Source organism: Streptomyces sp. NPDC001393, assembly GCF_053597455.1.
On sequence record NZ_JBSFIH010000049.1, the window covers coordinates 1 to 55,661 of the forward strand.

General features: G+C 69.3%; 53 protein-coding genes and 7 pseudogenes (1 of these 60 running past the window's edge). 33 read left to right on the forward strand and 27 right to left on the reverse strand.

Translation table 11 applies throughout. The features are described 5' to 3' along the window. A pseudogene (locus tag ACWC2T_RS35360) lies at positions 1-222 on the forward strand (esterase); the annotation flags it as partial. A gap of 119 nt (positions 223-341) precedes the next feature. On the opposite strand, the gene ACWC2T_RS35365 reads toward ACWC2T_RS35360, so the two are convergent. Together ACWC2T_RS35365 and ACWC2T_RS35370 are read right to left on the reverse strand one after the other, a co-directional pair. Then, entirely contained in the window at positions 342-1,124 is a 783-nt protein-coding gene (locus tag ACWC2T_RS35365; protein ID WP_450674431.1) for an alpha/beta hydrolase family protein, read from the reverse strand. Between the two features lie 129 nt (positions 1,125-1,253). Continuing rightward, positions 1,254-2,798 carry an FMN-binding glutamate synthase family protein gene (locus tag ACWC2T_RS35370; protein WP_450674432.1) on the reverse strand — a complete coding sequence of 515 codons (1,545 nt, stop codon included), beginning with the start codon at positions 2,796-2,798 and terminating at the stop codon, positions 1,254-1,256. A 635-nt stretch (positions 2,799-3,433) separates the two neighbouring features. Between ACWC2T_RS35370 and ACWC2T_RS35375 the strand changes: the two genes are divergently transcribed. After that, positions 3,434-6,196 (forward strand): ATP-binding protein, encoded by a 2,763-nt coding sequence (locus ACWC2T_RS35375; protein ID WP_450674433.1) that lies wholly within the window; start codon positions 3,434-3,436, stop codon positions 6,194-6,196. A gap of 113 nt (positions 6,197-6,309) precedes the next feature. On the opposite strand, the gene ACWC2T_RS35380 is transcribed toward ACWC2T_RS35375, so the two are convergent. The 4 genes and pseudogenes from ACWC2T_RS35380 to ACWC2T_RS35395 form a co-directional block, all read right to left on the reverse strand. Continuing rightward, positions 6,310-6,735, reverse strand: a complete 426-nt coding sequence (locus ACWC2T_RS35380) for a hypothetical protein (RefSeq protein ID WP_450674434.1) — start codon at positions 6,733-6,735, stop codon at positions 6,310-6,312. A 3-nt stretch (positions 6,736-6,738) separates the two neighbouring features. Continuing rightward, positions 6,739-7,125, reverse strand: coding sequence for a roadblock/LC7 domain-containing protein (locus ACWC2T_RS35385; RefSeq protein WP_433452245.1), 387 nt, complete (start codon positions 7,123-7,125; stop codon positions 6,739-6,741). A 60-nt stretch (positions 7,126-7,185) separates the two neighbouring features. After that, entirely contained in the window at positions 7,186-8,052 is an 867-nt protein-coding gene (locus ACWC2T_RS35390) for a MarR family transcriptional regulator (protein WP_450674435.1), read from the reverse strand. Positions 8,053-8,226: 174 nt separating this feature from the next. Next, a pseudogene (locus ACWC2T_RS35395) lies at positions 8,227-8,576 on the reverse strand (hydrogen peroxide-inducible genes activator); the annotation flags it as partial. A gap of 313 nt (positions 8,577-8,889) precedes the next feature. On the opposite strand from ACWC2T_RS35395, the gene ACWC2T_RS35400 reads away from it, so the two are divergent. After that, on the forward strand, positions 8,890-10,110 hold the full coding sequence (locus ACWC2T_RS35400) for a metallophosphoesterase (RefSeq protein WP_450674436.1): 1,221 nt from the start codon (positions 8,890-8,892) through the stop codon (positions 10,108-10,110). A gap of 467 nt (positions 10,111-10,577) precedes the next feature. Here ACWC2T_RS35400 and ACWC2T_RS35405 read toward each other — a convergent pair whose 3' ends face one another. Together ACWC2T_RS35405 and ACWC2T_RS35410 are read right to left on the reverse strand one after the other, a co-directional pair. Continuing rightward, complete coding sequence (locus ACWC2T_RS35405) at positions 10,578-11,657, reverse strand: acyltransferase family protein (protein WP_450674437.1); 1,080 nt, start codon at positions 11,655-11,657, stop codon at positions 10,578-10,580. Between the two features lie 462 nt (positions 11,658-12,119). Then, on the reverse strand, positions 12,120-12,692 hold the full coding sequence (locus tag ACWC2T_RS35410; RefSeq protein WP_450674438.1) for a hypothetical protein: 573 nt from the start codon (positions 12,690-12,692) through the stop codon (positions 12,120-12,122). A gap of 94 nt (positions 12,693-12,786) precedes the next feature. On the opposite strand from ACWC2T_RS35410, the gene ACWC2T_RS35415 reads away from it, so the two are divergent. Then, a complete protein-coding gene (locus ACWC2T_RS35415) occupies positions 12,787-12,975 on the forward strand; it encodes a hypothetical protein (protein WP_450674439.1) in 189 nt (62 codons plus the stop codon). Positions 12,976-13,435: 460 nt separating this feature from the next. On the opposite strand, the gene ACWC2T_RS35420 is transcribed toward ACWC2T_RS35415, so the two are convergent. After that, positions 13,436-13,579: a hypothetical protein gene (locus ACWC2T_RS35420; RefSeq protein WP_450674440.1), complete on the reverse strand. Its 144-nt coding sequence runs from the start codon at positions 13,577-13,579 to the stop codon at positions 13,436-13,438. 74 nt (positions 13,580-13,653) lie between these two features. Between ACWC2T_RS35420 and ACWC2T_RS35425 the strand changes: the two genes are divergently transcribed. Continuing rightward, entirely contained in the window at positions 13,654-14,226 is a 573-nt protein-coding gene (locus ACWC2T_RS35425; protein ID WP_450674441.1) for a GNAT family N-acetyltransferase, read from the forward strand. Between the two features lie 132 nt (positions 14,227-14,358). On the opposite strand, the gene ACWC2T_RS35430 is transcribed toward ACWC2T_RS35425, so the two are convergent. Further along, positions 14,359-14,991: a TetR/AcrR family transcriptional regulator gene (locus ACWC2T_RS35430; protein WP_450674442.1), complete on the reverse strand. Its 633-nt coding sequence runs from the start codon at positions 14,989-14,991 to the stop codon at positions 14,359-14,361. 120 nt (positions 14,992-15,111) lie between these two features. On the opposite strand from ACWC2T_RS35430, the gene ACWC2T_RS35435 reads away from it, so the two are divergent. The 5 genes from ACWC2T_RS35435 to grpE all read left to right on the forward strand — a co-directional run bounded on the left by ACWC2T_RS35435 (position 15,112) and on the right by grpE (position 20,985). Further along, a complete protein-coding gene (locus ACWC2T_RS35435) occupies positions 15,112-15,570 on the forward strand; it encodes a cupin domain-containing protein (protein WP_450674443.1) in 459 nt (152 codons plus the stop codon). A 64-nt stretch (positions 15,571-15,634) separates the two neighbouring features. Further along, positions 15,635-16,453: an alpha/beta fold hydrolase gene (locus ACWC2T_RS35440; protein ID WP_450674444.1), complete on the forward strand. Its 819-nt coding sequence runs from the start codon at positions 15,635-15,637 to the stop codon at positions 16,451-16,453. A 14-nt stretch (positions 16,454-16,467) separates the two neighbouring features. Then, on the forward strand, positions 16,468-17,889 hold the full coding sequence (locus ACWC2T_RS35445; RefSeq protein ID WP_450674445.1) for a DHA2 family efflux MFS transporter permease subunit: 1,422 nt from the start codon (positions 16,468-16,470) through the stop codon (positions 17,887-17,889). 655 nt (positions 17,890-18,544) lie between these two features. Then, positions 18,545-20,395, forward strand: coding sequence for a molecular chaperone DnaK (gene dnaK, locus ACWC2T_RS35450; RefSeq protein ID WP_450674446.1), 1,851 nt, complete (start codon positions 18,545-18,547; stop codon positions 20,393-20,395). A 2-nt stretch (positions 20,396-20,397) separates the two neighbouring features. Then, the gene (gene grpE, locus ACWC2T_RS35455; protein WP_450674447.1) at positions 20,398-20,985 is read left to right on the forward strand and encodes a nucleotide exchange factor GrpE; all 588 of its coding nucleotides are present in this window, start codon (positions 20,398-20,400) and stop codon (positions 20,983-20,985) included. A gap of 194 nt (positions 20,986-21,179) precedes the next feature. On the opposite strand, the pseudogene ACWC2T_RS35460 reads toward grpE, so the two are convergent. Beyond that, positions 21,180-21,263 (reverse strand): annotated as a pseudogene (locus tag ACWC2T_RS35460) (hypothetical protein); the annotation flags it as partial. Positions 21,264-21,543: 280 nt separating this feature from the next. Here ACWC2T_RS35460 and ACWC2T_RS35465 point away from each other — a divergent pair. Next, entirely contained in the window at positions 21,544-21,987 is a 444-nt protein-coding gene (locus ACWC2T_RS35465) for an ATP-binding protein (protein ID WP_450674448.1), read from the forward strand. A gap of 229 nt (positions 21,988-22,216) precedes the next feature. Here the strand turns inward: ACWC2T_RS35465 and ACWC2T_RS35470 are convergent, their stop codons facing one another. Next, complete coding sequence (locus ACWC2T_RS35470; RefSeq protein WP_450674449.1) at positions 22,217-22,522, reverse strand: hypothetical protein; 306 nt, start codon at positions 22,520-22,522, stop codon at positions 22,217-22,219. A 307-nt stretch (positions 22,523-22,829) separates the two neighbouring features. Next, a complete protein-coding gene (locus ACWC2T_RS35475; RefSeq protein WP_450674450.1) occupies positions 22,830-23,426 on the reverse strand; it encodes a TetR/AcrR family transcriptional regulator in 597 nt (198 codons plus the stop codon). Between the two features lie 167 nt (positions 23,427-23,593). On the opposite strand from ACWC2T_RS35475, the gene ACWC2T_RS35480 reads away from it, so the two are divergent. Further along, entirely contained in the window at positions 23,594-24,565 is a 972-nt protein-coding gene (locus ACWC2T_RS35480) for an alpha/beta hydrolase family protein (protein ID WP_450674451.1), read from the forward strand. A 23-nt stretch (positions 24,566-24,588) separates the two neighbouring features. Here ACWC2T_RS35480 and ACWC2T_RS35485 read toward each other — a convergent pair whose 3' ends face one another. Beyond that, entirely contained in the window at positions 24,589-25,068 is a 480-nt protein-coding gene (locus ACWC2T_RS35485) for an Hsp20/alpha crystallin family protein (RefSeq protein ID WP_450674452.1), read from the reverse strand. 372 nt (positions 25,069-25,440) lie between these two features. Here ACWC2T_RS35485 and ACWC2T_RS35490 point away from each other — a divergent pair. Together ACWC2T_RS35490 and ACWC2T_RS35495 are read left to right on the forward strand one after the other, a co-directional pair. Further along, a pseudogene (locus ACWC2T_RS35490) lies at positions 25,441-25,734 on the forward strand (PAS domain-containing protein); the annotation flags it as partial. 48 nt (positions 25,735-25,782) lie between these two features. After that, positions 25,783-26,865: pseudogene (locus tag ACWC2T_RS35495) on the forward strand (SpoIIE family protein phosphatase); the annotation flags it as partial. 347 nt (positions 26,866-27,212) lie between these two features. Here the strand turns inward: ACWC2T_RS35495 and ACWC2T_RS35500 are convergent. Next, the gene (locus ACWC2T_RS35500; protein WP_450674453.1) at positions 27,213-28,550 is read right to left on the reverse strand and encodes a nicotinate phosphoribosyltransferase; all 1,338 of its coding nucleotides are present in this window, start codon (positions 28,548-28,550) and stop codon (positions 27,213-27,215) included. Positions 28,551-28,739: 189 nt separating this feature from the next. On the opposite strand from ACWC2T_RS35500, the gene ACWC2T_RS35505 reads away from it, so the two are divergent. Then, positions 28,740-29,171 (forward strand): DUF2267 domain-containing protein, encoded by a 432-nt coding sequence (locus ACWC2T_RS35505; RefSeq protein ID WP_450674454.1) that lies wholly within the window; start codon positions 28,740-28,742, stop codon positions 29,169-29,171. 15 nt (positions 29,172-29,186) lie between these two features. On the opposite strand, the gene ACWC2T_RS35510 is transcribed toward ACWC2T_RS35505, so the two are convergent. Together ACWC2T_RS35510 and ACWC2T_RS35515 are read right to left on the reverse strand one after the other, a co-directional pair. Then, positions 29,187-29,354: a hypothetical protein gene (locus tag ACWC2T_RS35510; RefSeq protein WP_450674455.1), complete on the reverse strand. Its 168-nt coding sequence runs from the start codon at positions 29,352-29,354 to the stop codon at positions 29,187-29,189. A 47-nt stretch (positions 29,355-29,401) separates the two neighbouring features. Next, positions 29,402-29,716 carry a hypothetical protein gene (locus ACWC2T_RS35515; RefSeq protein WP_450674456.1) on the reverse strand — a complete coding sequence of 105 codons (315 nt, stop codon included), beginning with the start codon at positions 29,714-29,716 and terminating at the stop codon, positions 29,402-29,404. A gap of 185 nt (positions 29,717-29,901) precedes the next feature. Here ACWC2T_RS35515 and ACWC2T_RS35520 point away from each other — a divergent pair, with 185 nt between their 5' ends. Then, positions 29,902-30,087 (forward strand): hypothetical protein, encoded by a 186-nt coding sequence (locus tag ACWC2T_RS35520; protein WP_450674457.1) that lies wholly within the window; start codon positions 29,902-29,904, stop codon positions 30,085-30,087. Between the two features lie 82 nt (positions 30,088-30,169). Here ACWC2T_RS35520 and ACWC2T_RS35525 read toward each other — a convergent pair whose 3' ends face one another. Next, a complete protein-coding gene (locus ACWC2T_RS35525) occupies positions 30,170-30,538 on the reverse strand; it encodes a J domain-containing protein (RefSeq protein ID WP_450674458.1) in 369 nt (122 codons plus the stop codon). Positions 30,539-30,731: 193 nt separating this feature from the next. Here ACWC2T_RS35525 and ACWC2T_RS35530 point away from each other — a divergent pair, with 193 nt between their 5' ends. The 4 genes from ACWC2T_RS35530 (at position 30,732) to ACWC2T_RS35545 (ending at position 33,705) form a co-directional block, all read left to right on the forward strand. Beyond that, positions 30,732-31,160, forward strand: a complete 429-nt coding sequence (locus tag ACWC2T_RS35530) for an Hsp20/alpha crystallin family protein (protein ID WP_450674459.1) — start codon at positions 30,732-30,734, stop codon at positions 31,158-31,160. 200 nt (positions 31,161-31,360) lie between these two features. Further along, a complete protein-coding gene (locus ACWC2T_RS35535; RefSeq protein ID WP_450674460.1) occupies positions 31,361-31,747 on the forward strand; it encodes a hypothetical protein in 387 nt (128 codons plus the stop codon). A 134-nt stretch (positions 31,748-31,881) separates the two neighbouring features. Next, on the forward strand, positions 31,882-33,354 hold the full coding sequence (locus ACWC2T_RS35540) for a lipase maturation factor family protein (RefSeq protein WP_450674495.1): 1,473 nt from the start codon (positions 31,882-31,884) through the stop codon (positions 33,352-33,354). A gap of 210 nt (positions 33,355-33,564) precedes the next feature. Next, complete coding sequence (locus tag ACWC2T_RS35545) at positions 33,565-33,705, forward strand: hypothetical protein (protein WP_450674461.1); 141 nt, start codon at positions 33,565-33,567, stop codon at positions 33,703-33,705. Positions 33,706-33,763: 58 nt separating this feature from the next. Here the strand turns inward: ACWC2T_RS35545 and ACWC2T_RS35550 are convergent, their stop codons facing one another. Together ACWC2T_RS35550 and ACWC2T_RS35555 are read right to left on the reverse strand one after the other, a co-directional pair. Continuing rightward, entirely contained in the window at positions 33,764-35,755 is a 1,992-nt protein-coding gene (locus ACWC2T_RS35550) for an aconitate hydratase (RefSeq protein ID WP_450674462.1), read from the reverse strand. Between the two features lie 840 nt (positions 35,756-36,595). After that, a complete protein-coding gene (locus ACWC2T_RS35555) occupies positions 36,596-37,924 on the reverse strand; it encodes an alpha/beta hydrolase family protein (protein ID WP_450674463.1) in 1,329 nt (442 codons plus the stop codon). A 223-nt stretch (positions 37,925-38,147) separates the two neighbouring features. On the opposite strand from ACWC2T_RS35555, the gene ACWC2T_RS35560 reads away from it, so the two are divergent. Beyond that, complete coding sequence (locus tag ACWC2T_RS35560) at positions 38,148-38,645, forward strand: CBS domain-containing protein (protein ID WP_450674464.1); 498 nt, start codon at positions 38,148-38,150, stop codon at positions 38,643-38,645. Here ACWC2T_RS35560 and ACWC2T_RS35565 read toward each other — a convergent pair. Next, on the reverse strand, positions 38,642-39,670 hold the full coding sequence (locus tag ACWC2T_RS35565; protein ID WP_450674465.1) for an alpha/beta hydrolase family protein: 1,029 nt from the start codon (positions 39,668-39,670) through the stop codon (positions 38,642-38,644). The two genes, ACWC2T_RS35560 and ACWC2T_RS35565, sit on opposite strands and share 4 nt — an antisense overlap. A gap of 639 nt (positions 39,671-40,309) precedes the next feature. Between ACWC2T_RS35565 and ACWC2T_RS35570 the strand changes: the two genes are divergently transcribed. The 10 genes and pseudogenes from ACWC2T_RS35570 to ACWC2T_RS35615 all read left to right on the forward strand — a co-directional run bounded on the left by ACWC2T_RS35570 (position 40,310) and on the right by ACWC2T_RS35615 (position 48,912). After that, on the forward strand, positions 40,310-41,314 hold the full coding sequence (locus ACWC2T_RS35570) for an alpha/beta hydrolase (protein ID WP_450674466.1): 1,005 nt from the start codon (positions 40,310-40,312) through the stop codon (positions 41,312-41,314). Positions 41,315-41,371: 57 nt separating this feature from the next. After that, a complete protein-coding gene (locus ACWC2T_RS35575; RefSeq protein ID WP_450674467.1) occupies positions 41,372-42,412 on the forward strand; it encodes a helix-turn-helix domain-containing protein in 1,041 nt (346 codons plus the stop codon). A gap of 34 nt (positions 42,413-42,446) precedes the next feature. Next, a pseudogene (locus ACWC2T_RS35580) lies at positions 42,447-42,635 on the forward strand (serine hydrolase domain-containing protein); the annotation flags it as partial. 65 nt (positions 42,636-42,700) lie between these two features. Then, complete coding sequence (locus tag ACWC2T_RS35585) at positions 42,701-43,903, forward strand: PP2C family protein-serine/threonine phosphatase (protein WP_450674468.1); 1,203 nt, start codon at positions 42,701-42,703, stop codon at positions 43,901-43,903. Positions 43,904-44,419: 516 nt separating this feature from the next. Next, positions 44,420-44,722 (forward strand): annotated as a pseudogene (locus tag ACWC2T_RS35590) (TetR/AcrR family transcriptional regulator); the annotation flags it as partial. Next, the gene (locus ACWC2T_RS35595) at positions 44,719-44,871 is read left to right on the forward strand and encodes a hypothetical protein (protein WP_450674469.1); all 153 of its coding nucleotides are present in this window, start codon (positions 44,719-44,721) and stop codon (positions 44,869-44,871) included. The pseudogene ACWC2T_RS35590 and the gene ACWC2T_RS35595, both read left to right, overlap by 4 nt. 279 nt (positions 44,872-45,150) lie before the next feature. Further along, positions 45,151-46,269 (forward strand): tyrosine-type recombinase/integrase, encoded by a 1,119-nt coding sequence (locus tag ACWC2T_RS35600; RefSeq protein ID WP_450674470.1) that lies wholly within the window; start codon positions 45,151-45,153, stop codon positions 46,267-46,269. Then, entirely contained in the window at positions 46,269-46,604 is a 336-nt protein-coding gene (locus ACWC2T_RS35605; protein ID WP_164251158.1) for a helix-turn-helix domain-containing protein, read from the forward strand. The genes ACWC2T_RS35600 and ACWC2T_RS35605 overlap by 1 nt, the downstream gene beginning before the upstream one ends. After that, positions 46,601-48,079 carry a hypothetical protein gene (locus ACWC2T_RS35610; RefSeq protein WP_450674471.1) on the forward strand — a complete coding sequence of 493 codons (1,479 nt, stop codon included), beginning with the start codon at positions 46,601-46,603 and terminating at the stop codon, positions 48,077-48,079. Before ACWC2T_RS35605 ends, ACWC2T_RS35610 begins: the two co-directional genes overlap by 4 nt. Positions 48,080-48,150: 71 nt before the next feature. Beyond that, a complete protein-coding gene (locus tag ACWC2T_RS35615) occupies positions 48,151-48,912 on the forward strand; it encodes a metallophosphoesterase family protein (RefSeq protein WP_450674472.1) in 762 nt (253 codons plus the stop codon). 368 nt (positions 48,913-49,280) lie between these two features. On the opposite strand, the gene ACWC2T_RS35620 is transcribed toward ACWC2T_RS35615, so the two are convergent. The 3 genes from ACWC2T_RS35620 to ACWC2T_RS35630 all read right to left on the reverse strand — a co-directional run bounded on the left by ACWC2T_RS35620 (position 49,281) and on the right by ACWC2T_RS35630 (position 50,594). Then, a complete protein-coding gene (locus tag ACWC2T_RS35620; RefSeq protein ID WP_450674473.1) occupies positions 49,281-49,916 on the reverse strand; it encodes a DUF3592 domain-containing protein in 636 nt (211 codons plus the stop codon). Positions 49,917-49,999: 83 nt separating this feature from the next. Then, positions 50,000-50,314 carry a hypothetical protein gene (locus ACWC2T_RS35625; RefSeq protein WP_450674496.1) on the reverse strand — a complete coding sequence of 105 codons (315 nt, stop codon included), beginning with the start codon at positions 50,312-50,314 and terminating at the stop codon, positions 50,000-50,002. Beyond that, a complete protein-coding gene (locus ACWC2T_RS35630) occupies positions 50,202-50,594 on the reverse strand; it encodes a nucleic acid/nucleotide deaminase domain-containing protein (RefSeq protein WP_450674474.1) in 393 nt (130 codons plus the stop codon). The genes ACWC2T_RS35625 and ACWC2T_RS35630 overlap by 113 nt, the downstream gene beginning before the upstream one ends. Positions 50,595-50,766: 172 nt before the next feature. Here ACWC2T_RS35630 and ACWC2T_RS35635 point away from each other — a divergent pair, with 172 nt between their 5' ends. Further along, positions 50,767-51,351 carry a DinB family protein gene (locus tag ACWC2T_RS35635; RefSeq protein WP_450674475.1) on the forward strand — a complete coding sequence of 195 codons (585 nt, stop codon included), beginning with the start codon at positions 50,767-50,769 and terminating at the stop codon, positions 51,349-51,351. 131 nt (positions 51,352-51,482) lie between these two features. On the opposite strand, the gene ACWC2T_RS35640 is transcribed toward ACWC2T_RS35635, so the two are convergent. After that, a complete protein-coding gene (locus ACWC2T_RS35640) occupies positions 51,483-51,746 on the reverse strand; it encodes a hypothetical protein (RefSeq protein ID WP_450674476.1) in 264 nt (87 codons plus the stop codon). Positions 51,747-51,795: 49 nt separating this feature from the next. Here ACWC2T_RS35640 and ACWC2T_RS35645 point away from each other — a divergent pair, with 49 nt between their 5' ends. Next, entirely contained in the window at positions 51,796-52,566 is a 771-nt protein-coding gene (locus tag ACWC2T_RS35645) for a barstar family protein (RefSeq protein ID WP_450674477.1), read from the forward strand. A gap of 146 nt (positions 52,567-52,712) precedes the next feature. Here ACWC2T_RS35645 and ACWC2T_RS35650 read toward each other — a convergent pair whose 3' ends face one another. Both ACWC2T_RS35650 and ACWC2T_RS35655 read right to left on the reverse strand, forming a co-directional pair. Continuing rightward, positions 52,713-54,239 carry an alpha-L-arabinofuranosidase B gene (locus tag ACWC2T_RS35650; RefSeq protein WP_450674478.1) on the reverse strand — a complete coding sequence of 509 codons (1,527 nt, stop codon included), beginning with the start codon at positions 54,237-54,239 and terminating at the stop codon, positions 52,713-52,715. Positions 54,240-54,477: 238 nt separating this feature from the next. Next, positions 54,478-55,661, reverse strand: the 3' portion of a protein-coding gene (locus ACWC2T_RS35655) for an alpha-L-fucosidase (protein ID WP_450674479.1). Its footprint extends 1,048 nt past the window's final position; 1,184 of the gene's 2,232 nt are visible here — the last part of the coding sequence; its start codon lies beyond the right edge, outside the window; its stop codon occupies positions 54,478-54,480.

Here is a 55,661-nt window from a genome sequence, read left to right on the forward strand (position 1 = left end):
AAGCACCTGACGGCGCCCGAGACGTCGCTGCTCGTCACCAGCAGCAGGGTCGGTGAGCACAACTACAAGGACACGCTCAGGTTCATCAAGAGCGTGCAGGACACGAATGTGACCAGGATCTCGTCGATCATTCTCCCCAGCGGCGGACACAACTTCAACACCTGGCGGCGGGAGATCCCGCCGACGCTCCAGTGGCTCAGCTCACGACTGGTCGCCCACTGAGCCACCGGTGCCGTCGGATGGCTCCCCCACCCTGGCTGGATCACGAGCGGGCGCCTGCGCCTGCTGACCCGCTCGGCCTCAACTCCTGCGAACGGCCGCAGCGATTGCCTGCCACAACCTCACATGTCGTTTCCTCCGGGCCGTGACCTGTGGATGTACTGGTCGGCCCAGGCGCTGATGATGTGAGCGGCTCGCTGCGCCTGTCCTCGTGCGGTCAGGAGGTGGTCTGCTCCTTCGAGCGAGACGAAGCTTCGCGGGTGCCGTGCCTCGCGGAAGATCTCCCCGGCGTTGGCGATGTCGACGGTGTTGTCGGTGGGCGAATGCATGACGAGTAGCGGCAGGTGCAACTCGCGTATCCGGTCGCGCAGGCGGGCTTGGTGGACGTCGTCGACGAAGGCACGTTTGAGGACCAGGGTCCGCCCGCCGACGAACCATTCGTGCGATCCTTCGCTGAGAACGCGTTCCATGACCGCGTCGTACTGTCTCTCGACGTGGCTGGGGTCGGCAGGCGCCCCGATCGTGGCGACCGCGCGGACGCCGGTTGCCTCGGCGGCTGCGGCAATGGCGGCGGCGCCTCCCCACGAGTGCCCCACCAGCAGATCCACTGGAGTTCCCCGCTCCGCCATGAGAGTTGCCGCACGGACGGTGTCCTGGACCTTGATGGTGAAGGAACCGTCCCCCCAGTCGCCGTCGGAGTCTCCGATGCCGAGGTTGTCGTAGCGCAGCATCCCGATCCCCTCGCGTGCCAGCTGCTTGCTGACACGCGAGGCGGCCGGCGAGTCCTTGCCGAGTGTGAATCCGTGGACGAAGATTCCCCAGCCTCGGATCTCACCGTCCGGCAGGTCGATCTTCCCGGCCAGTTCTGGGCCGACGACGCTCTTGAATCTCACTTCTTCAGTCATGTTGATCGCCTCGGCACGGACTGGTCGTGGGAGAAGGGCAGTTGGGTGAGTGAGGGCGACACCGGCTGGTGCCACGCTCGTGCTCCGCGCAGGGGAGCCTTGAGCGCGGTGCCTGTCGCTGTCGACGCGTCAGACGGCCGGCTTGCGAACGGCGGTCGGCTCGGTGGTGAGCAGTGCCGTGATCTCATCGGCGAGGTGCGGGCCGAGCTCGCCCCAGCCGTCCTTGTAGCCGTAGACGCCGGCCAGGGTGCGGGCCTCGTAGTCACCGTTCATGATCTCGATGTCGTGGGGTGTGATGAGTGCCGGGTGCGCGACGCCGGCGGCCGCCGAAACCTTGATCAGCTCCTTGCGCAGGGTGCGCAGGTAGACAGCGGCTCGGGTGGCCTTCGAGGTCGGGTCGACGCCGCGGGCCAGCCACGGGTTCTGGGTTGCGATGCCGGTGGGACACCTGTCGGTGTGGCATTTCTGCGCCTGGATGCAACCGATGGACAGCATCGCCTCACGGGCCACGTTGATCATGTCGGCACCCAGGGCGAAGGCGACCATGGCGTTCTCGGGCAGGCCGAGCTTGCCGGAGCCGATAAAGGTCAGGTCGTCGGTCAGCCCCAGCTCGGCGAACGTGCCGTAGACCCGGGAGAAGCCCATCCGGAACGGCAGCGACACCGAGTCGGTGAAGATCAGCGGCGCCGCCCCGGTGCCGCCCTCGCCGCCGTCGATGGTCACGAAGTCGACACCACGGTCACCACGCGCCATCAGCCTGGCCAGTTCCTGCCAGAAACCCATCTCTCCGACCGCGCTCTTGACCCCGACCGGCAGACCGGTCTCGGTGGCGAGCAACTCCACGAAGTCGAGCATCGAGTCGACGTCGCTGAACGCGGTGTGCCGCGACGGGGAGGCGCAGTCCTTGCCGGCCGGAATGCCGCGGATCCCGGCGATCTCCTCGGTCACCTTCGCGCCCGGCAGCATCCCGCCCAGTCCTGGCTTGGCGCCCTGGGAGAGCTTGATCTCTATGGCCCTGACCGGGGCGCCGGCGACCACGTCCTTGAGCTTGTCGAGGTTGAAGCTGCCGTCCTCGTTGCGGCAGCCGAAGTACGCCGTACCGATCTGAAGGACGAGGTCGCCACCGTTGCGGTGGTACGGCGAGAGGCCGCCCTCGCCCGTGTTGTGCATCGTGCCCGCCAGTGCCGCTCCCTTGTTGAGCGCTGTGATGGCCGCGCCGGAGAGCGATCCGAAGCTCATCGCCGAGATGTTCACCACGCTGGCCGGCCGGAACGCCTTGGCGCGCCCGCGCGGCCCGCCCAGCACCTTGGCCGAGGGCAGTGGGGCCTGCGGGTCGTGCACGTCGGGCAGAGCGCCGGCGAACGTGCGCTGCTTCAGATAGGCGTGCCCCTGCACGTGCTCGACGTCGACGTCGGTTCCGAATCCGAAGTAGTTGTTCTCCTCCTTCGCCGACGCATAGATCCACGTGCGCTGGTCCCGGCTGAACGGGCGCTCCTCCTCGTTGGACGTCACGATGTACTGCCGCAGCTCCGGCCCGATCGTCTCGAGCAGGTACCGGGCGTGCCCGATCACCGGGAAGTTCCGGAGCAGTGCGTGCTTCTTCTGGATGAGGTCGCGGGCAGCCAGAAGCGCCACTGCTGTTGCGGCGGCCGCGCCGATCCTCCGGGCGTGCATGAACGTTCCTCCTCGATGCACGACCCCATCGCCATGTGGTGGAGTCGTTGTGTCGTGTGGGGCGTTGGTCGGCAGGCACCGCCAAGCGGGCATCGGCGTCCGTCGAAGAATGCGACATGATATTAAGAGGCCGCTCGGACAGGCACGCGGCCAGGGGTCTGGTCCGGGTTCCGCTTCACGCCGGCGGGAGGGGACGGGACGGGGACGCGAGTGCGGACAGGCTCGGGTTGGTGCCGTCGGTGAGCTGTTGTCCCGGTACATGTGCGAGTGCACCCGAGTACGGGGATATGTGCACGGGTCCTACTCGCTGACAGGTCTGCTCGAGGCCGGGCTCACTCGCGGGCGCCGGGCCGGGGCCGCGGGTCCGCCCGCCGCGATGGCCGACCCCGGGGGGAAGTTCGACGCGGTCGTCATCGGCTCCAGTGAACGCGCCTTTTACGGCCGGACGTACGTGATCACCGAGTAGGCGGCGCGGCAGGATTGCGACTCGGCCCCGGTACGCCTTGCGACGGCGCTCACCGCCTACCACTTCGGCTCCCTGCTGGGAAGGCTGCCACACGGTTCCTGCATATTTCTACCGCGTGTCGTCCCACCTCGCTAGGCTGGCCAACAGGCTGGTGAGCGAGGGGAATAGCGTGCCTGAACAGGAGCGCAGCGAGAGGCGAGTTGGTCCGGGAGGCCCCAGCCGGGCGGGAACACCCCTGTACGAGCGTGACGATGAGGTGGCCGCCGCGCGAGAGGCAGTGGACGCGCTGTGCACCCGCTCGGCGGACAGCGGTGGTCGGCGTGGCGGGCTGCTGTTCTTGAGCGGCGCCGCCGGACTGGGCAAGACGACTTTGCTGGCCGAGATCCGAGGAATGGCCTCTGCCCGAGGGTGCACGGTCCTGTCCGCGCGCGGCAGCGAGCAGGAGCATACGGTTCCCTTCCACGTCGTCCGGCAGTTGTTGCAACCCGTCCTGGCATCCTGCACCGAGGCCGAGCGGCGCGAGATCTTCGGTGGCTGGTACGAGATCGCGGGGCCGGCCGTCGGCCTCTTCGCTCAGCAGGCCGGTGCCGCCGTACCAGATCCACAGGGCGTCCGGGACGGTCTTGACTGGGTCCTCACACAGCTCGCCGTGCGCAAGGCACCGATCATCACGGTCGTCGACGATGCTCACTGGGGTGATGCGGAGTCCCTCACCTGGCTGGCCACGTTCGCCGTGCGAGTGCAGGAACTTCCCGTCCTGATCGTCCTGGGGTACCGCCCGGACGAACTGCCGGCCGAGGCCACGGCATTCCGTGAACTCGTCGGCGGCCGCGGGTCGCACCCGATCGCCCTGCGCGCTCTCAGCCCCGAGTCGGTCGCGAAACTGGTCCGCGTCGCACTCGGGCCGGACGCGGATGATCCCTTCTGCCGCGAGTGCTGGGCCGTCACCGGCGGCAACCCCTACGAGACCGTCGAACTCGTCGCCAAAGTCCAGGACCGGGGTCTTCCTCCCTCCGAGGAGTCGGCCCATCTGCTGCGAGACCTTGGTGCGTCGTCCCGCGGCACCGGACTGGTCAAGCGACTGGAGAGGCTCGGCAACCGGGCCGTGCGGCTTGCCTGGTCGGCGGCGGTACTCGGTACCGAGATCTCTCCCGAACTGGCGGCTTCGGTGGCCGGGCTGCCACCGGCCGAGGCTCAGGACGCCACGGACACCTTGCGAGTCGCTCGTATCCTGACCGGCACCAGGACTCTCGAGTTCGTCCACCCCCTCATCGCCACTGCCGTGTACCGGGCCATCCCACCGGCGATGCGGACCGCCATACACGGGCAGGCCGCCAGCGCGGTGACGGACGCGGGCTTGAACATCACTGTCGCCGCCCGGCACCTGCTGGAGACCCATCCGAGCAACGACCCGCAGACCGTGGAGCAACTGCGCGCGGCCGCGCGGGAGAACCTTCGTCAAGGTGCTCCGGACGCCGCTCGTCGCTGCCTGGAGCGTGCGCTGCGCGAACCGCCCCCGGCCGAGGAACGTGCGGCCGTGCTCTACGAGCTCGGCTGCTCTGCTTTGCTCACCTCCCCGGCCACCACGGTCAACCACCTCACGGCGGCCTTGGCGCTGCCCGACCTCGATCCCACACTCAGAGAGGATGCCACTTTCCGGTTGGCCCAGGCTCTCGCCCACAACGACCAACTCGGGGAAGCAGCCGCTGTGGTGGGGGCCGAGGTTGCCCACGCACGGACATACGGGGCGCGGCTGCGCCTACAGGCCGCACACCATCTGTGGCGGGTCTTTGACACGCAGGAGGTGCAGGCGCCTGTCCGTTCCCGTCGGCTCGCGCGGCTCGCCGGGCATCTGTCCGGGCAGAGCGTGGGAGAGAAGGCCTTGTTGTGCCTGCGCACCTGGGATGCCACGCTGCGCGGTGAGCCGGCTGAGCACGCGTTGGCCGTCGCCTCACGCGCCGTGGGACTCAGGTACACCGACCCCGACTGGGGCTTCGAGCTGCCCAGCATCACCGCGCTCGGATACATGTACGCCGACGAGTGCGACCGCGCGGAGGAGCTGTTCAGTTCCGCCATCGCCGAGTGCCAGCAGGTCGGATGGAGCGGAGCCCATCTCTCCTTCGGCTTCAGCCTTCTCGGTCTGGTCCACTTCCGGCGCGGACTGCTCGTCGAGGCCGAGCGCTGCGCGCGTGAGGCAGTCCGGCTGGCGGACCGCGTCGGACCCAGGTTGCCTGCCAAGTGGTACGCCGTCGGTCTGCTGCTCGACGTCCTGCTGTCCCGCGGCCACTTCGAAGAAGCGCTGAACGTCGCCGAGATGCACGAGTTCGCGCCTCCTTACCCCAACGCGGTGGTCTTCCCGGACCCCCAGACGCTGTACGGGCGCCTGCTGCTCGTCCGTGGCCGGCGTACGGAAGCCGTCGCCCAGCTCACCACCGCCGGGGAACGGCTGGAGGCCAAAGGCATGCTCAATCCGACCTGGTGTCCCTGGGCGGGACACCTCGCCCTCGCCCTCGCCCCGGAGGACCCCGCGGGCGCCCGCGCTCTCGCAGCGCAGACACTGCGCCGAGCGGAGCGTTACGGCACGCCCACCGCCAAGGGCGAGGCACTGCGCTTCAGCGCGGCGGTATCCGAGGACGGGGACGCCATGGCGCTGCTGGAGCGCGCGGTGGAGGCTCTCAGCAAGTCCCCGAATCAGTACCTGTACGCCGAGGCACTGGTCGACCTCGCCGTCGGCCTCAGGCTCCGCGGCCGTGCGCACCGGGCGGCGGAACTGCTCTTCGAGGGCGCCGACTTGGCGGAGAGGTGCGGCGCAGAACATCTCGCTGCGCGAGCGCACGCGGAGATTGCCGCAGCGGGCTCACGCCCGACTGAACTACGCACCACGGCGCGGAGGGAAGAGCGGACAGCAGAGCCGGGCCGTGCGGAATACTGAGGACAACTCCCCGGCGCCGGCCGCCCTGATCACGGTCGCCGTCCCGGCAGCGGTCGTCCCGCGGGGCGCGGTCGGCCGTGGGCCCCTCCCGCCCGGGAGCCCACGGCCGTTGCTCACCGGCTGTGCTCCCGCACCACCCTCCGGGCCTGGGCGAACAGCATGCCGACGTTCACCGACTTACGGCAGACGACGACGGCGACGACGTCCTGCTGGTCGTTCATCCGCAGGAACAGGTGGGTGAGGTTGTCGCTGTTGACGAGGATCTCCTGGAAGAAATGGCTGTCGTCGCTGACGCCGCGGCGCTCCTTGAAGACATCCTCGATCATGACGACCGTACGCCCCTGGAACAGGTCGAGGGTCGCACCCGCCAGCAGGTCCAGCACCTCCGGCGGGTGGTTGTCGACCGTCTCGTACGACAGCAGCATCCCGGTGGCCATGTCGACCACACCGGCCGCGACGCAGTCGGGCACCTCCGTGCGCAGCGACTTGACCAGACTCATCACCTGGTCGGAGAAACCCGTCAAGCGCTTCGTAGCCATCCGTCACACCCCCTCTGGCGTCTTCTCGGTGAGGATCGATCCGATGCGGTCGAGGGCCGGGTGGGTCGCCCGGTGCAGGCGGTTCACGTCCATCCCCTCGTCACCGAGGACCACCATCAGGGCGGTGTCACCGACGGCGTAGAAGGCGACGCAGCCATGGCTGCCGTACGTCACCGTCTGGCGCAGCGCTCCGCGCGCCGTGGCGGCAGCGGTGCGGCGCGCCAGGCCCAGGCCCGCCGCCGCGAGCGCGGCGAGCCCCTCCGGGTCGATCGACTCCGCGGTGTCGGCCGCGATCAGCATGCCGTCGGCCGCCGCGAGGGCCGTGTCGGTGATTCCGGTCACCTCCTCGCGCAGTCCGCGCATCTCCCGCGCCAGGGCTTCGTGGTCCATGTGCTCAACTCCCTTGTTTTACCTGTCGGTTCGACCGTCGCGGCCATCGATGGACCCCTGTCATCCAGCGGTTCCGTGGCGCAGCCGGAAGAACCCTTTCCACCCCGCCCCGCTCGTCGGCGGGACGAGGACTTCGGTGATGCCGCTGGCACCGGGTGCGCGGCGCGGCAGTTCGGCGGCGTCGGTCGCCTCCGGCTCCGGCGGGAACTGCTCGCGGTGCCGTACGACAGGAGCCTCGGGCGCCACCAGGAGCGGGGCGTGGGCGAGCGGGTCCGCGCACTCCAGCAGCCCGTCGCTCAGCATCCGCGCGACCTCCACGGTGACCGTGTAGACCCCGCGGCCGGTGCGGAATGCGAGGTCGCGGGCGGTACGGCGGCCGTCGGCGTACGCGAGCACCTCCCGTCGCAGCGGGGTGCACGCCTGCTCCGGCGAGGCCATGGGCAGGGGTCGTTCCCGGTCGGGGCGCACGGGGTACGGCAGCGCGTCCACGGCGGCCACCTTGCGCACCGCATCCTCCAGCAGCCGGGCGGGCCGCTCGCCGACGGCTACCGGGGCGTGCGGCTCGGTGCGGGTGACCCGTTCGCAGGCGTCCACCCGCCCGGCGACCACGGCGAAGGCCGCATCCCGCAGCGCCAGCAGGCACACCACCCGGAGCTGGGCGGCCCCCGCGTAGCCGTGCGCGATCAGTCCGGCGGCCGGCCAGCGCGCCCCGGACTCGCGCACCAACTCCGCCCACTGCTGGCCGTCGATGCGCTTGGAGCGCAGGAGCAGCGCCTCGGCGCCGGGCGCGCCGGGGCTCTCGGCCGCCACGACGAGTCCGCACCGCAGATGGAAGGCGCCGCCGGGGCTGCCCGGCACGCGCAGCTCCCCCGTGAATCCGTCACGCTCACACGCGGTCAGCGCGTGCGCGAGCCCGCCGTGATCCATCGCTCCCCTTCACATTTCGCACAGACGCCTGACGTGTCGCACCGAGGGGGTATGTGTATCAGCCGATCGGCATATTTCAGCCGAAGATTTCCCACCTGATCCCGAGTGACGGAAGTTGGAGTTTCGAGCCGTTCACATCGCTTTGTTCGACACTCATTTGATCGATTGGCAGGCTCAGACGTCCCGGCCGAGCACCCGCACCGGCAGCGACCGCAGCACCCCGCGCAGGGCCGCCGCCAGCTCCTCGTACTCGGCGGACCGGGCCGCGCCCGCCCTCATCGCAAGGCTGACCCGACGGGCTGCTGCGGGTGGTCTCCAGCTTCAGGGCGGTGCGCGGGAGCAGGGTGCAGCCGAGGCCGCCGGCGACCAGCTGGACCAGCGTCGACAGGCTGGGCGGGTGACCAGCATGAAGTCCTCGCCGGACAAGGGGAGTTCGACGACTCCGGGCACTCGAGCGGGACTGCCGGCAACAGCAGGGCGAGACGGCCGGAGGTGAAGCCGTCGAGCACTTGGCCCTCGCGCTGCATGGCCTGCGGGCACGAGGGGCGTGCGAAGTTCAATGCCGTCCGCTGACCGGCCACCAGAAGCCACGTAGCTTCACCATCATCGGCTTGGGCCAACGTCCCGCCGGCGCGCGCTCCACTGGCGGCAGCACCGAGCCCGGGCAGTAGCGCCCTGATCGCGGCTCCTGCCAAGGGAGGTGTCTGCTGCGGAGTCTTGCCATCCCGCAGAGAACCCTTCGCCCCAAGGGACCGGCGCCCATGGGCGCCGGTCCGGCCGGCCCCAGGGCGACCGGATACAGTGCGCAAGACGGCAGCCTGGTCAGGGAGGGGAAGCGTGACCGCAACCAGCAACACCCAGCCCGCCGAGAGTGAGGCGCAAGCACCGCGGCAGAACCGACTGCACCGCCTGATGCGCTACATCCCCCTGATCGCCCCCGTCCTGCTGTGGGCCGTGCCCTGCTGGGTGCTCCTGCACAGCGGCCAGCACTGGCCGCTGCCCGTCACGCTGGTCGGCACCGCCCTGTTCGCCCTCGGCCTCGCCGGTATGCCGCTCGCGATGGTGCGCGGCCACGGCCGCCGCCAGCAGGACTGGGCGGCGATCATCGGTGACACACTGCTGGGCACCAGCTGGGTTCTGTTCACCTGGTCCGTTCTGCTCGGCGTGCTGTTGCGGCTCGCCCTGACCCTGGCCGACGTCGGCGGGGGCCAGGAGCGGGCACGAATCGTCACGTGGGCCGTCCTCGGCACAACCGCCGTACTGCTCGCCTGGGGGTACGCCGAGGCCCGCCGCGTACCACGCGTGCGCCGACTCGATGTACAACTCCCGCGACTGGGTGCCGGGTTGGACGGCACCCGCGTCGTCCTCATCACCGACACCCACTACGGTCCCCTCGATCGCACTCGCTGGTCGGCACGGGTGTGCGAGACAGTGAACACCCTGGAAGCCGACCTGGTCTGCCATACCGGCGACATCGCGGACGGCACGGCCGAACGCCGCCGCGCCCAGGCCGCCCCACTCGGAACGGTGCGGGCCACCCGGGCCCGGGTATACGTCACCGGCAACCACGAGTACTACAGCGAGGCCCAGGGCTGGGTCGACCTGATGGACGAGCTGGGCTGGGAACCACTGCGCAACCGCCACCTGCTACTCGAACGCGGAGGCGACACCCTCGTGGTCGCCGGCGTGGACGACGTCACCGCCGAGTCCTCCGGCCTGGCAGGCCACCGCGCCCACCTCGCCGGAGCCCTGAACGGCGCCGACCCCGACCTGCCCGTCCTGCTCCTGGCACACCAGCCCAAGTTCATCGACCGGGCGGCAGCCGCCGGCATCGACCTCCAGCTCTCCGGCCACACCCACGGCGGCCAGATCTGGCCCTTCCACCACCTGGTCCGCATCGACCAGCCCGCCCTCGCCGGCCTCAGCCACCACGGCACCCGCACCCTCCTCTACACCAGCCGCGGCACCGGCTTCTGGGGCCCGCCGTTCCGCGTCTTCGCCCCCAGCGAGATCACCCTGCTCGTGCTCCGCTCCCCGCACCCGCCGACCTCGCCGTAGACGAGGACGGGGCGGTCCGCGGGCCGACACATCGGCCTGGAGCTGTCCTCATGCTGAGGGGTGCGGCGGCACCAGATGACCAGGCTCGTCTCGCCGAGAACAGGATCCGGACCATCCCCGGGCCGACGGCTCCGACGAGCCACACGTTGCCACGATTTATGCGGGTCACCGACGCCGAGAGCGCCGAGAGGGCCGCGCGGGAGCGGTTATAGCTGCAGACCGTGGAACGTTTCGAGCGCGAGCAGAAGAACGGTGGCAGACGAGCTCGTCAGGCTCGGCCATCACCAACCCGTCCACGCCGCCGATAAACTCCTGCTGCTCATCGACGGAGCCCTGGCGGCCGGAGCCACCCGCCCCGACACCAACCCGGGTCCTATCCGCGCGGGCGCTGGCCGAGCAGCTCCTCGCGCATCGTTGCAACCAGGAGAACCCGGCGCGCCCGACCCAGCCAACGACGGCTGGACCCACTACCTCCCGGCCAGTGCGATCAAGGATTTCCAGGATCTGTTGCGCTTGAAGGGCATTTCAAAGATCCGGGAAAACAACCACGCCCCGAATACCGCAACCGGCAGGCCCAGGACAAGAGTGAACCCGAAGACGGGAAGCCGGGGAGACACAAAATTCGGTGCTATTCGGCGAGTTATGACCATGATGATCGGAAGATGAATCAGGTAGAGACTGTAGGAGAAGCCACCGAGACTTCGGATGGGACGCGCCGTCAGCAGCCGTACGAGGATGGCGGGTCTGCCGGTGGCAACCGCGGAAAGCAACATCGCCATGGCCGGAGAGATGGCGAGATCCACCCAGAAGTAGTGGTTCACCGTCCAAACGGAACCCTGGATGAAGCCGAGAGCCAGGACAGGCAAGGCGGCCAGGACGGCGAAGCATCCCCATGGCAGGCGTTGAACCCTGTTCGACGCAGCGACGACTCCTGCGCCAACCACCCCTGCGACGAACACGGGAGCAAGCTGCGGAGCAAGCCAGTTGTCACCCTCCGCAGGGGATGCGTCAATCGCCATCAGCCCACGGGCGATCACCGGAAGCGTCACGCACGCGACCAGGATCGTCGCGCCCCACCGCCGTCGGACGAACAGGAGAAGAGGGAAGAGGAGATAGAGTTCCGCCTCCACTCCGACCGACCAGAATGCACCGTTCGGCGTTGGGGCGGCGACCATGTCCTGAACAACGGCGCCGTACACAAGGACTGACGCACCCGTTGGTGGTCCGACATGCGAAGCCGGTACCACGAGCCACGAAATGATCAGGCTCATGGCCAGTGCCGCCCAGTACGGAGGCAGGATGCGCCAGGCGCGTCGGCGCAGGAATCGGCCGACGCCGCCCGACCGCCAACCGTCATGCGCCGAGGAGAGTGCCAGGGAAAAGCCGGACAGCACCAGAAAGAAGACGACTGCGAGGCGCCCGAACATCAGTCCGTCCAGCCACGGAGGCGCCGAACTGTGGGGGTAGCCCGGGAAGGTGTACAACCAGCAGTGGAACAGGACCACATACGACGCCGCCAGGCCGCGGAGGCCGTCCAGGCCCAGCACTTGCCGCCGGACAGGTGCTCCGCTCTCCCTCTCCCCCTGCCCGGTGGGAGCGGCTGATTCGACAGCGCTGTCGACCGGACGACTCGAGTCCACTGAAATCATTCGACCCTTCTTCCGGACACCGCTTGCCGCACGCCGCCTGCGGCACGGGTGCAGTCCACAGGGACCGGTACGTAGTCTCCGGCTGAGCGGTTCAACAGGCGATCCGACATGATCAGCGCTTCGCCGGGCTGGGGCCCGCGCTCATACGCTCTGGGCTGCCGTGACCAGGAACGGGGGCACACCGGCTCGAATTCGACAGTGATCCGCGCCGTGTCCCTGTGTCACAAGTCCGCCAGTGCCCGCGCGTGCTGCATCCGCCTGGCTTCCGCTTCCTCCATGGCCCCCATGAGCCCTGGGCGGAAGCAGGTTGACGCCAGCGGCCCTGACGAGCGGGCAACCGGCTCGGGCCAGGATCGCCGGTCAGCCAGTCATGACGGACTTGTGGCCGGTCGGGGTGACGGCGTACCACTGACTGCCCTTGCCCTGACCGTTCATCTGCCCGGCCTTGGTGTCGCCCACGTACCGGTACAGCGGCCAGCCGCCGAGGGTGACCTGTTTCATGCCGTTGCGGTGAACCGTGCCGAGAAGGCTCTTCTCCACGCCCATGGTCCGTACGGAGCCCTGCACCATGACCGGCATCCACGTCTGAGTACACGCACCGGCACACGTCCACTTGGAGGGAGTCGCCTGGTCCTTGTCGTAGCGGTAGAGCGTCATCCCCTTGTCGTCGGTGACCACACTGCCCATCCCCTTCACCGCCTTGGCCATCAGCAGGGTGGTCGTCGCCATGTGCCCACTGACGGAGTTGCCGCTGTCCGCAGGTGCGGAGGTGGCCGGTGCGGAGCTCGCGGGATCCGACGCAGCCGTGGCGACAGGTGTGGCGTTGCCGGAGTTCATGCTGGAGGCGTTGTCGTTCGAAGAGCCGCATGCCGCCAGCAGGAACGCGGACGCGAGTCCTGCGACCGAGGCCAGAACGATGCGTTGCGGGATCACGGAGTTGCCCTTCGTCAGGAGTCGCCATCTCTTCCTCCCTCAGTACGTCGGACAACTCGCGCGCTCTCAGCCGCTGATGTCACATGGCGGAGTCTTGACCATTGGCCCCGGACCCGGGGCACTGAACCGGGCCCACTCGGAGGAGTGCGGCGCCGCCGGCAGCGACGTGATGGTCCGGACCGTCGACGACGAGCGGGACCTGGCGCTGTCCCGGACGCTCGGCCTGGTGGGCTGCGTGACCGACCAGCCCGGCATAACGCGGCTGGTCGAGGCCACGGCCTGACCGTGAGGGATCCGGGGCCGGACCGGCCGCCCGGGCGATCAGCCGAGACCATGAACGCCGTGCCCACAGTCGCTCCGCACGGGGGCCGCCGAAGCCGACCAGGCAGGCGCGTGGGCGGCCACGGCCAAGGCGCGGGCCCGGGCCCGTTTCGCCCAGGGTGAGGCGGACGGTGGCCGTCGTCAGTTCCGTCGCGCCGGTCACTGTGCGAGCGCCGCTCCTCGGCAGGCTGCGGCGCACCTCAGCCGTGCGTTCGGCCTCCGCGAGCGCCGCCTCGGGCCGGGCCTTCTACTCCGATCGCGGGATCGTGGCGCCGACGGGCCGCAGCCCGGCTGGCTACCGCCTCTACGCCACATCCGCGTCCTGCGCCTGCGGCATGCGCTGCTGACCGTGGTGGCCGAGCGTGGGCTCACTGGTAAAGGGCGGAGTGGGCCGAACTGGGCCGCGGACCCGGATTTCCGCGTCAGCGTGCGGGCGGATGGCCGAGGACCAGGCGGCGGAACAGGCACAAGGCGACACCACGGGCCTGCGGCGCGACCTCGTTGCAGTCGTCCGTGACCGGGTCGGCCCCGCCCTGGCGGCGGGCATCGCCCCGACTTCGCACCAAGCCGATCCGAATGGAACGGCAGCGGGCCGGGATCGTCGGCGTGGGGGCGGAACACTGCCGCATAGGATCGGCAGGTGAACGACATCGTCATCCTGCATGCGGGCGCGACGCCGTCCGCTCCCGCCCTCGTCCTTCGTCCCTGGTGCATGGAGGACGTTGCTGCCCTCGTCGACGTGTTCCAGGATCCCGCACTGCGCCACTGGACCAGCTCTGCCGTAGAGAACGAGGGCGATGCGATGCGGTGGGTTCGGGGCCAGGAGCGAGGCTGGGCAGCCGGGGACCGGTTCGGGTTCGCGGTTCTTGAAGCGCAACCCGATTTGCCCCACGGGCAGTTGGGATTGGTAGGCCATGTGGTCCTCAAGGAGGTAGCCTCCGGCAAACCGTCGGCCGAGGTGGGCTACTGGACCGCGGCGCATGCCCGCGGGCGGGGCGTGGCGCCGCGCGCTGTGGAGGCTCTCACCGGCTGGGCCTTCGACGTCCTGGGGGCCGGCACGCTGGAGCATCTGGAACTCCTGCACCAGGTGGACAACCCGGCCTCGTGCCGCGTGGCGCACAAGAGCCGGTACGGCCTCGACACAGTCCTGCCCGCGGCGCCGCCGTCCTTTCCCCGCGAGGGCCATCTGCACATACGACGCAGGGATGCCTGAGATCCACTCGGTAAGGCTGCTCAGCCGCAGGCCGGCGCCAATCGGATTCAGAGTCAGGGCAGGCCGCTTCGAGCGCCAGCCGGCCGGGGGAGCAACTCCCTAACGGGTGCTTCGGAGGCCTCCGCGCTCGGCTCAGCCTCGTGCAATCCTCCGCTGTGCGGCTTCGGTGAGTGTCGTCGCCGTGTGTACCGCACTGGCGATGGCGTCGTCGGGACCGAGGCCGCACAGGTCAGTGAGGGAGAAGAGGGCTTCTGCGCTGACGACCACGGCAAGGTCCCGCTTGAGCTGGGCGAGGGCTTCCGGATCCGTCACCCCCAGTGTCTCCTCCAGGGGCAGGAGCGCGAGGTCGATCAACCCGAACCGGATGCCCGGCCTGGCGGCCGCCGCCTCGGGGCGGGTGATGGTGGCTGCGATCATGGCGCGCACCGCTCCCTGCCGCCGAAGTATGCCGCGCAACAGGAACTCGCAGGCGAAGGCGACCCGTTCCACGGGATCGGTGGAGTCCGCGACCGGCGCGAGCGCCTCGGCCGGGGGCGGCCAGGCGCCGGCCAGGGCCTCGCTGATCAGCGAGGGGAGGTCGGGGAAGTAACGGTAGGCAGTGGCCTCGGAGACCAGGGCCGCGCGCGCGATCGCGGGCATGGTCACCTCGCCGCCCGTGCCGATGAGTTCACGGGCGGCTTCGACGATCGCCGTACGCGTGCGCTTCTTCTGATTGCTACGGCCGGTGCCCGTCTGCATCGTCGCCACCCGTACGTCCCCTTTCATGCCCGCCCATCCGTCCCCACCTTATCACTGGCAGCTCTCATCGTGAGAGTTCACTTGCATGACGAGACTCCGTCCTCTAATCTCCTTCGTGAGAGTCAGCTCTCACGAAGGAGAATGGCGATGACCGAGGTTTCCGTGGTCGGCCCGGACGACGGCGAGACGATCCGTCTGGGACCGGCACAGATCCGCATCCTCGAGGACGGCAGCACCACCGGGCACCGGATCGGCATCGGCGAGATCACCCTCGCCCCGCACACCGCAGGACCCCCGCAGCACCGCCACGCCCAGCATGACGAGGGCTTCTACGTGGTCTCCGGCACCGTGCACTTCACCGTCGGGGAGACGACCCACGTGGCGCCGGCCGGCACGCTCGCGATGATCCCGCCCGGTGCCCCGCACACCTTCGCCAACCTCGGCGACGAGCCTGCGGTGATGCTCAACACCTTCACGCCCGACCTGTACGTGCAGTACTTCCGCGACCTGCGGGACATGATCGCCGCCGGCCGGGAGCTGACCCCGCAGGCGACCGTCCAGGTGATGAGCCGGTACGCCACCGTGCCGGCAACCGACTACGCGTGACGGCCCGCGTCAGCAACCCCCCGTCAACCCCCCCCCGTCGCCAGACATCGACTTGGAGACTGCCATGACCAGCACCGCCCGAACGATCAACCTCACCCTCGACTCCGGCGACGTCGACCTGAGCTTCACCGTCGACGAGCGGGGCGAGGGCCATCCCTTCCTGCTCCTGCACGGCGGCGGCGGTCCGCAGACCGTCACGGGGTTCGCCGCGCTCCTCGCCGAACAGCGGTCGGCGCGGGTCATCACCCCGGTCCACCCCGGCTTCGGCGGCACCGCCCGGCCCGACTGGCTCACCGACGTGCCCACCCTCGCCCAGCTCTACGTACGACTGCTGGACGAACTCGGCCTGGAGGACGTCACCGTCGTCGGCAACTCCATAGGCGGATGGATCGCCGCCGAGATCGCCCTGCTCGGCAGTGACCGGATCAGCGGCGTCGTCCTCGTCAACGCCGCCGGCATCCAGGTCCCCGGCCACCCGGTCGCCGACCCCTTCACCCTGACGCCCGCCGAGCTGTCCGCCCTCTCCTTCCACGACGTCGAGAAGTTCCGCATCGACCCCAGCACGTTCTCCGACGAGCAGCGCGCCGTCGCGGCCACCAACCGGGCTGCGCTGCAGGTCTATTCGGGCCCGCACGCCATGGCCGACCCCACCCTGCGCGAGCGCCTGGCCAAGGTCACGTGCCCCGTCCTCGTCGCCTGGGGCGAGAGCGACCAGGTCGTCGACACCGAGTACGGACGTGCGTACGCCGCCGCCATCCCCGGCGCCGGGTTCGAACTCCTCCCCCGCACCGGTCACATGCCCCAGATCGAGACTCCCGGGCAACTCCTGCCCCTGGTATGGGACTTCGCCGAGGCCCACGCCACCCATCGGCCCACCGACTGAACACGGGAGCCCACGTGCCCGATCACGTACCGGGGCGGCGCGCCCCCGTCCTGGCCGTCTGCTGCCTGAGCGTGCTGCTGGTCAGCCTCGACGTCACCATCCTCAACGTCGCGCTCCCCTCGATGCAGCGGTCCCTGAACTCGTCGGTCTCCGGGCTGCAGTGGACGCTCGACGCGTACACCATCGTCCTGGCCTCGCTGCTGACCCTGGCCGGCGCCACCGCCGACCGCCTCGGACGGCGGCGCGTCTTCCAGCTCGGTCTCGTGCTCTTCACCGGCGGATCGGCCCTGTGCAGTCTGGCGCCCACGACCGGCTGGCTCGTCGTCTTCCGTATGGTGCAGGCGGTGGGCGGCAGCATGCTCACCCCCGTCGCCATGGCCATCCTCGTCAACACCTTCACCGCACCACGGGAGCGCGCACGAGCCATCGGCGTCTGGGGCGCAGTGGTCGGCCTGAGCATGGCGGCCGGGCCGGTTCTGGGTGGCGTACTGGTGGGATCGGCCGGATGGCGGGCGGTGTTCTGGCTGAACGTGCCGATCGGGCTGGCCGCGCTGACGCTCGCCGCACTGTTCGTGCCCGAGTCCCGCGCGCCGGCGGCCCGACGCACCGACCCCGTGGGCCAGTTGCTGGTGATCGTCCTGCTCGGCACGCTGACGTACGCCATCATCGAAGCGCCCGGCGAGGGCTGGACCGCGCCGCCGATCCTGGCCTGCCTGATCGTCGCGGCGGGCACGCTCGCCGCCTTCGTGCCGTACGAGAATCGGCGCGCCGAACCGCTGATCGAGCCAAGGCTCTTCCGCAGCGCACCCTTCAGCGGGGCCACCGCGACAGCGGTCCTCGCGTTCGGCTCGCTCGGCGGCTTCCTGTTCGCCAACGCCCTCTATCTGCAACGGGTGGTGGGGCTGAGCGCCCTGGGCGCCGGGCTGCACCTGCTGCCGATGGCGGTCCTGTCCCTGGTGTGCCCACCGCTGTCCGGCCGGATCGTGGAAAGCCGCGGTCCACGGACTCCCTTGCTTGTCGCGGGAGCCGGCATCGCCGCCAGCGGTGCACTGGCTATCGCCGCCACCCGCTCCGCCCACCCCTCGGACATCCTGCTGGACGTCACGTACGCACTGTTCGGTCTCGGCTTCGGCTTCGTCAACGCCCCGATCACCTACACGGCGGTGTCCAGCATGCCGCGCGCCCAGGCCGGGGTCGCCGCCGCGGTTGCGGCCACGAGCCGTCAGGTCGGATCCTCCCTCGGCATCGCGGTGATCGGCTCCGCGGTCGCCTCCGGCGCGCGGCCTGCGGCCTGGTGGATCATCACCGGGTGCGGAGCGGCCATCCTGGCACTGGGCGCCATCACCACCGGCCACTGGGCCGCCGCAACCGCCGAACGCGTCGCCGTCCACCTCGAACCCAGCCCGCCGCGCGCGACGGCGGACACCGCGGGGTGACCGCCGGTGGAGCCAGATCCCCAGGCTGTCGAGGTCCACGCCCCGACGGCGGAGGCCGGCCAGCCCTTCCGTCCGCATCGGACCACAGGCGCCGAGGCAGACCATGAACCGCCACCGCGAGTCCCAACGCCCTCGGCGAGCGCGTCGACCTGGGCGACGGCGGCGCTGCACCGCCTGCGGCGACTGGTACGACCTGGTGGATCTTTCCGACGACACGTTGTCCCCTGGTCCACTCCGACAGCACGTTCGTCCTGCTCGACCAGACCACCGACCCGCCCCGGGAGCGCGGCGCACCGGCTACTTTCCGTGACGGCCGAGGATCCCGGCCACACCACGGGTCGTCCACGTGTACGCCTACCCGCCAGCCCTCCACTGCCTCCCCGCGGCGCCAGCTGCCCGCCCCACACCGCAACACCTGACTGGATTGACAATCATACGCTCAAGTTTGTATATCGAAGTAGAGGCAAACTTGGTCGGGAACCGCAGCCGGAAGGGTCGGATACCCAGAGACACCGCCGCGGCGAGACGTTCGGACGGGTGCGACCGAGTTACGGCGGGACGCCTGGGCACGGTCCGCGGGCCGCACCGGCGGGTACTCGGCTGCGTGTGCACAAAGACCCTGGTCGGCGGGGCACAGACGAGGAGGTGAGCCCAGATGGCGCGTCCGGTCGGTATCGACCTGGGTACGACGAACTCGGTGGTCTCGGTCCTCGAGGGGGGTGAGCCCACCGTCATCACCAACACGGAAGGGACGAGGACCACGCCGTCGGTCGTGGCCTTCGCCAAGAGCGGCGACGTCCTCGTCGGTGAGGTCGCCAAGCGGCAGGCCGTGACCAACGTGGAGCGCACCGCACGCTCCGTGAAGCGGCACATGGGCGATCACGGTTGGCGGTTTCCGGATCACGGTGACATCGGCGGCAAGCGGTACACCGCGCAGGAGATCTCCGCGCGAGTGCTGCAGAAGCTGAAGCGGGACGCGGAGGCGTATCTGGGCGAGGACGTCACCGATGCGGTGGTCACTGTCCCGGCCTACTTCGACGACGCCCAGCGGCAGGCGACCAAGGAGGCCGGGGAGATCGCCGGCCTGAACGTGCTGCGGATCATCAACGAGCCGACGGCGGCGGCGCTGGCGTACGGCCTGGACAAGGAGAACGACCAGACGGTCCTCGTCTTCGACCTGGGCGGCGGCACCTTCGACGTGTCCCTGCTGGAGATCGGCGAGGGCGTCATCGAGGTCAAGGCCACCAACGGCGACACGCACCTCGGCGGCGACGACTGGGACCAGCGGATCGTCGACCACCTGGTCAAGCAGTTCAAGAACGGCTACGGCGTCGACCTGGCCAAGGACAAGATGGCCGTGCAGCGGCTGCGGGAGGCGGCGGAGAAGGCGAAGATCGAGCTGTCCAGCGCGACCGAAACCAACATCAACCTGCCGTACATCAGCGCCTCCGCCGAGGGCCCGCTGCATCTGGACGAGAAGCTCACCCGCGCCCAGTTCCAACAGTTGACGTCGGACCTGCTGGAACGCTGCAAGGGCCCGTTCCACAACGCGGTCAAGGACGCGGGGATCAAGGTGTCCGACATCAACCACGTGATCCTGGTGGGCGGTTCGACCCGTATGCCGGCGGTGACGGAGCTGGTGCGGGAGCTGACCGGCAAGGACCCGCACAAGGGCGTCAACCCCGACGAGGTCGTCGCCGTCGGTGCCAGCCTGCAGGCCGGTGTCCTCAAGGGCGAGGTCAAGGACATCCTGCTGCTGGACGTCACCCCGCTGTCCCTGGGCATCGAGACCAAGGGCGGCATCATGACCAAGCTCATCGAGCGCAACACCACGATCCCGACCCGCCGTTCGGAGATCTTCACCACCGCCGAGGACAACCAGCCCTCGGTGACCGTGCAGGTCTACCAGGGCGAACGGGACATCGCCGCGTACAACAAGAAGCTCGGCATGTTCGAGCTGACCGGTCTGCCGCCGGCGCCACGCGGCGTGCCGCAGATCGAGGTCGCCTTCGACATCGACGCCAACGGGATCATGCACGTCTCGGCCAAGGACCTCGGCACCGGCAGGGAACAGAAGATGACCGTCACCGGCGGCTCGGCGCTGCCCAGGGACGACATCGACCGCATGGTCCGCGAGGCCGAGCAGCACGCCGAGGAGGACCGCAGGCGCCGCGAGGCCGCGGAGACCCGTAACCAAGCCGAACAGCTCGTCTACTCCACCGAGAAGCTCATCAGGGACAACCCCGACAAGATCCCCGCGGACGCGAAGAGCGAGACGGAGAACGCGATCAATGAGCTGAAGGAGAAGCTGAAGGGCGAGGACACGGCGGCGATCCGGCAGGCCATGGAACGTGCGGCCGAGGCGGCGCAGAAGATCGGCACGGCGCTGTACGAGCGGTCGCGCGCCGAACAGCCCACTGGCGGACAGGCTCCGGGCGCCTCGGGGTCGGACGAAGAGGTGGTGGACGCCGAGATCGTCGACGACGAGAAGGGGGAGGCGGGCTGACGATGGAGAACAGCCGAGTGCAGAACACGGACCCCACCGAGCTGCAGCGCCTGCTCCAGGAGCGCACGGAAGACCTGCAGCGGGTGAAGGCCGAGTACGACAACTACCGCAAGCAGGTGCGCCGGGACCGCATGGCCGTGCGCGAGATCGCCGTGGCCAACGTCCTGCGCGCCCTGCTCCCCGTCCTGGACGCCGTCGACCGCACCTGCGCTCACGAGCCCATGACGCCGGGCCTGAAGGACATCACCGACACCCTCCGGACGCAGCTCGGATCCCTGGGACTCGTCGCGTTCGGGCAGGAGGGCGACCTCTTCGACCCGGCATGCCACGACGCCGTGACCCATGACGTCTCCCCGCACGCCGAGCAGCTGATCTGCTCGAAGATCCTGCGCCCCGGCTACCGGCTCGGTGACCGGCTTCTGCGTCCGGCTCACGTGGAGGTCACCGGACCGGCTCCTCCCGCGAGGAACCCGCTCAGCCCCGATCGCGGGGAACCCCGACCTGACCGGGGGTCCGTAGAAGGAACCGCTGGCCTGTCACTCTGCCCCGCCCCACACAAGCACGACCAGCAACCACTACCGCAGTGTTGAAGCGGGCGGAGACGTCGCACAGGCCGTCGGCACCCACGCGGTGGGTGCGCAGGACCAGGCCGTTCTCGGCGACGATGTCTGCGGGTCGGGGCCGGCCGCATGGCGTCCCCGACCCGGCCGTCGGAGCGGGCCGCCGCGTCCTCGTGATGCAGGAGGCCGACGATCACCTCCTCGTCGTCGACCACCACGGAGACCCGATGCGCCGTCTCGTCGAGCATGTCCACCACGTCATCGAGTGGCTGGCGGACCGTGCACAGGGGTACGTTGCGGTCCGCCACGTCCCCAGCCAGCTCGGCTCCCCCGCCCCCCGTCCCTACCTGGGCATTCCCGCGGTCGGCCAGTCGGCCTTGCGTCCCATTGCCTGGGTGCTTGTGCCGTCACCGGGCCGGTCCCGCGACACACGCGTCCGGAAGGGCCACCAGCACCGTGACACCGGCTCGTCGCGCGCATGCGAGGTGTGAGGAGGGGTAGTCGGATGGCAACACGCCGCCACGGCGGGTCAGCGGCTCTGACAGCCACGGAGGGCGCGGCAGCCGCCGCGAATTCAGGAGCGGCGCCATGAGAGACGTAAAGCAGCAGAACTCGCTGGAAGAGCTGGGTCCGCCCGGCGCGACGCACCGAGTGATGACGGTGAGCACCGCTCCCGCGTCGGTACGCACGGCCCGGACCGCCGCTCAGCAGGCTCTCGCGGAACTCGGGGTCACCCCGGGCTCGGCGCTGGTCGACGCGGCGTTGCTGGCGATCAGCGAACTGGTCGCCAACGCCGTACGGCATGCCGCTTCCTCCTCGCCGACCGTGGACATCCACCTGGCACTGGACGGCAAGGACCTCGTCGTCGGCGTCGCGGACGGAGATCCGCACGCGCCGTCCACCGATCGGGCAGAGGCCGGCCGGGGGCTGCGCGCCGTCATCGAAGTGGCGGATCTGTATGACGGCTGCGTCTGTGTTGCCCCTGGCCGGGACGCGGGCAAGGTGATTTTCGTACGCTTCCGGCTCGGGTGAACTCTGGTCACAAGGCGAAGGGATGCGGTTCCGGCCCACTGTCTGAGTGGCCGACCGAGACAGACCGGATTCCGCCCACAACCGCCCGGCTGCACAGGCGCACCTTCCACAGCTGACCAGCCTTCCCCGCCGCTCGCCGCAGCTCAACCTGATCGCGCCTGGAGGGCTGCCCGGCAGACGGATGAGATCGCGACCCTGGGAGCGGATCGGGGCGGTTCGCGACAGTTCCTCAGCCAGGGCTGCCGCTGGGGATGGCGAGTTCACGGCCGCGGTAGAAGCCTTCCCGCTCCTCCACGACGTACGGGGCCATGGCGGCACGCCGCTGCGCCTCGGGCTCGGAGGCCCGCCAGGAGTCGCAGGCTTCCTTGGAGTCCCAGAAGGACACCCCGGTGATCTCCTGTCCGTCCTCGGACCAGTACGCGAGGGCGCGACGCATACCCCGCGGGTGGGTGGCCGGCCGCCACGCCTTCTCGAAGTCCTCCAGGGTGCCCGGACGAATGCGGCGGGTCGTCACCCAGACAAAGTGCTCCTCCATCGCGGTCTCCTCCGCTACGGCCATTCGGCTCGTCGGCGCCACTTCGACCACCGTAGGTCCACCGCACCGATCCCGCCTGCGCGGCGATCGCGGTGCCGGCGAATCAAGCGGGTGTCGCGGGACGCAGACGAGGCACCCGGCACGTCTGCTCCGGCACGTGCAGCTCTGGTGCGAGGCGACCGAGTGCACCGGGGCGCTCCCCCTGTGTGTGTCCGACGCCCCGGGCCGGAAGGCGGGACATGGTGGAGGTCCAGCACGATCGCGTGGAAGCGCGGAGGGACCAGGTCGCGATGCCCGCTCGTCGGCATCAGGACGCGTGAGGTCGCTGCAGTCCCTGGAGCAGGAGAGCGATCAGGCGTCGGGGGTCGTAGCGGGGGTCGTCGTCACGTCCGATGCAGAGGTTGCCGATGCCGCGCATCAACTCGTACGGCTGCGTAACGGGCTTGATCTCACCGGCCTCGACCGCGGCGTCGAGAAGTTGGGCGCAGACGGGCAGCAGGCGGTCGAGGAAGTAGGCGTGCAGCGCGGCGAAGCGGTCGTGGTCGGACTGCAGGGCGTCGGCGAGCCCATGCTTGGTGACGAGGAAGTCGACGAAAAGGTCAATCCACCGGCGCAGCGCGTCGAGCGGGGAGTCGACACTGGCCAGCAGGTTCGGGCCGGCCTCGGCGCATGCCTCGATCTGATGGCGGTAGACGGCCGTGACGAGATCCGCCCGGGTCGGGAAGTGGCGATAGATCGTGCCCATCCCGACGCCCGCTCGGGCCGCGATCTGACGGATCGGCGCGTCGACGCCGGAGGTGACGAACACCTCGGCGGCGGCGGTGAGCACCGTCTGCCGGTTGCGCTGTGCGTCGGCCCGCTTGCCTCGGGACGGCGACTGCCCAGTAGGGGTGTCGGTGACCATCGCGCACTCCTCCACACCGATTGACAAAACGGAGCGCCGCTCCGGATAATAAGTGGAGCGATGCTCCGCTTCAGGTTAGTCGAAGCAGGACGCTCCTGACCACCTTGCCCGTCGCCGGTCGCTGGAGACCGGCGGACAGCAGGTGCCACCGAAAGGGAACCCACATCGTGAGCACATCCACTGCCACCGGCGCCGACGCCTTCGGCACGCCCGTCCCGGTCGCGTCCTTCAGTCCCGTAGTCCTTTCCGTGCCCGGACGTCCCGTGGACCTTCAGATACGCGTCTCCGCACCCGCGAGCGGAACCGGACTTGCCGTCATCCTGCTCTCTCACGGCCACGGCCCCTCGAACAACCTCTCCTCGCTCAACGGCTACGCGCCGCTCGTCAACTTCTGGGCCGCCCACGGATTCGTGGTCATCCAGCCAACCCACCTCACCTCCAGGACGCTGAGCCACCTGGTCGCCGACGCCCCCGGGGCGCCCTTCTTCTGGCGCTCGCGCTCCGAGGACATGTCGCACATCCTCGATCGACTCGACCTGATCGAGAAGGCCGTGCCGTGGCTCTCCGGGCGGATCGACCACACCAGGGTCGCCGTTGCCGGGCACTCGTTCGGCGGCTTCACCTCCAGCCTCCTGCTCGGTGCCCGGGTCACCGACCCCGACGAGGGGGCGGAGGTGAGTCTTCTCGAACCGCGGATCAAGGCGGGCGTGCTGCTCGCCGCGCCCGGCCGGGGTGACGTCCTCAACGGACCGATGGCCGACGCGCTGCCGGTCTTCCGGACCATCGACTTCTCCACCATGACCACACCCACGCTGGTCGTCGCCGGCGACCAGGACGACTCCAGGCACTTCACGGACATGGGGCCGGACTGGCACGCCGACCCCTACACCCTCGCCCCCGGACCCAAGACCCTGCTCACCCTGTTCGGCGCGGAGCACGGGCTCGGCGGGATCGCCGGCTACGACGCCGCCGAGACCACCGACGAGAACCCCGCACGAGTCGCCGCCCTCGCCCGGCTCACCGCGGCCTACCTCCACACCCGGCTTCACCCCGGTGCCCCCACGTGGCAGGCCGAGTGCGAGGCACTGACGACCGGCCCCGATCCGATAGGACGCGTCGAATCCAAGAACGTCGACTGACGAAGGTGTCAGGAAACCAGGTGTCAGGACTCTGTGATCTCGATGTGCCGTGGCTTGGTGGCCTGTGCCTTGGGCACGGTGACGGTCAGGACGCCGTCGTGAAGGGTGGCGCTGACCTTCTCCGCCCTGACATCGGCGGGCAGGAGGGCCTGGTACTCGAAGCTGCCGGTGCGGCGGGTGCTGCGGCGCAGGACGCCTTCGCGCTCCCGCTCCTTGTACTCCCCGGTGATACGCAGTTCACGCTCGCTCATCTCGATGTTGATGTCGTCGCGCTTGATCCCGGGTAGTTCCGCCTCGATGACGTAGGCGTTGTCGGTCTCGCACATGTCGGCCGCCGGAGACCAGGCCAGCGCGGCGGGACCGGCAGTGGTGGCGCCTTCCAGCAGCCGATTCATGCGCTCAAACAGATCCTCGAATTCGGCGGCGATGGGCTCACCCCATCGGAAGCCGGGGAACGACCTCTCCAGCAGGCTGCCGGGCCGGTGTCGTACGGGCAGCGTCATGGCGGTTCACCTCCGGCGAGTGGGCCATGCGGGTCACTTCCCATGGTGCGCGCCCCTGCTGAACCGGGCGACTCAACCCTGTCTGTTGCCCCGCCGACGGCCATGTGCGAGGTCGCGAGGTCTCGGCTGGTGAGGCTCGCCCAGCACGGCGCGCCGAAGACGGAACTCCAGTGTCCGAACCGTGTCGCGCCGCGGGTGCGTCCATGACCACGGTCGGCCGCGGAGTCGGCCGACAGTTCCAGCCCACCGGCGCGCACGGGCGACAGCAGGGGCTGCGGCCTGTCGGGGGAATGTTCAGAGGCCGGACGGTGTTGTCGTGAGGGTTCGCCGAACCGCCGGGCACGTGCGGGGCACGTGCGGGGGCTGAGGTCGATGCGTACGTATGGCATTCCGCGGGTGCGAGAGTCAGCCGTGGTGGCCGTTGACGCACAGGGCGTCGTGACCGCCTGGAGCCGGGGTGCCCGGCTGCTGCTGGGCTACGCGCCGGGGGAGATCGTGGGACGTCGGGCGTCGGATCTGTTGGCCGCCGACCTGCCCGAAGCAGCCAGGCAGAGCCTGGCCCGGCGGCAGGCGTGGACGGGACGGGTGACGCTGCGGGACCAGGGCGGGCGTCGGGTCGAAGCCGACCTTTGGGTCTGCCCGCTGATGGACGCCGAGCAACACATCCAGTGGTTCCTCCAAGCCGATCTCCCGCAGGAGGGCGACGCCGCCGACCTGGTTCTGCAGCGCAGCCTGCTCTCGCATCACCGCCCGGCCCGGCTGGCGGTGGAGACCGGAAGCCGCTATCTGCCGGCCGATCCCCAGGCCGGTGTGGGCGGCGACTGGTTCGATGTCATCCCGCTCTCAGGAGCCCGGGTGGCACTGGTCGTCGGCGATGTCGTGGGCCATGGCATCCATGCCTCTGCCGCCATGGGGCGGCTGCGCACCGCGGTTCGTACCCTCGCCGATGTCGACCTCTCCCCCGAGGAGCTGCTGACCCAGCTCGACGACCTCATCCTCGAAGAGATCGAGGAAGGCATCGAATCGGTCGGTGAGGTCGGTGCCACCTGCCTGTACGCGGTCTACGACCCGGTCTCCGGTCACTGCACCATGGCCAGCGCCGGCCACCTCGCCCCGGCCCTCGTCACCCCCGACGGCAGGACCCGCTTCCTCACCGTGGCGCCCGGGCCACCGCTGGGCGTGGGCGGTCTGCCGTTCGAAGCGACCGACACCAGGCTGCCCGAAGACAGCGTGCTCGTTCTCTACACCGACGGACTGGTCGAAACCCGCCACCGCGACATCGCCACCGGACAGCAGCTTCTGCTGAAAGCCCTGACCCGGCCCTCGCCCACGCTGGAGACCGCCTGCAACCATGTCATCAAGGCGCTCCTTCCTGATCGGCCGGACGACGACGTCGCCCTGCTCGTCGCCCGCACCCACATCATGGGCGCCTCCCACGTGGCCTCCTGGAACCTGCCCGCGGATCCGGCCATCGTCGCCACCGCACGCCGGCGGGCCGCGCGCCAGCTCTCGGTCTGGGGGCTCCAGGACGCCAGTGCCACCACCGAGCTGATCGTCAGCGAACTGGTCACCAACGCCCTGCGCCACGCCCACCCCCCGATTCAGCTGCGGCTCATCCACGACACCGCCCTGATCTGCGAGGTCTCCGACGCCAGCAGTACCACCCCGCACCCGCGCCGGGCCCGTGCTCTGGAGGAGGGCGGCCGAGGCCTCTTCCTGGTGGGGCAGCTCGCCGAACGCTGGGGCACCCGGCACACGTCCACCGGCAAGACCGTCTGGGCCGAGCAGCCCCCGCCGGCCCGGGAGGTTGCCACGACGGAGGCTCTCGCCGCAAAAACCCGCGCGTCAGTGGGGCTGGTCAGCGTACGGCAGGCCGGACAACTGCCGGCGGAGGACCACGACTGACCTCCGTGATGGTGCCCCCGGATCATCGCCTGGCTCTTCTCGACGACACCACGGGGTGCGGGCCCAGGACAGCGCCGTCGTCACGCTGAACTCCGTTGCCCTACATAGGCGTTGTCTGCCCGGCCCGCAACTGCTCCTCGCATCTGTTGGCAGAGCAGTGCCCGAGCAGGCCAGGCACCGAGCGCCGCCGGCGTGCGCGACGAGCGAGACGCCGGCGCCGTACGGCCACGACCAGGGCGTTACGCCGTGCGGGCCGATGTCTCCGCCCTGATGCGGCGCCGGACCTGTGACGCGAGTGTGCTCAGCCGCTCGGAGGCCGTCGCACGGGGCGCTGCGGGGGCTCTGATCCGGCGGGCCTCGGGCGGCAGCTCGGCGAGGTCTGCGGCCAGCCTCTCCCGGCATTCGTCGAGGGTCGGCCTGCTGCCGGTACGCTGCCCGTTCCGCATCACCGTCTCCAGCACCGGCCTGCCGTCCTCGGGTGGCTGCTCGTCGGCGAGAGCGATCACGTCGGCGCACCCGGGGCGGCGGAAGACCTGCTTCGGACCTGGCGCGGTCGCCTTCGCCGAGGACAGCTTCATCACCGGGCGGCCGTCGTACTGCACCAGCTTGTAGGCGGAGTCCAGGTAGGGCGCGTCGGCCGAGACTCCGACCCGGGTGCCGACCGCGTAGGTGTCGATCGATGCTCCGGAGCGGACCAGGTCGTCGACGGCGTACTCGTCGAGACTGCCGCTGACGGTGATCTGTACGTCCGGCAGGCCCGTGCCGTCGAGGATGGCGCGTGCCCGCTCCGCCAGGGCCTTGAGGTCGCCGCTGTCCAGTCGTACGGCCGAGCCGGGCCCGCGGTCCAGGTCCCGTAGGACGCGCGCCGCGACACGGACGCCTTCCTCGGTGTCGTAGGTGTCCACCAGCAAGGTCGCCGGGCCGGGATGGGACCGTGCGAACGCGCGGAACGCCTGCTCCTCGGTGGGGAACGCCTCCACGAAGGAGTGGGCCATCGTCCCGACGGCGGGTATCCCCAGGGCCGTGGCCGCGGCCACGTTGCTGGTCCCTGCGAAGCCGGCCAGCGCGCCCAGGCGGGCGGCCTGGAACCCGGCCTGCGGGCCGTGGGTCCGGCGAAGGGAGAAGTCCACGACCGGATGCCCGGCTGCCGCAAGGACGCAGCGCGCGGCCTTCGAAGCGATCGCGGTCTGGTGACTGAGCTGGTTGAGTACGTACGTCTCGGCCAGCTGCGCCTGCGGAAGAGGCGCGGTCACCTCCAGCAGGGGCTCTCCCGCGAGCACGATCCGTCCCTCCGGCACCGCCCGCACATCTCCTGTGAACTCCAGGCCGAGCAGGGCCTGAAGATCCCGCCGCGGCCGGTGCAGAGCGGCGGCGAAGGCATCGACGTCCTCCGGGCCGACGAGCAGGTCCGCCAGGTAGTCCAGGGCCGACTCCAGCCCGGCGGCAACCAGGAAGCCACGGTCAGCAGGCAGGTCGCGGACGAAGAGGCTGAACGTCGCCGGGCCGGTCATCCCCTCGCGCAGATACGCCATGGCCATCGTCACTTCGTACAGATCGGTGGTCGTCGCATCGGACATCAGGCCGCCTCCTCGGCTCCACTCCGGTACCGCATTGCCCTGCCTGGCGGGTTTCCGCGTGTCACGGACCGAAGCGTGTGCGGCGCGGCTGCCTGCCGGTTTCGTGCGCCCTGGCCTGGAAACTCGCATGCGGAGCGTGACCACCCCGGAAACGCACGGGTGCCACGGAAGATTCGAAGGACAAGACCTATGCCTACTACACATCCGCCGGACTTCGAGCACGCCATTCACACCGCCAACATCTGGCTGAAAGCGGTGTCCGAAGCCCTTGGAACCGAGGACCGCCACCTCGCCCACCGGGTGCTTCGCACCTGGCTGCACACGTTGCGCGACCGGGTCACCGTCGATGTGGCCGCCCACTTCGCCGCGCAGCTCCCCGATCTGCTGCGGGGCGCCTACTACGACGGCTGGGATCCCAGCGCCGTTCCGATCAAGTACGACCGCGAGGGCTACGTGAACCGCTTCGTCGAGGAAGCGAAGGTCGCTGCCGAAGACGTACCCCGGATCGTTCCCGCCGTCACTGCCGTCGTACGCGACCACGTGTCGCCCGGACAACTGGAGTCGGCGCTGGAGCAACTCCCGCACGACATCCGCACGCTCCTCCTCCAACCGGCTGCCTGACCGAGCTCTCTGCAGTCAGTAGCGCAGCAGCACGCCGATCCCGTCTGCCAAGGGCATATCCGCGCGGGGGACGGCGACCAGTTCGGCACCTGTGGTGACGGCCGCGTCCACCGGCTGGTCAGCCCGCCGCGTGACCGCACCGTCGGCCTTGCCGGGGACGTAGTCGTAGACACGCTCCACCAACAGTCCGCTCCTCCCGAATCATGCCGCGGGCTCCGCCCAGCGGCCGATCACTCGGTGTCGCGGGCGAGTTCGAGAGCCAGTGCCTGCAGGATCTCCTCCGTCGAGGTGGCGGATTCGGTCTGGTCGTAGGCGTCGGCGACTGCCTGGAAGGCGAGCACAAATCCGGTGATCAGCGCGCTCAACGGCTGGGAGAGCTGACTCAGTACCGAAAGCCCCACCTCTTGCGGTCCTGCCTCGGCGGGCACGGCGAAGTGGGTGGGAATCACCTCGCTGAGAAGTTCCGAGACGTAATCCCCGCCCACACCACCGCGCAGGGCTGTGAGCGCGGCGATGGCCTTGAGCTGGATCTCATTCTCGGTCATGTACAGAGCCTACCGAGCTGGGGTGTTGGGGCCTCAGGCACGAACCTGGGGAAGAGCGGGCATCATTTCGCGCCAGCGCCAGTGCACGTCCCGCTCACGTCACTCGCATGGCTGCCACAAGGCGTCGGCCCGGTGGAGCCGTGCTGGGATGGAAGCGATGTGCGTTCCTGAGGAGGGAGCCGACAATGCACGAAATGTGGTGCGGCACGGACACCTCGGGAGAGGCGATGTGGCATGTGCTGACGGCAGACAAGAACCTCACGCTATGCGGGGTGGAGAAGGCTGAGGAGCTCAGCGGGCAGGCGCCAACGGACAAGCACTGTTTCCTGTGCATGAAGGCGTTCCAGGCCGCCTTGACCTCGACGTCCTAATACGGGCGAGGAGGAGAATGGCCGCTGCTCCGACGGGCCGCGCCAAGAGCGACATTGGAGGCCCGGCCCGCAGGAGTCCTGTTCATCCGCGAGGTTCCCATCGGACCGGTCCCGCGCGCAGTGGCGGTTCAGGGGCTGTGGTGCCGAGTACGACGACGAACCTGTGGGGCGGCCGGGGCGGCGCCGGGGCCTGCGGGGGTTCGACCGGGGTGCGGTACGTCCGCTCGTACGCCTGGTCGTAGGCCGCGCGCTGCACGGGGTCCCGCAGTGTCTCGTACGCCGAGCGCAGCCGCACGAACCGTTCCGCCGTGACGGCATCCACCCGGGTGTCGGGGCGCAGTTCCCGCACCTGACGCCGGAAGGCGGAGATGATCGTCTCCACCGTGGCCGAGGGCTCCACCCCCAGCACTGCATACAGGTCCGGCACCTCCATCCAGGCCACCTCCCACATGCTGTGAGCTGCGGTTTCGGATCCACTTGCCTACAAGCCTGAATAAAACTTGAGCTCCCTCTTGTCAAGTATGACCGGAACGAGGTATAGGGGTGGCAAAGGCAATCCGGGCTCCCGGAGCCCGGACCGGCAAGCCGCCAACGAACCGGATCCCACCAGACGAAAGGAGCTGAACAGCGAAAGGAGCTGAACAATGGTGCTCATCCGAACGGACCCCTTCCGGGACCTCGACCGACTCACCCAGCAGATGTTCGGCACTCTCGCCCGGCCGGCCGCCATGCCGATGGACGCCTACCAGAGCGGGGACGCCTTCGTCGCCCACTTCGACCTGCCCGGCGTCGACCCGGACAGCGTCGATCTCAACGTGGAGCGCAACGTCCTGACCGTACGGGCGGAACGGTCCGGCCCGGACGCCAAGGAGGTCGATCTGCTCGTAGCGGAGCGGCCGCACGGTGTCTTCAGCCGCCAGCTCTTCCTGGGCGACTCGCTCGACCTGGAGAAGATCAGCGCGAGCTACGACGCCGGTGTGCTCACGCTGCACATCCCGGTGACGGAGCAGGCCAAGCCGCGCCGCATCGAGATCAGCCGGGGAGACGCAGAGGCCAAGCAGATCGAGAGCTGACCGCATCGAAGAGATGAGCGGCAGAGAGGAGGGATGCACTGACAGGTACCCAGGACACGCGGTGAGGCCGCCGCACCACTGCAGCGCCGTCGGTGCGGCGGTCGGCAAAATCACCCGGGTCATGCCCGTCTACCCCACGCTCGCCGCAGCCCTCGCCGCGCCCGAGCCGTCCCCGCCGAGCCGACTGGAGGTGCCGTGCCGTGATCACCGAACTTGCCCTCGAACGTGTCGAGTTCACCTGCGGCGCATGCTGGCACCGCTGGAGCGTCGACTACGACGTCCAACGCTACCGGGACGCTCTCGACGCCGAGTGGGAGTACTTCTACCGGGACAACACGGCGGTCCCCTCCCCCTACACCCCGGCCGGTGCCCCGCCCTGCGAACACTGTGGCCGGCGCTGGGTCGGCAGACTCGTGGCCCGCCGCCCCATTCCCCTGCCCGGCGACGCGGATACCCTTCGCACCCGCGTCCCCGCCGAGGGGGCCCACCGTCCCGAGCGCCACACCGCGCCCCTCCTGCAGGCGAGCGGTCATCCCCAGCCCGAGCCCGACGCGCGAGCGGCCGGGCCCTCGGTGAAGCGACGGTGATCCACACGGCCGTACGCAGGCTGTGGTCTCCTCGCAGGCAGACACGGGGATTGCCCGGCTCCGATCCGGCCGTCCGCGGCCAGCGGGACAGCCGCGGGCTCGCCGAGGATCGACGCCGCCTGGAGGAGCCGACCATGGAGTGGTTCGCCAACGCCGACTACTGGTTGAGCAGGCTCGTCTTCCAGCGAGGCCTCGCCGTGCTCTACGGTGTGGCGTTCGTCAGCTCCGCCCTGCAGTTCCGGGCTCTGATCGGCGAGCAGGGACTGCTGCCCGTGCCGCGGTTCGTGGCATCCGTGCCTTTCCGGCGGGCACCGAGCATCTTCCAGTGGCACTACTCGGACCGCTTCTTCGCCATCATCGTCTGGACCGGCGCGGCCCTGTCCGCCGCTGTCGCGGCGGGCGCGGCGGACCTGGTGCCGCTGTGGGCCGCGATGCTGATGTGGTTCGCCCTGTGGGCGATGTATGTGTCCGTCGTCAACGTGGGGCAGGCCTGGTACGCCTTCATGTGGGAGATGCTCCTGCTGGAGGCCGGTTTCCTCGCGATCTTCCTCGGCAACGACGAGGTCGCCCCGCCGGTGCTCGTGCTCGGGCTGCTGATCTGGCTGCTGTTCCGGCTGGAGTTCGGCGCGGGGCTGATCAAGCTGCGCGGCGACCGCTGCTGGCGTGACCTGACCTGCCTGTACTACCACCACGAGACCCAGCCGATGCCGGGTCCTCTCAGCTGGTTCTTCCACCACCTGCCCCGGCCGGTGCACCGGGCGGAGGTCGCGGCCAACCACCTCGCGCAGTTGGGCGCCCCACTGGCCCTGTTCGCCCCGCAGCCGGTGGCCGACTGGGCGGCGGCCTTCATCGTCGTCACCCAGTTGTGGCTGGTGGCGTCGGGCAACTTCGCCTGGCTGAACTGGCTGGCGATCCTGCTCGCCGTGTCCGCGATCGACGACGTACGCGCCGCTCACCTCCTGCCCCTGCCCGGGCAGCCACCGGCCTTCAGCGCAACGCCCGCCTGGTACGCGGGCCTGGTGCTGGCCGTGACCGCCCTGGTCACCGTCCTCAGCTACTGGCCCGTCCGCAACCTCTTCTCCCGCGACCAGCGGATGAACGCCTCCTTCAACCCACTGCACCTGGTCAACACCTATGGGGCGTTCGGCAGCGTCAGCCGCGTCCGCTACGAGGTGGTGATCGAGGGCACCGACGAGCCGGACCTCACTGATCAGACGCGGTGGAAAGAGTACGAGTTCAGGGGCAAGCCGGGCGACAGACGGAGGCTGCCGCCGCAGGTGGCGCCGTACCACCTGCGACTGGACTGGCTGATGTGGTTCGCGGCGCTCTCGCCCGCGTACGCCGCCGAATGGTTCGTGACCCTGCTCGTCCGCCTCCTGGACAACGACACCGCCACCCTGCGGCTCCTGCGCCGCAATCCCTTCCCCACCGCCCCGCCCGCCTTCCTGCGCGCCCGCCTCTACGCCTACCGCTTCACCACATGGCCAGAACTCCGCCGGACCGGCGCCTGGTGGCGCCGCACCCTGGTGCGGGACTACCTGCCGCCCGTCGCCCGCGCGGCGACCAACGAGCGCCGCTCGCCGGCCCACGGATCCCTCACCGAGTGACAGCGGTCCCCAGCAAGGCGTCACGGTCTCCGACAGCGGCACTGGACGAGTCGGAGGCGCAGCGGTGATCGCGGGCACGGCCCACTCCGTATGGCCGCACCGGCCCTTGCGCAGCCCGCGGCCAGGTCAGGGCACGAATCTCACCATGTGGGCGACTCTGTCCCATTCGACAGCCCGCTGAATAGCATTCCGCCAATCGGAGGAGTTGCTATGGGTGAGCACGTTCACGTCCGCATCTGGGACGGCCTGAGTGTGACTGATGGCGGCGAATTGATCGAGTTGTCCCGCTGCCGCTGCGGTGCCACATGGACCAGGACGTACCGGGTGGACGAAGGAGCCCCCGAGGAGTGATCGGGGTGACGCGCACGCTCCTGGCCCGCCAGACGGTGCGGTATGCAGGGCAGCCGGGTCACCGGTTCTGCTGCTCCTCGCGAGCGAGGGCCGCGATGGTGCCCCCGGCGATTACGGTGCGCCGGCGGCCGTCGGAGAGGCTGTGGCGTACCTCGTAGGTCTCGTCCTTGGTGGTGTTGTGCAGTCGCAGCAGGGGCTCGGCCCCGGGTGCCAGGACCGTGTGGAGGTTCTCCAGGCGTAGCCGGTCGCCGGTGCCGATGCGGTCGTAGTCGCCCGGGTCGGTGAACTCCAACGGCAGGACGCCGAAGTTGGTCAGGTTCTGCCAGTGGATGCGGGCGTAGGACTTGGCGACCACGGCGCGCAGCCCGAGGTGGCGTGGGGTGATGGCGGCATGCTCGCGGGAGGAGCCCTGGCCGTAGTTCTCCCCTCCGATGACGAAGTGCACGCCTGGCCAGCGGTCGGTGGCCAGGTCGGCGGCGCGCCGGGGGTAGTCGGGATCGATCCTGGTGAAGGTGAACTCGGCGAGCTTGGGGATGTTGGAGCGGTAGGGCAGTGCTTTCGCGCCGGCCGGGGAGATCTCGTCGGTGGAGACGTTGTCCCCGCACTTGAGCAGAACCGGGCCCTCCAGCACCTCCGGCAGTGGATCGAAGTCGGGCAGCCCGGAGATGTTCGGGCCGCGCTCCAACTCGATCCGGGACGCCTCCTCGGACGGCAGCGGGGGCTCCAGCATGGCGCGGTTGACCGATGCGTGCTCGGGCAGCAGCAGGTCCGGGTACGGCACGCCTTCCGTGGCCGCCCAGTCGCGGGGGTCGGTGATCTCGCCGGTGAGGGCGGATGCGGCGGCGGTCTCCGGGGAACACAGCCAGACGGCGTCCTGCTCGGTGCCTGAGCGGCCGGGGAAGTTGCGCGGGAACGTGCGCAGACTGTTCCGGCCGGGGGCAGGGGCCTGGCCCATGCCGATGCAGCCCAGGCAACCGGCCTGATGGATGCGGGCCCCGGCGGCGATCAGGTCGAACGTGGAGCCCGTCTTGGTCAGGTCGGCGAGGATCTCGCGGGAGGTGGGGTTGAGGTCGAAGCTGACGTCCGGGTGGGTCTGGCGGCCGGCGACGATCGCGGCGGCGACGGCGAAGTCACGCAGTCCCGGGTTGGCGGAGGAACCGATGACTGCCTGCCCGATCGGCTCGCCCGCGACCTCGCGCACCGGTACGACGTTGCCGGGCGAGGTGGGCCGGGCGATGAGCGGTTCCAGCGTGGCCAGGTCGATCTCGTCGGTGAGGTCGTAGACGGCGTCCGGGTCGGCGGCGCGCTCCTGGTAGTCGGCTTCCCGGTCCTCGGCACGCAGGAAGTCGCGCACCGCCGCGTCGGAGGGGAAGACCGAGGTGGTCGCGCCCAGCTCGGCGCCCATGTTGGCGATGACATGCCGGTCCATCGCGGTCAGGTGCTCAAGCCCCGGTCCGTGGTACTCCAGGATCCGGTTGACCGCCCCTTTGACGCCGTGGCGTCGCAGCAGCTCCAGCACCACGTCCTTGGCGCTCACCCACTCGGGCAACTCGCCGGTCAGGTGGATGCCCCAGATCTCCGGCATGGTCACGTGCAGGGGCCGTCCGGCCATGGCGAGCGCGACCTCCAGGCCTCCGGTGCCGATGGCGAGCATGCCGAGCGATCCGGCGGCGCAGGTGTGCGAGTCGGATCCGGCGAGCGTCTTGCCGGGGATGCCGAAGCGTTGCATGTGGGTGGGGTGGGAGACGCCGTTGCCGGGCTTGGAGTACCAGATGCCGAAGCGGCGGCAGGCGGAACGGAGGAAGGCGTGGTCCTCGGCGTTGCGTTCGTCCGCCTGGAGCAGGTTGTGGTCGACGTACTGGACGCTGACCTCGGTACGGACCCGGTCCAGGCCGAGGGCCTCCAGCTCCTGCATCACCAGGGTGCCGGTGGCGTCCTGGGTGAGGGTCTGGTCGATGCGCAGACCGATCTCCCGGCCCGGCTCCATCACGCCGTCGACGAGATGGTCGGCGATGAGCCGGTGCGCCAGCGTGCCGTGGGAGAGCGTCACAACGCCCAGGCTGCGCGCACCGCACGGAGCCGGCAAGCCGACGCGCTTCAGGGCGAGATCAAGGAACGGGAGCGGACCGGCACCATGCGCGGGGCCATGAGGCGCTCGGGGCGATTCGCATGCCGGACGATGCTGTCTGGGGAAATCAACACCGAAGTGATCGGCGCCACGCTCCGTGACGGTGCGCTGACCGTGAAGGTCCCGAAAGCGGTGCGCAATTGGCGATCGGCGTTCGCGAGGACGATGCCGCCCTCCTCGCAGCCCGCCAACGACCTGTCTGAGCCCGAAACTGCCAACTCAGACACCAGCCGCATGCAAGTGGTCCGGGCGTTGACGCGGCGGACAGCACTTCGTGAGCAGGGCATGGATCTCCTTCGTCGACAAGCCCATGCAGAGCAGCATGTGCGCGTTCACGCGTGCACAGCGGCCACCGAACCCTCTGCGAGCGGCGGCGGCCGAAACGATCAAGGCCATGGCTGCGGAACTGGTCGAACGGCTCGAGGAGTCGGCGCGCCGCCGGAACAGACCGGCGCTGCCGAAACCCGCACGCGGCCGCCCCGGAAAGTGCCCGGCGCGGCCGTCCAGCACCCGCCCCTACCGAAAATCTCGGCCAAGGGATCCCAACGGCCGGACGTTCGCGACGCCCGCGTCCGTCCCGGTGCCAGCCGCGGCAAGACGATCAGTTGGTGCTGGGCATCCCGAGGTTGACGCCCGCGTCGGCCGGATCGGGCCAGCGGGTCGTCAGCACCTCCCCTGGGAGGGCCGCCCGGCCTCCTTTGCCGTTGAACTTGAATATGTCCGGGCACAGAGAGCTCAGGGCCGGCCCTTCGGAGGACCTGGTCAGCGGACGAAGGAGATCTCCGGGTATTTCTTGTCGGGGCCGTCGAGCAGGGTGCTGTGCCGGTGGCGCAGTTCCTGGTCGAAGAAAGCGGCGAGGTAGACGCGCTGGATCTCGATCGCACGGTTGGGGTCGATGGTGCCGTACACCTGCTGGAGCTGGGCCGGCGTGAGTCTGAGCAGGCTTGCCTCCTGGGGCGCCATCGCCTCGTCGTCGACGAACGACACGTGCGCCGCGCCGTGGAGCTGGATGTCGACCCGGTATCCCTTCAGATGCGACCACAGCGTGCGCCACGACCCGTCGTCGTTGCGGTTGTGGGTTCCGGAGCTGAACAGCATGAAGGGGCGGTCCAGGTTCTTGCCCGGTGCCGGGCCGAAGAACTGGCCGTCCAGATTGGCGCCTGCGGCGATGCGGTGGTCGAGTTGCATGGCGGTGTCGACCGCCGCGCCGCCGAGCGAAGCGCCGAACATCCCGATGCGGGACATGTCCACGGCGTGCGACAGCCCGGTGGGGAGCCTGGCGTGGTCGACGTCCGGGTTGCCGCCCTTGGCGATCGTGGCGAGCTGGTCGATGACGAAGTGGATGTCGGCAGCGCGCACGTTGAGCGTGTCGGAGGAGTGCGCGCCGGCCGGCATGGTGTTGACCTCGACCCGTCCGTCGGGGAACTGCACCTCGTTGGCGTCGTGGGTGTGGTCGACGGTGACGACGAGGTAGCCGCGGCTGGCGAGGTCCTCGGCGAGCACGGTGCCTCTCGCACGGTCCGAGTGCAGCCCGCTGGAGTACAGCAGGACGGGCAGCTTGCCGAGCTTGGTGTCGACCGGGGCGAGGACATGGCCCGCGGTCTTCGGCAACGTCACCTGTTGTGGCGTCAGGCCCTGGGAGGCGAGGAAGTGGGCACCTGAGGCTGCCGGCATCCACGGCGCCGCGTAGTGACCGCGGGTGGAGGCGGCCGGGTACCAGAACGACACCATCAACTCGCGCGGCTTGTTGCCGGGCACGTACGGGTCCGTGCGGGACTTGTCGACGAGGTGCAGGCTGAACGTGCCCACGCCGTGGTGCCCGGTCGGTGCGGGCAGACTGAGCTGGAGAGCGGACGTGCCCGTGCGGCCGGACGTGAGGGCCTCAGGGTGTACGGCCTTGTGCTGCTTGGGCACCTCGTCGTGCTGTGGCGCCCAGGGCGCGTCGTCCCGGTCGGACTGGTCGGACTGGTCGGGCGAGAACCCGGTGGCGGTGGGCTTGTTGGCCGTCTTCCCGGCGGCCATCGCCGGCGTCATCCCCGCACCCAGGGCGATGGCCAGCGTACCGGCCGTACCGACCGCTCTGGCGATCACTCTGCGACGGTGGCGCGGTCGGCGGTGTTTCATGGGACCCCTTTGTTGAGCAGCGATCAAAGAACTGGCGATCGGCTGTTGTACGCCGTACCGCCGTAGTGGCCTACGGATGTGGAGGCCCTGGCGTTCACCGCGGCGGCAATCGGCACGAGCAGGTGAACCACGTGACCGGATGGGTCATCGATCAGACGGTTCTGCCCTCAAGTCTGGCTGTTGCTGAGGCATGCGGCGGCGTACACATGGACGTCAGTGGGTCCACAGGTCCTTCAGCAAGCCTTTGCCTGCTCGCCCCGACACCTCGCTGCCCGAGGCCGCAGACCAGCTGGTCGACTCGCGCGCCCCCTCACTTCTGGTGGTCGACGGCACCGACCGCCCGATCGGCCGGATCCACGCCGATGACGTGCTCCCGAGCGCGGGCGGATGCGCTTCCGGAGGTTTCCGCGGTGACCCGCGACCTCGGCCTGAACGGACACATGTCCGAGCCCGTCAAGGACGAGCACGCGTTCGTCGGCGCGTACGCCCTCAACGCCGTGGACGGGCGGGAGTTCGCGGAGTTCACGGTCCATCTCGCCGGATGCCCGCTGCGCTCGCCGACGTCCCGCCTTCCGCAAGGTCCTCGCCATGTTCGCCCAGTCGGCCGTCACCGAGCCGCCGACCGACCTGGTCGCCCGGGCCGTGGGTTCTGAGGGTGGTTCAGGCGACGGCGCTGATCCTCTCCTAAGATCCAGCGCCGGCACCTGGAGTGTCACGGCATGACAGGGTCGTATCGAAGAACCCGGATACGAACAACTCCTCCTTCGCCATGACGTCGGAGGTCGGCGCGGTACCGGTGTCCGAGGCGATCTCCTCGGGCGTCATCACCCCGCTCAGCTGCGGCATCAGCACCTCGGCGTCGGTCAAGGAGCCGTGCCGCGTCCCCCGCAGCGTGATGTCGGCGTGCCGGCCAGTGCTGTGCGCCAGCACCGCGGCGCACGACGGGTCGTCAGCGGCCGTGCACGCGTCCGTGGCGTCGCTGGAGAGGATCAGGAAGGGCTTGCCCAGTCCGTGCTGAGCGACGGGTGAGAAGTTCGTGTCCGTCGGCGCGCCGAAGACGTACTCGAGCGTCCCGTCCATGTTGATCCCCGCCTTGATCCGCGGGTCTTCGTACATGGCCTCGAGCGTGGTGAAGCCGCCGCCCGAGTGGCCGAACATGGCGACTCGGCCGAGGTCGAGTGCCGACCCGAGTCCGGCGGGCAGCGGCGCGTGCTCGGCGTCGGGGTCCCGGCCGTCGGCGAGCCGCGTCAGCGAGTCGAGCACGAACTTCGTGTCCGCGACCCGGGTGCCAAGCACAACCGTCTCAAGGAACTGGGTCTCCGTCCCGTCCGCGACCGCCTGCGCGTCCATCTGGAGGAGCCGGCTCGACGCGACCCGGCCGCCGGGGAACTCGACCGCGGAGGCGTCGTACGTCGGGTCGATGGTCACCACGACGTATCCCTCGCTCGCCAACTGGTCGACGAGCACCGAGTCCCACGACCGCACGTCCCCCAGGCCCGGCGAGTACAGCACCACCGGGAACCTGCCGGAGGCCGCCGGCGCTCCCATGTGCTCAAAGGTCTTGATGGCCGAGTACTTGATCGTGGTCCCTTTGGGGACGTTGTAGTTGTAGACGCCTGCGAGGGCGTTGAAGCCCGCACTGGCCCCCGCCGTCATCAGCGGCGCCCTTGGGTACTTCGCGGCATGCTGAGCCGGGTAGACGACGCTGGCCATAACTCACCTTCACGTGTCAGGTCTCGATGCTCCACAGCCCAAATTGGTCGTGGTCTGCGATACCTCAATCCTCTCGATCACCCCGTCGCGCGAGCCATCCCGCTGCCACGACAATCTCAGGTAGGGCTGGCCCCACCACACAGATCGCTGATCGATGACCGTGCACGGCACTCAGGTCGAGCACTGCGCCGCTCACCGCCCCGGACCCGTCGGACGCGAGCAGTTCGGGAGTCGCTCGGCGCTCGACGGCAGCGGAGATGTTCACGGGAAGTGACGTCACTGCGTGGGATTGACGGACTTTCACCTCCGCCCGTGTCGCCCACGCAGCGCCCGTATCCGCACCCGCCTCACCCGCGCCCTGAACGAGGCCGGTGTTGAGTTCCGGACGCATGATGGACCGGCCGGGGCTACGCCGCCGGCGTAGGGGCAACCCGGATGAGCACAGCGGTGCCGGGGCGAGCTCGCCACCCGCGTCGGGCCGGCCGCGGAACGCCTCGTCGTCCGCTAGAAGGAGCCGGGCCCCGCCATCTGGCGGGGTGGGTGGGAACAGTTCCCGCCACCTGCGGGTTCCTACACCGGAGCCCGGCCCCGAGAGTGGTGGCCGTACGTTCCCCGTCCGCGTTCCCGAAGGAGCCAACGATGGCCGACCAGACGACGCCAGGCACACTCGGTCCTGTCACGACCCGCCCGCCGTTCGACCCGGAGCTCGCGCCCGTCCAGGAGGCGATGCGCGGCGTGGTTGCGCCCTTGTCGGACGAGTCCCTGCCGACCCTCCGACGGCTCATGGCCGAAGGAATTCCGGGAATGGAGCGGGAGGACCTCACAGCGGGCGGCAGGGTGAGGGTGGAGGAGCGTCAGGTTCCCGGGCCCGATGGTGCGCCGGACATCACCCTGCTGATCGCCAGCCCTCTCGAGGACGGCGGTTCCAGGGCAGGCATCTACTACGTTCACGGTGGTGGGATGGTCGTCGGAGACCGCCAGGTCGGGGTAGGTGCATGGCTCCCCTACGTCGCCGAGGGCAGCGCGGTCGTGGTGTCGGTCGAGTACCGGCTGGCCCCGGAGCACCCCGACCCCGCCCCGGTGCAGGACTGCTACGCCGGGCTGGTGTGGACGGCGAAGAACGCGGCCGAGCTGGGCATCGATCCGGAGCGCCTGATCGTCGCCGGCATGAGCGCCGGGGGCGGTCTTGCCGCCGGCACCGCGCTGATGGCCCGCGACCGCGCCTTCCCCAAGCTCAGCCACCAGATCCTGGTGTGCCCCATGCTCGACGACCGCTGCGAGACGCACAGCAGCCGCATGCTGGACGGGGAGGGAATCTGGGACCGCAACGACAACCTGTACGGCTGGACCGCCCTCCTGGGTGAGCGGCGCGGTGGACCGGACGTGTCGCCGTACGCGGCTCCGGCCCGCGCCGAAGACCTGAGCGGTCTCCCCCGCACCTACATCGACACCGGCTCGGCGGAAACGTTCCGCGACGAGATCCTCACCTATGCGCGGCGCCTGTCCGAAGCGGGTGTGAGCGTCGACCTCCACATGTGGGGAGGCGGTTTCCACGGATTCGACGGGGCGGCGGCCCACGCGGCTGTGTCACGGGCCTCCAACGCGACGCGCGACGAATTCGTACGGCGAGCCATCGAGCTCTGAGAAGCCGGGCCGGCCGCGACACGTTCGGCGGCGCGACAGTGGGTGCTGGAGGTTGGCGTGCGTGATCTCATCGGCAGGCTGGAAGTCGTCGACGACGCGGCGGCCAGTGCGCTGGGCGTCATCGATCACTTCGACGGCCTGGTCGAGGAGCGGGCACCGCTCGCGGCTGTGGTCCGTGCCGCGGCCGCGCTGGCGGGGTGTGCCGCCGGCCTGCACGACGCCGGTCGCGGGCTCACCCGTCGGTTCGCCCCCGACGGGCGCGCGCTGCCCGACGACACGGGTCCTTCACAGGCCAGCGCCCGGGCTGCGGTGCCGGGCCGGCCTGGTTCGTGGGTGTGGCTGGAGCGGAGCGGCACGGACGGGCCGCTCGATGCCCTCATCCTCGAACGCTCGGCCAAGGCGGTCCAGACTCTCACGAGGGACTCGGCACCTCCTTCAGCCGACACCGCGGTGAGGATCGCCTGTGATCCCGATGCCTCCGAGGCCGACCGTCATGACGCCGTCGGCAGGCTGGGACTCTCCGGAAGCGTGACCGTCGTCGTCAGCGACTCGGCAGGACCCTGGACACCACACGGCACCCGGATCGGGAAGCACGTCGTCACACTGCTCCGGGGCACGCCGGCACTACCCCAGGATGTGCGAGCCGGAACGGCGGTCGCGCAAGAGCCCGCGCACCTGCCGACCGCTCTGGAGCAGGCCCGCATCGCGCTGCAACTGGCCGACCGCGTGGACGGGCCCGGTCCGAGTGTCGTGGCGTTCGACAGCCTCGGAGCCCTGGCCGCCGTCGCCGAGCGGATCACTCCGCAGGAGGCAGGGGCCGTCGGCGACGTACTCCGCCTCGACGAGGTGCGGGTCACCCGCCCCTGGGTGATCGACACCCTGCAAGCGGTACTCGACCTGACCAGCCTGCGGCAGGCCGCCGCACTGCTGCACGTCCACCATTCGACTCTCCAGGAACGCCTCACCTGGCTCGCGTCCCAGCTCGGATACGCGCTCACCAAACCAGGCGGACGTCAACGCGCCACTGTCGCCCTGCTGCTCTGGCGGATCGCTCACAGCCAGAACGAGAACCAGGGCAGCGACGATGCAGGCAGCTGAGCGCGCACTTCCCGGCGACACCAAGATCTCCTGCATGCTGCTCGACGAAGGCGTCCGCGACAAGGTGTGTCCCGGCGCCGTGTGGGCCGTCGGCGACACCACTGGCGTCCGAACCCAGGGCACCACCGGCGTCCTCGACCCCGATGAGCCGGACATCCCCAAGCGTTCCGACACCGTGTTCGGCGCCGCCGGCCTCACCAAGATCCTCGCCGTCTGGTCATCCACGTAGGCGCCAGGCGAAGATCTCGCTGTGGGACATGCATTACAGGCGGGTGTATACCGATATGTATGGGTGCGGGGCGTGTGCCGGTGGACCGCCTCCCGGAGCAGCAGCTGGGCCGCAGGCTGGTGGCGATCCCCCTTGCGCTGATCGTCGTGATCACGGTGGTGGACGTCCATTCCCCGCCGGACGTCCACCTGGGCCCCCTGCTGGTGATCGCGCCGGCCCTCACCGCGTCCCTGGCCGGGCCGCGACTGACCGCCCTCGTCGGAGCACTGGCTGTGGCCGCCCAGGTGCTCATCGCCGTATTCCACGGCGGACTGACCACAACCAACCACCTCTCGCAGATCGCCGGCTTGACCCTGCTGTCCGCCTTGGTCGTCTTCGTCTGCCACGTGCGCGAGCGGCGCAGTCGTGAGCTGAACCGGGCACGGTCGGTGGCCGAGACGGCGCAGCTCGTACTGCTGCGGCCGCCACGCCGCCGGATCGGCCCGCTGCGGGTGGCGTGGCTGTACCTGGCGGCCGAGGACGAGACCCGTATCGGCGGCGACCTGTTCGCGATCGCGCGCTCGGAGCGTGGCACCCGCGTGATCATCGGCGACGTCCGCGGCAAGGGGCTGGCCGCCATCGGTGAGGCATCCATGGTGCTGGGCGCGTTTCGCGAGGGCGCGCACCGCTATGACACCCTGCCCGAACTCGCCGCGGGCCTTGAGGTGAGCATCTGCAGAAGCCTGGAAGACGTCGCAGACACCGAGCACGACCGGGGCGAGCACTTCATCACCGCTCTCCTGCTCGACATCCCCGACGACGGCACGCAGGTCGAGATGGTCAATTTGGGCCACCCGCCGCCCCTGCTGCTGCACGACGACCAGGTCACCGTCCTGCACGCACGGCGCCCGGTACCCCCCTTGGGCATGTGCGAACTGTCCGTCCCCAGCCACCGCGCCGACCCCTTCACGTTCGAGGACGGCGACACGCTGCTGCTCTACACCGACGGCGTCATCGAAGCCCGCTCACCCGAAGGAGCCTTCTACCCCCTCACCGAGCGCGCCGCCTCCGCGCCCGCGTCCGGACCCGAGGCCCTGATCCGCCACATCCACCGCGACCTGCTGGAGCACGTCGGCCACGAACCCGGAGACGACGCCGCTCTCCTGGCCATCGAACGCTACGGCGCCCACCACCTCCACCTACCGCACACCACGGCCCATCCCCTCGACGGCCGCCGTCGACTCGACTCCGGCCCGAAGCCGGTTGCGGAGGACCCTTCCTGAGCCTCGACCCGGCCCGCAGACCGGCCAAGAGAAGTCCAAAGGGAGAGGGAGTCATGACGACGCAAAAGTCCGAGACGTCGGCGACTCCGGCGGACGCGAAGTGCGACGGGCCCCACCTACCCATATGCGCGCTGGACCCGGCGGCGCGTTCGCCGCGGATCGCGTCGAAGATCGCCTACTGTGGGCGGGCCTCCAGCCTCACTGGCGTTGCTGCCCGGCCGGATGACGTCGTAGAGCGGAAGCCTGTCGGTGTGCGCGGTTACGGAACCGGCCGGCGGGCGGATGTCGTGGATCCCATGAACTGGACCGTGCGGCGTCGGCCGGCCGTGCGGGCCAGGGTCGCCATCGTGCGGTTGAGGCGGCCGGAGATGACGCTCGGCTGGGGTGTGCGGCGGTCGAGCGTGCGCAGTGCCGTGGCAACGACCTCCGCGGGGACTGGCGCTTGCTGCCGCCGTCTGCCGCATCCGTGCCGACGACGTCGAAGAACTCCGTGCTGGTCGCTCCGGGCGACAGCGCGACGCCGTCCTGTGCTTCAAACTCGACAACCGGCGCCTCGCGCTGGCCCTGGAGGAAAGCGGAAGCAGTAGCCCGTACCAGGCGGAGCATTACGGGTGGTGGCACAGCTTGCTCCGAGCCGTACTGGAGCAGATCCCCGGCCTGACCGACGGCGACTTCACCGCCCACGCCCTGCTCGCCGCCACGCGAGCCGACCTCGTCGAGCACCTGGCCGGAGAAGACCGCGTGCCGCGGGAAACAATGCGCACATGGTTGGCGAACTTCGCCACCAGAGTCCTGGCCTCCGGCCCACTGCAAGGTTGACCGCCGCGGAGTGCTCCCGGGCGCTCGCCAAGCACGCCAAGCGCGAGGCGTACCCCGGAGCCGTCAAACAGGCACACGCCGACTTGGCCGCGCTCCAGGCCGAGGAGATCCCCAGCCCTCGTATGGCGACGGCTGAGCCCGCGCGCTGACGCGGTAGTGCGTCAGCGTCTACCGCTCATTCCCGTTCCGATACCCCAAGTGGCCGCAATTTCATCGGATGCAACACTGCGGCTGGATCGCACACCGACGGCAGCTTGACCGTTCTGCACTGGTCAGCGGCTTGCATGAGCCCGCTGAGGGGGACTGGCCGCGCCGCTTGAAGGGGGTCGGATGCACGGCATCACGTCTTCTGAGCTGGGAACTTGTCAAGCGATTACATCTAATGAAAGATTCCTTCGTCTGATGTAGGTGGCGGAGGGTAGTCATTCGTGGGTGGGAACAGGCTCGCGCCGGGGGCTGTCGGGCTGCATCTGGTCAGTGACCTGCCGCTGCTGCGGCCGGACGAGCAGGTGTTCACGGCGATGCTGGACGGCTGGCGCAACCAGCAGCTCGCGCGGAACCTGGCGTTCTCCACGATCGAGGGCCGGGAGAAGGTGGTACGCGCCTTTGTCCGGCACGCGGACACGTTCCCCTGGGCCTGGTCGCCGCAGATGGTCGACGAGTGGCTGGGCGACCTGCGGTCAGTGCGCCACCTGCGCCGTTCCACGCTCCGCAATTACCAGGGATCGGTCCGGTCCTTCTGCTCCTTCATCACCGATCCCGCCTACGGATGGGCGGTGACCTGCGAGGAGCGTTTCGGCGCCCATCCGGTTCAGGTGGTGCACGAGTGGAACACTGCGGTGCACGTGGAGGAAGCCGAGGCAGACCCTGGTAAACGGGCCTTCACCCGGCAGGAGTTGCAGGCGTTCTTCGACCACGCCGACGACCAGGTCGGCAGGGTCCGCGGACGGGGCCGCAAGGGCTGGCTGCCCGCTTTCCGCGACGCGATGCTGTTCAAGACCGCCTACGCCTTCGGCCTGCGCCGCAACGAGACACGGATGCTGGACGCGGTCGACTTCGGGCGCAACCCCGAAGGCCCCGAGTTCGGCGAGTACGGCGTCCTCTACGTCCGCCACGGCAAGGCGAAGAAGGGCTCACCGCCCAAGCGCCGCAGCGTGCTGACCGTCTTCGACTGGTCGGCGGAGATCCTCCAGCAGTGGAACGAGGAAGTGCGTCCGCTGTTCCCCACTGCCGGCTCCGGAGCTCTGTGGCCCTCGGAGCGCTCGGCCCGGGTCGGCTTCTCCCAGATGAACACCCGCTTCACCACCTACCGGGACGCCCTCGGCCTGGACGACGGACTCGACTTCCACTCCTTCCGCAGGTCCTACGTCACCCACCTGATCGAGAAGGGCATGGACGCCCGGTTCGTCCAGGAACAGGTCGGGCACGAACACGCATCCACGACCGCGATCTACACGTGCGTGTCCTCCGACTTCCGCACCCGCACCCTGCGCAGAGCGTTGGACGCGACGATGCAGGCCGCTCTGCGGCCGGCGAGGAGGGCTTGATGAAACGCCAGGTCAGCTACCAGTGGCGACTGCGCGAGGTGATGGCCACCCGCGGCATCTTCGCCGCCTCCGACCTCTCCCCACTGCTCGCCGAACGCGGCATCGAGCTGTCCTCGGTCCAGGTCTGGCGCCTGGTCACCCAGACTCCCGAACGACTCTCCCTGCCCGTCCTGGCCGCACTCTGCGACATCCTCGACGTCACTCCCACCGACCTGATCGCCACCCGGGCCGAGAACGTTGCCCCGCGCCGCACCGCCGCCTCCGGCGGCGCCGACGTCGTGGACCTGGCCAACACCATCCGGCCCAAGCGCGCCCGGATCACCCCCGACTCGTGAGCCCGGCCTACGACAGCCGCGAAAAGTACGAGCGGTGGCACATACGCACCTGCGCACGCTGCGGCCGCCGCGCCGCCAAGTCGGCGAACTGGTCGGACGGACCTATCTGCCGCACCTGCTACGAGCGGGCCACGCGGGACCGGGGCCGCTGCCCCGGCTGCGCAACCGAGCGGCTGCTTCCCGGCAGGGACGCGGCGGGGACCGCGATCTGCCGGGACTGCGCAGGCATCGGCCGCGACTTCTTCTGCGACCGCTGCGGCTTCGAGGGCCTGCTTCTGGGCGGACGGCTCTGCGAACGCTGCACCCTCTCCGACCGGCTCACCGCCCTCCTGGACGACGGCACCGGCCGCATCCACCCGCAGTTGGTCCCGCTGCACCAGCTTCTGGTGAGCCTGGACCGCCCGAAGAGCCGGCTGATCTGGCTCCGCAACCCGCAGGTCCCGGCTCTGCTGCGGGACCTCGCCACCGGAACAGTGCCGCTTACACACGACGCCATCCAGGCCCTGCCGAACTGGCGGACCGCCGCCTACCTTCGCGACCTGCTCATGGACAGCGGTGTCCTGCCTCACCTCGACCGTCGGCTCCTGCTGTTCGAGCGGTGGCTCGCCCAGCGCATCGCCGCCACCGCCGACACAGAACACGCCCGCATGCTCCAGCACTTCGCCACCTGGCACCAGCTCCGAAAGCTCCGCGCCAAGGCGGCCAGGAGCCCGCTGGGTACCAGCACGACGCAGGAATCCCGTCAGCAGATCACCCAGGCCGGCGCCTTCCTGGTCTGGCTCGCCGCCCGGCACGTCACGCTGGACGCCTGCACCCAGACCGATCTCGATGCCTGGCACGCGGAGAAGTACGCCACCCGGCGCCCCGCACAAGCATTCCTGCGCTGGTGCATGGACACCCGCCGCATGCCGCGGCTGACCATCCCGAACCGCCCGACCACCAACCCCCACCCGATGGGCCAACACCAGCGCATCACCGCCCTGCAACGGGTCCTCGCCGACGACAGCACCTCGCCCAGAGTCCGCCTCGCCGCCTGTCTGGTCCTGCTGTTCGCCCAGCCCGTCAGCCGGATCGTCCGCATGGTCACCGACGACGTTGTCCACGACGGTCGGCATGTCGCACTCCGGCTCGGCAACCCGCCCACCCCAGTACCCGAGCCGGTGGCCGCCCTCCTGCTCGACTACCTCCAGGCCCTGCCCGCCAACACCCCTGCCATCAACCAGAACTCGCCCTGGCTCTTCCCCGGCCGCCGCCCGAGCCAGCCGATGAATCCCGGCACTTTGCGCGACGCACTGCGGAAACTCGGCGTCCCGGCCGAGAAAGGCCGCACCTCCGCCATCCGCCAGCTCGTCCTCCAGGCCCCGGCGCCCGTCATCGCCCAGGCACTCGGCTACCACGACAAGAGCACCACCCGCATCGCCACCGAAGCCGGAGCCCCCTGGAAGAACTACGCACCCGGCGACCACACACGCTGACTGGCCCCCTCGAACTACGCGCCGGGCGAAAGATCACACCGCTCGGCGGTCTTCACCCCACAGTGGTGACCATGCTGAACCGAGTAGCCGTCCTGTCCGACATCCACGGAGTCCTGCCGGCCCTGGAGGCAGTACTCGCCGAACCCGACGTCAGCACCGCCGATCACATCGTGCTGACCGGCGACATCACCGCCGGCCCGCAACCGGCCCAGGTGCTCGACCTGCTGACCAGCCTCGGCGACCGCGTCATCTGGATCAGCGGCAACGCCGACCGGGAACTCCTCGAATACCGCCGGGGGCAACGCGACACGATCCCCGACCCGATCGCCCCCTGGGCAGCCGAAAAGCTCCGCGAAGACCATCTCGACCTTCTCGGCTCGCTTCCACGATCACTATCCCTGTCCGTGAAAGGCATGGGAAAGGTGCTGTTCTCCCATGCCACCCCTCGCGACGACGAGGAGGTCGTCCTGGTCGACTCCCGCCTCGGCCGCTGGGAGGAAGTCTTCAGCGGACTCGATACCGACATCCGCACCGTGGTCTGCGGCCACACCCACATGCCGTTCGTCCGCCTCGCCCACGGCCGGCTCGTGATCAACCCCGGCAGCATCGGCATGCCCTACGGACGAACCGGAGCACACTGGGCCCTACTGGGCCCGGGCGTCGAACTGCGCACCACGCAGTTCGACCTCCAAGCCGCAGCCACCCAGCTCAGCCAGGACTCGTCCTACCCCGACATCACCGAATGGGCGGACTACTTCCTGCACGCTCGCGCGACCGACGCCGACGCCCTCACAGCCTTCGCCCCACGGGACGGACGCGACCACAGCCCGTGACACTCGCACCCCATCCACGACAGCGGGCAGCCGAACACCGACTACACGATCAACGACGCCTACCAATCCCGAGGGCCGAGTTACGGGATGAGACCTGGCGCCGACGTGACTCTGTGATGGGCGGGACCCAGATCGTGCCGAGGTGCGGGCGCTGCTGGTCGAGCGGCATCCGGAGTGGGCCGGGCGGGAGTGGATCGAGTCGGGCTTCAGATGCCTGCGCATCAGCCCGCCGCGGACGCTGACAGCGCCCCTGGCGGCTCGACTGCCCTGGTGTGACACGGCGCTTCACGGCCGGAGAGGGAGGCGGTCGCCAGAAGTGGCCGGGGCCGCTCGCATCACCGCCATGGGCCGCCGCCCGGATGAAGCGGTCACTTCGTCAGGACGATCAGTACGGCGGCCCCGAGGAAGGCCATCCCGCCCAACAGCAGAGACACCGCCGTCCCCATCATGTACCGCCACATGTGCACCCGTGCCGTCTGGGGGTGCCGGCCTTCATACACCACCGGAACCTCGCGCCCTGTCTCCAGGCCCATCCTGGTCCCCCGCATCCGGGGTGAGAACTCCACGCGATGTCCCTGCTGGTCATGGAAGGCGACGACCGGCACCCAGATCTGCCCGTCGTCATCGGCGACCTGCGTGTTGTCGACCACGACGCCTCGCGTGTGAATGCCGTCCCGCCGCAGCCGCCGCACCACAGCCGCCTCCCGCCACGCGACGACGAAAAGCAGCGCGGCCGGCGCAGCACACAGCACCGCGACCGTGGTTCCGTTCGACATCAACCGCTCTTCCCGTTCCGTCCGGCACACCGAGTCCTCGCTGTCGAGGAGACGCAGCACCCCGAGGACCGGTTGCAACACAACACCCAGACGACCCGATTCCCGGAGCGCCACAGGTTGGGCGACGGGGGATTTCGCCGCCTGGCAGGAGGCCGGCTCCAGCAGGGAACGTTTGGCCCGGCGAACCGTCCGCACCCGGCCCTCGTCTTCCCGCGCGACCACCACCACACGCCCAGGAGAACAGATCGTGGCCGACGTCATCGCCATCGGCATGTTGATCGCTGGAGGCACCTTGCGGCTGGTCTCGCACGTTACTGGCCGAACTCGCCGAATCCGCTGGCAATTTGGAGAACTCGGTACGTATGGGCAACGGGCATCGAGAGGGCTCTCACCTCCTCACTTGCCCTGTTCGTCCCGGCCAGGCAACCCTCGCGCGCGCAGGCCGAGGCCGTCTCGGCGTCGGCGTCCACCGAGACCACCGCGCCCGAACGGTCCGCTGTTCCCTCTTCCCCATCACGGAAGGCGGGCAGGCCGGCCCACCGGAGTGCTTGGATCACGTGGTCGGCCAGCTCGTACCGGACAGCGAGAACTTGGTCGGACGCGCGGGCAAAACCGTACTCGGACATCGCGTTTCTCTTCTCCTTGGGTGGTGCGGCGGGCATCTTGATGACCGCCCACCGCACCCGACACGTTCCCTATCTGCTCAGCGGAATGCTGAGTGGACCGGAGAAATGCCGTCCCTTCGAACCTTTGGATCAGCTTGTACAGGAGGTTCGAGGAAGCAGACCCGTTGGGGACGGAGTAGGTGATGGGGGCCCCGGGTTTGAGCAGGTTCTCCAGCTTCGGCGCACATGCATCGCAGGGGCTCCGTTCGCTGTACAACGCTTCGATCTCGGTCGGGGGCAACCGTCACCCTTGCTGAAACCGACGACATGGAGGGTGTCTCACGTGGCACGTTTCGCGAGCTTCTTGTAGCAGGTCAGGGCGGCGGCCATGGCCAGGCCTCGGCTCTGCCAGTCGTTGCGGACCACGTACGGGATCTTGAGACCACGAGCAGCCCATGGCAGGCTCGTGCCGCATGATCGATGAATTCGCGAAAGACAACCTGCACGGGAGACTGCGGCGGGACCGCAAGGCGCTGCTCTGGAAACTCGACGGCTTGTCCGAATACGACGCCCGTCGACCTCTGACAGTAACCGGGACCAACCTCCTCGGCCTGGTCAAACACGTGGCCACCGTCGAGGCCAGGTACTTCGGCGAGGTCTTCGGCCGCCCTTCCCCGGAACCGCTGCCCCGGTGGCAGGACTACAACGGCAGCGATCTGTGGGCGACCGAGGACGAGACCCGCGATCAGATCATCGGGTTCTACCGGTGCACGTGGGAACACTCGGACGCGACGATCAACGAGCTTCCCCTCGACGCCCCCGGCCACGTGCCGTGGTGGCCGGAGCCCTATTCCAACACGAACCTGTTCGCCGTCATGGTCCATGTCCTCGGCGAGTCCAACCGGCATGCCGGGCACGCCGATATCCTGCGCGAGGGCCTCGACGGCCGGACCGGGGTGCGCCCCGAACACGAGAAGCAGATCGACGAGGAAGCTCGTGCGGCCTACTGCGCGAAGATAGAACAGGCCGCCAGGTCGGCCGCACCAATCAAGGCTTAGAGGCAACTAGGCCACGCCTGGAGCCCGGCACAGTACGACGTCGGCCGACATGCCGCCGCCGGTACAGCGGCGGCGCGCCGGTCGGCGCCGTTGTGACTACGCGCCCCCGGTGGCCGCTGTGAAGGACTCGGTCAGCGAAGGGCGTCGTTGGTGCGGGCGGTCCAGATCGCCAGGGCGGCGAGGAGGGCGCAGGCGCCGCCGAGCCACAGCACGCCCTGGAGGGCGAGCGCGTCGACGATGACGCCGCCGACCAGCGCGCCGAGGCCGATGGACAGGTTGAACACCGCCACCCACAGCGAGGAGGCCGCTTCCACCGCCCGCGGGGCGGACTTGATCATCCAGGTCTGGAGGCCCACGGACACACCGCCGTAGGACAGACCCCAGCCGATCAGCATGACACCCCTGCCGGGCATTGCAATGCAAGAATGGAAAAGTTGAAAACCAATGACCGCTTCGCCGGGAATGGCAACCGACAGCGCCGCGGATGCACTCTACCGCCTGGTCCACGAGGACTCCCAGGACACGCTTCTGACAGCGCAGGAGCTTGAGGGTTTCTTTGTGTGGCCGCCAAACGAATCCGAGGAAATCATTCTCAGGGGCGTCCCTGATACGTTCAGCGCGCTCTCCGGGGACTTCGACGACATAGGGATCGACGTGGTCGACCTCGACGGGAAGCGGATCGGATCCTACTACATCGGCCGTGTTCAGCTCGGTGACGCGGAACGCAGCCTTCTCGGTGCCGGCCTTGCCGACCGAAAGGCTTCCTTCCACGGAAGTGCCTGCGCGTACCCATATGCGGGTCAGTTCTGGCGTCGCCGGGCCGGTGGAAAGCCGACGGAAACGGGGGAATGGCGTCGCCACCCCGTTGAGGCCCATGAGAGCTGGCTGCACGTCGTGCAGTCCACGTGGTTCGCGACAGGGCACGAGGCGGGCAGGTACGGCACTGACCGCGCAGTCGTCATCGATGGCCTCGAGATGCCTCGGGAAAGCAGCTTCTTCTGCGCTCTCGGAGAGGCGGTGAACGGCCCCGGAGGGTACTTCGGCTCGAACCCCGCGGCCCTCGACGACTGCCTCATGAGCAGCAGACTTCCGAGTAATCCGCTTCAACTCACATGGCGCAATTTCGCGGCGTCTCGCGAGCAATTGGGGGATGACTTCACTGCCTGGGCGGTGAACGTCATGCGAGAGTACGGCGTCGAGGTCATCCCGACCTGACGTGCCCACGTCGACCCCATGGCGTGCAGACCCTTCATTCGTCGCCGCTGACGGTCAGGGATTTTCGATGTACGAGTCCCGGCCCACGCTGTCCGTCGGGCGCGAAGAGGCCCTGTGCCGCCCACCCCCTGTCCCCCGACTGCATATCAGCTCCAGGGGGTGGAGGCGAGCCAGCTGGTGTCCTGGGGCCACAGCGAGGTGGCGTCCCAGGCGTAGGAGCCGCCGTCGCTTGCGACGTACGCGACGTGGGAGTAGTGGCGGATGTACTTGGCCGGGTAGTTGAACGACTGGAACGAGTAGCCCGTGCCGCTGTTGCCGGGGGACGGGCAGAATGTGGCGTCACCGGCAAACTGCGCGGTCCCGTCGCGGGGTTTGAGGTAGAGCTCGAATGCGTAGTGCCTGAGGTACGCGCCGGATGCGTTGGCCGACTCGAAGGAGACGCACTTGCTGTCCGCCAGACCTGGCCTGACGATCCACGTGGCGTTGGCCTTGTCGGTCGATGAACTGCTCGAGGTTACTGGCGCGATCACGACCTTGTCGTCGCTCGCGTCGTGCTGCAGGTAGTCGGAGGTGCAACAGGCGGTCGTGGCCTGGAGTGAGATCCTCGCCCCCGGGGTGAACGGCGTGGTGGTCGTGGCGTAGCCGGCCGCGGCGATGTTGGCCTGGACCGCGGCGTCGGTCGTGTCGGAGGGGTAGCCCTTGACCATGGCGCCCTCGTAGAAGGTGCCCGCGCTCGCGTTCGTGTTGGTCTGGCAGCAGTCGCCACCGCTGCCGAGGATGATGGCGCCCTGCTTGTGCATCGGGTTGTACCCGCTGGGCAGTGAGCCGCTGTAGAGCCTCGTCAGGCTCCCGGACTGGGCGTTGGCGGCGCCCAACGCCATCTGGGTCGTGCCGTTGTTCTTGAGCATGGCAGTGACGAAGTGGCTGGTCCGGGAGACCTGGTTCGGGTTCCACGTCTTGCTGCCGCCGGAGAACAGGCCGTTCTCCAGGTCCGCCTGCACCCAGGGCCCGGTTCCGCTGCAACCACCGAACCAGCACTCCGTGCCGAAGTTGATCGCGTCCATGGCGCCGTTGCCGTCGGCCTTGTGGTCCGTCTCGGTGTTGCCGTAGTCGAAGCAGCAGCCGTTGTTCACGTGGGTGCCGCTGGTGACCATGTACTCGCCCTCAGGTGAGCTGCCGGTCGGCACACCCGAGGCGGAGCCGTCGACGAAGTAGCTGTTGCCGGGGTTGACGTAGAGCGCGTAGGCCTTCTGGCCGCCTACCGTCACCGCTTCCGAGGTCGCGGTGGCCGCCGTGTCGGCGCCGCCGGTCCCGCCGGGTCCCTGGTAGAGCAAGGTGTTGCCCTTGCCGGTCTGGTCGTAGACGCGGGTGACGACGCAGTCCGTACCGGCGCAGAACGAGTCCTGTGCGGCGGCGTTGGCGACGCCTCCGGCGCTGAGCACACCGATGTCGCGGGTGGTGCTGTCCGACGAGCGTCTGACCTGGTAGAGCGCGCCGTTGTAGGACGCGTACAGGGCGCGGGTGGTGCTGTGGGCAGCGATGCAGGGTGTCCCGCCCGCGGCGTAGATGTCGCAGGGCGCTTGCGTGGCGGCGTGCGAGGCGCCGGTGGAGGCCACCAGACCGGCGAGGGCGAGCGCCAGCGTGGTCAAGGAGGCCGCCAACCCCTGGCGCATTCGGCGAAAAGTGGACAGCGCAGGCAACAGGAACTCCCGTGTTCATCGGTGCGGATCATCAAGTCGCGCCCCGACCGAGTCCGCGGCGGACCGGTCGGCGCGGCAAGGGCCGTGCAGGCGAACGGCGGTGAGAGGCCGCCGGGGCCAATCCAGTGGGGCAGCCGCGGGGCCAATCCAGTGGGGCAGCCGCCCCCCTCGAGCGCGCCCGCGGCAGCCACTCGTCATGCCGGTGCCGGAGTCACACCGCCGTGAAGGTCCACTCCAGGTTGGGACTGCTGTTCCCGGACCACTGCTTGGTCACGGAGCCCGAGGGCACGTTGCCGCCGCCGTCGAGGACGAGGCCGGTGGTGCGGTTGACGATCCAGTACCTGCCGCCACCGCGGGGCTGGATCTGCCACTGCTGGTTGGTGCCGCCGTTCCAGGGAGCCTGCTGGGCGGCGGAGCCGTTCGTGGTGGCGCCCCATCCGTCGGCGACCATGCCGTTGGTGCGGTTGACCAGCTTGTAGTAGCCGTTGCCGAGCTCGACGGCCTGCCACTGCAGGTTGGTGCTGCCGTTCCAGGTCCACTGCTTGAGGTTGGAGCCGCTGGGGACGTTGCCGCCGCTGTCCAGCACCAGCCCGTCGGTGACGTTGGTGATCCTGAGCAGGGCCGAGGGGTTGAACTGCACCTTCATCGACACGACGGCGTCGTTGTTGCCGGTGTTGCGCAGGTCGGCGTTGTCGGAGGTGAAGGTCCAGGCGGTGCCGGTGAAGTTGTCACCGGAGTAGCCGGTGATCTGGTAGCCGGGGGCCAGCTTCAGGGAGGACAGGCTGGGACTGGGCAGTCCGGCGAGCGTCAACTGGTCAGCGGTGTAGGAGCCGATGGGCAGCACGGCGTAGCCACCCGAGTAGTTGACGTCCTGGTAGGCCACGGCCCCGGCCAGTGGCTGCAGGGTGGGTATCCGGCCGGAGAAGGTCAGCTTCACGACGTAGGCGAGGGCGGAGAACGGCGCCGACGACGGCAGGGTCACGCGCAGCCCGGTCGAGTCCTGCGTTGGCGTGGGCAGGTTTGTGTACGTGCCGGCGGTGGAGTTCAGCAGCTGTACCGAGGTCAGGGAGCTGACGTCGATCCGGGCCGAGTTGAGCGTCGATATCGTCAGTGTGCTGCCCGGCCAGCCGAGGACTGTGGCGTACAGGACGGTGTCGTTCTTGTTCCGGGTGAAGCGGATGTCCTGCGGGGTACCTGCTTGCGGGGCGGTGAAGGCGCCGCCGCCCATCTGCGTGGGACCTTCGCCGTATGCGGTCCAGGCTCGGGTGGAGTACACCGACTCGCCGAAGCGCTTCAGGTAGTCGCCGATGCCGAGGAGGATGTCCTTCTGCGCCTGGGGGATGATGCCGTCCGCCATCGGGGCGATGTTGAGCAGCATGTTGCCGTTCTTGCTGA

What these genes read in the sequence shown, in the direction of transcription:
- ACWC2T_RS35530 (WP_450674459.1), top strand. Translation starts at nt 30,732, where the DNA reads ATGGTGCTCATCCGAACGGACCCCTTCCGGGACCTCGACCGACTCACC.
- ACWC2T_RS35430 (WP_450674442.1), bottom strand. Translation starts at nt 14,991, where the DNA reads ATGAAAGGGGACGTACGGGTGGCGACGATGCAGACGGGCACCGGCCGT.
- ACWC2T_RS35475 (WP_450674450.1), bottom strand. Translation starts at nt 23,426, where the DNA reads ATGGTCACCGACACCCCTACTGGGCAGTCGCCGTCCCGAGGCAAGCGG.
- ACWC2T_RS35470 (WP_450674449.1), bottom strand. Translation starts at nt 22,522, where the DNA reads ATGGAGGAGCACTTTGTCTGGGTGACGACCCGCCGCATTCGTCCGGGC.
- ACWC2T_RS35615 (WP_450674472.1), top strand. Translation starts at nt 48,151, where the DNA reads ATGCTGAACCGAGTAGCCGTCCTGTCCGACATCCACGGAGTCCTGCCG.
- ACWC2T_RS35565 (WP_450674465.1), bottom strand. Translation starts at nt 39,670, where the DNA reads ATGGCCAGCGTCGTCTACCCGGCTCAGCATGCCGCGAAGTACCCAAGG.
- ACWC2T_RS35605 (WP_164251158.1), top strand. Translation starts at nt 46,269, where the DNA reads ATGAAACGCCAGGTCAGCTACCAGTGGCGACTGCGCGAGGTGATGGCC.
- ACWC2T_RS35465 (WP_450674448.1), top strand. Translation starts at nt 21,544, where the DNA reads ATGAGAGACGTAAAGCAGCAGAACTCGCTGGAAGAGCTGGGTCCGCCC.
- ACWC2T_RS35625 (WP_450674496.1), bottom strand. Translation starts at nt 50,314, where the DNA reads ATGTCCGAGTACGGTTTTGCCCGCGCGTCCGACCAAGTTCTCGCTGTC.
- ACWC2T_RS35540 (WP_450674495.1), top strand. Translation starts at nt 31,882, where the DNA reads ATGGAGTGGTTCGCCAACGCCGACTACTGGTTGAGCAGGCTCGTCTTC.
- ACWC2T_RS35365 (WP_450674431.1), bottom strand. Translation starts at nt 1,124, where the DNA reads ATGACTGAAGAAGTGAGATTCAAGAGCGTCGTCGGCCCAGAACTGGCC.
- ACWC2T_RS35635 (WP_450674475.1), top strand. Translation starts at nt 50,767, where the DNA reads ATGATCGATGAATTCGCGAAAGACAACCTGCACGGGAGACTGCGGCGG.
- ACWC2T_RS35520 (WP_450674457.1), top strand. Translation starts at nt 29,902, where the DNA reads ATGCACGAAATGTGGTGCGGCACGGACACCTCGGGAGAGGCGATGTGG.
- ACWC2T_RS35385 (WP_433452245.1), bottom strand. Translation starts at nt 7,125, where the DNA reads ATGGACCACGAAGCCCTGGCGCGGGAGATGCGCGGACTGCGCGAGGAG.
- ACWC2T_RS35370 (WP_450674432.1), bottom strand. Translation starts at nt 2,798, where the DNA reads ATGCACGCCCGGAGGATCGGCGCGGCCGCCGCAACAGCAGTGGCGCTT.
- dnaK (WP_450674446.1), top strand. Translation starts at nt 18,545, where the DNA reads ATGGCGCGTCCGGTCGGTATCGACCTGGGTACGACGAACTCGGTGGTC.
- ACWC2T_RS35500 (WP_450674453.1), bottom strand. Translation starts at nt 28,550, where the DNA reads ATGTCCGATGCGACGACCACCGATCTGTACGAAGTGACGATGGCCATG.
- ACWC2T_RS35570 (WP_450674466.1), top strand. Translation starts at nt 40,310, where the DNA reads ATGGCCGACCAGACGACGCCAGGCACACTCGGTCCTGTCACGACCCGC.
- ACWC2T_RS35485 (WP_450674452.1), bottom strand. Translation starts at nt 25,068, where the DNA reads ATGACGCTGCCCGTACGACACCGGCCCGGCAGCCTGCTGGAGAGGTCG.
- ACWC2T_RS35390 (WP_450674435.1), bottom strand. Translation starts at nt 8,052, where the DNA reads ATGGATCACGGCGGGCTCGCGCACGCGCTGACCGCGTGTGAGCGTGAC.
- ACWC2T_RS35515 (WP_450674456.1), bottom strand. Translation starts at nt 29,716, where the DNA reads ATGACCGAGAATGAGATCCAGCTCAAGGCCATCGCCGCGCTCACAGCC.
- ACWC2T_RS35545 (WP_450674461.1), top strand. Translation starts at nt 33,565, where the DNA reads ATGGGTGAGCACGTTCACGTCCGCATCTGGGACGGCCTGAGTGTGACT.
- ACWC2T_RS35380 (WP_450674434.1), bottom strand. Translation starts at nt 6,735, where the DNA reads ATGGCTACGAAGCGCTTGACGGGTTTCTCCGACCAGGTGATGAGTCTG.
- ACWC2T_RS35505 (WP_450674454.1), top strand. Translation starts at nt 28,740, where the DNA reads ATGCCTACTACACATCCGCCGGACTTCGAGCACGCCATTCACACCGCC.
- ACWC2T_RS35560 (WP_450674464.1), top strand. Translation starts at nt 38,148, where the DNA reads ATGCGGCGGCGTACACATGGACGTCAGTGGGTCCACAGGTCCTTCAGC.
- grpE (WP_450674447.1), top strand. Translation starts at nt 20,398, where the DNA reads ATGGAGAACAGCCGAGTGCAGAACACGGACCCCACCGAGCTGCAGCGC.
- ACWC2T_RS35435 (WP_450674443.1), top strand. Translation starts at nt 15,112, where the DNA reads ATGACCGAGGTTTCCGTGGTCGGCCCGGACGACGGCGAGACGATCCGT.
- ACWC2T_RS35525 (WP_450674458.1), bottom strand. Translation starts at nt 30,538, where the DNA reads ATGTGGGAGGTGGCCTGGATGGAGGTGCCGGACCTGTATGCAGTGCTG.
- ACWC2T_RS35650 (WP_450674478.1), bottom strand. Translation starts at nt 54,239, where the DNA reads ATGCGCCAGGGGTTGGCGGCCTCCTTGACCACGCTGGCGCTCGCCCTC.
- ACWC2T_RS35585 (WP_450674468.1), top strand. Translation starts at nt 42,701, where the DNA reads ATGGGTGCGGGGCGTGTGCCGGTGGACCGCCTCCCGGAGCAGCAGCTG.
- ACWC2T_RS35440 (WP_450674444.1), top strand. Translation starts at nt 15,635, where the DNA reads ATGACCAGCACCGCCCGAACGATCAACCTCACCCTCGACTCCGGCGAC.
- ACWC2T_RS35645 (WP_450674477.1), top strand. Translation starts at nt 51,796, where the DNA reads ATGACCGCTTCGCCGGGAATGGCAACCGACAGCGCCGCGGATGCACTC.
- ACWC2T_RS35640 (WP_450674476.1), bottom strand. Translation starts at nt 51,746, where the DNA reads ATGCTGATCGGCTGGGGTCTGTCCTACGGCGGTGTGTCCGTGGGCCTC.